The organism is Kitasatospora sp. NPDC114501, assembly GCF_055633695.1.
Genome location: NZ_JBVKDS010000031.1, coordinates 1 through 41,764, shown reverse-complemented (window position 1 = coordinate 41,764; position 41,764 = coordinate 1). Strand labels below are relative to the sequence as shown.

36 protein-coding genes are annotated in these 41,764 nt (G+C 74.5%); 24 read left to right on the top strand and 12 right to left on the bottom strand.

The features are described 5' to 3' along the window. The 3 genes from ACZ7RU_RS36370 to ACZ7RU_RS36360 all read left to right on the top strand — a co-directional run. Nucleotides 1–96: acyl-CoA dehydrogenase family protein (locus ACZ7RU_RS36370; protein WP_157849844.1), on the top strand; the 96-nt coding region annotated here is incomplete at its 5' end. A 167-nt stretch (nucleotides 97–263) separates the two neighbouring features. Next, nucleotides 264–1,130 (top strand): oxidoreductase, encoded by an 867-nt coding sequence (locus ACZ7RU_RS36365; protein ID WP_470345288.1) that lies wholly within the window; start codon nucleotides 264–266, stop codon nucleotides 1,128–1,130. Between the two features lie 92 nt (nucleotides 1,131–1,222). Continuing rightward, complete coding sequence (locus ACZ7RU_RS36360; RefSeq protein WP_470345290.1) at nucleotides 1,223–1,702, top strand: GNAT family N-acetyltransferase; 480 nt, start codon at nucleotides 1,223–1,225, stop codon at nucleotides 1,700–1,702. Here ACZ7RU_RS36360 and ACZ7RU_RS36355 read toward each other — a convergent pair. After that, on the bottom strand, nucleotides 1,695–2,291 hold the full coding sequence (locus tag ACZ7RU_RS36355; protein ID WP_470345287.1) for an NAD(P)H-dependent oxidoreductase: 597 nt from the start codon (nucleotides 2,289–2,291) through the stop codon (nucleotides 1,695–1,697). The two genes, ACZ7RU_RS36360 and ACZ7RU_RS36355, sit on opposite strands and share 8 nt — an antisense overlap. Nucleotides 2,292–2,383: 92 nt before the next feature. On the opposite strand from ACZ7RU_RS36355, the gene ACZ7RU_RS36350 reads away from it, so the two are divergent. Next, nucleotides 2,384–3,037 carry a class I SAM-dependent DNA methyltransferase gene (locus tag ACZ7RU_RS36350; RefSeq protein WP_470345286.1) on the top strand — a complete coding sequence of 218 codons (654 nt, stop codon included), beginning with the start codon at nucleotides 2,384–2,386 and terminating at the stop codon, nucleotides 3,035–3,037. Nucleotides 3,038–3,062: 25 nt separating this feature from the next. Here the strand turns inward: ACZ7RU_RS36350 and ACZ7RU_RS36345 are convergent, their stop codons facing one another. Next, nucleotides 3,063–3,446, bottom strand: coding sequence for a MerR family transcriptional regulator (locus tag ACZ7RU_RS36345; protein WP_470345289.1), 384 nt, complete (start codon nucleotides 3,444–3,446; stop codon nucleotides 3,063–3,065). Nucleotides 3,447–3,667: 221 nt separating this feature from the next. Here ACZ7RU_RS36345 and ACZ7RU_RS36340 point away from each other — a divergent pair, with 221 nt between their 5' ends. Further along, on the top strand, nucleotides 3,668–4,162 hold the full coding sequence (locus ACZ7RU_RS36340) for a peptidylprolyl isomerase (RefSeq protein WP_470345285.1): 495 nt from the start codon (nucleotides 3,668–3,670) through the stop codon (nucleotides 4,160–4,162). Nucleotides 4,163–4,416: 254 nt separating this feature from the next. Further along, a complete protein-coding gene (locus ACZ7RU_RS36335) occupies nucleotides 4,417–4,992 on the top strand; it encodes a hypothetical protein (protein WP_470345284.1) in 576 nt (191 codons plus the stop codon). On the opposite strand, the gene ACZ7RU_RS36330 is transcribed toward ACZ7RU_RS36335, so the two are convergent. Further along, the gene (locus tag ACZ7RU_RS36330; protein WP_470345283.1) at nucleotides 4,989–5,498 is read right to left on the bottom strand and encodes an LbetaH domain-containing protein; all 510 of its coding nucleotides are present in this window, start codon (nucleotides 5,496–5,498) and stop codon (nucleotides 4,989–4,991) included. The two genes, ACZ7RU_RS36335 and ACZ7RU_RS36330, sit on opposite strands and share 4 nt — an antisense overlap. A gap of 38 nt (nucleotides 5,499–5,536) precedes the next feature. Beyond that, on the bottom strand, nucleotides 5,537–6,850 hold the full coding sequence (locus ACZ7RU_RS36325) for an LCP family protein (protein ID WP_470345282.1): 1,314 nt from the start codon (nucleotides 6,848–6,850) through the stop codon (nucleotides 5,537–5,539). Between the two features lie 421 nt (nucleotides 6,851–7,271). On the opposite strand from ACZ7RU_RS36325, the gene ssuE reads away from it, so the two are divergent. The 5 genes from ssuE (at nucleotide 7,272) to ACZ7RU_RS36300 (ending at nucleotide 14,873) form a co-directional block, all read left to right on the top strand. Next, nucleotides 7,272–7,826, top strand: a complete 555-nt coding sequence (gene ssuE, locus ACZ7RU_RS36320; RefSeq protein WP_470345281.1) for an NADPH-dependent FMN reductase — start codon at nucleotides 7,272–7,274, stop codon at nucleotides 7,824–7,826. Nucleotides 7,827–8,149: 323 nt separating this feature from the next. Then, on the top strand, nucleotides 8,150–8,935 hold the full coding sequence (locus tag ACZ7RU_RS36315) for an ABC transporter ATP-binding protein (RefSeq protein WP_470345280.1): 786 nt from the start codon (nucleotides 8,150–8,152) through the stop codon (nucleotides 8,933–8,935). A gap of 19 nt (nucleotides 8,936–8,954) precedes the next feature. Next, a complete protein-coding gene (locus ACZ7RU_RS36310) occupies nucleotides 8,955–11,522 on the top strand; it encodes an ABC transporter permease (RefSeq protein WP_470345279.1) in 2,568 nt (855 codons plus the stop codon). 157 nt (nucleotides 11,523–11,679) lie between these two features. Further along, nucleotides 11,680–13,671, top strand: coding sequence for a hypothetical protein (locus ACZ7RU_RS36305; RefSeq protein ID WP_470345278.1), 1,992 nt, complete (start codon nucleotides 11,680–11,682; stop codon nucleotides 13,669–13,671). 161 nt (nucleotides 13,672–13,832) lie between these two features. After that, complete coding sequence (locus ACZ7RU_RS36300; RefSeq protein WP_470345277.1) at nucleotides 13,833–14,873, top strand: glycosyltransferase family 2 protein; 1,041 nt, start codon at nucleotides 13,833–13,835, stop codon at nucleotides 14,871–14,873. Between the two features lie 211 nt (nucleotides 14,874–15,084). Here ACZ7RU_RS36300 and ACZ7RU_RS36295 read toward each other — a convergent pair whose 3' ends face one another. The 3 genes from ACZ7RU_RS36295 to ACZ7RU_RS36285 form a co-directional block, all read right to left on the bottom strand. Continuing rightward, nucleotides 15,085–16,680: an LCP family protein gene (locus tag ACZ7RU_RS36295; protein WP_470345276.1), complete on the bottom strand. Its 1,596-nt coding sequence runs from the start codon at nucleotides 16,678–16,680 to the stop codon at nucleotides 15,085–15,087. A 220-nt stretch (nucleotides 16,681–16,900) separates the two neighbouring features. Further along, nucleotides 16,901–18,070: an LCP family protein gene (locus tag ACZ7RU_RS36290; RefSeq protein WP_470345275.1), complete on the bottom strand. Its 1,170-nt coding sequence runs from the start codon at nucleotides 18,068–18,070 to the stop codon at nucleotides 16,901–16,903. 165 nt (nucleotides 18,071–18,235) lie between these two features. After that, nucleotides 18,236–19,027: a TIGR03089 family protein gene (locus tag ACZ7RU_RS36285; RefSeq protein WP_470345274.1), complete on the bottom strand. Its 792-nt coding sequence runs from the start codon at nucleotides 19,025–19,027 to the stop codon at nucleotides 18,236–18,238. Nucleotides 19,028–19,131: 104 nt separating this feature from the next. Here ACZ7RU_RS36285 and ACZ7RU_RS36280 point away from each other — a divergent pair, with 104 nt between their 5' ends. Beyond that, nucleotides 19,132–20,292 carry a peptidoglycan recognition protein family protein gene (locus ACZ7RU_RS36280; protein ID WP_470345273.1) on the top strand — a complete coding sequence of 387 codons (1,161 nt, stop codon included), beginning with the start codon at nucleotides 19,132–19,134 and terminating at the stop codon, nucleotides 20,290–20,292. Nucleotides 20,293–20,377: 85 nt separating this feature from the next. Further along, the gene (locus tag ACZ7RU_RS36275) at nucleotides 20,378–21,289 is read left to right on the top strand and encodes a DNA-3-methyladenine glycosylase family protein (protein ID WP_470345272.1); all 912 of its coding nucleotides are present in this window, start codon (nucleotides 20,378–20,380) and stop codon (nucleotides 21,287–21,289) included. Nucleotides 21,290–21,519: 230 nt separating this feature from the next. Here ACZ7RU_RS36275 and ACZ7RU_RS36270 read toward each other — a convergent pair whose 3' ends face one another. The 3 genes from ACZ7RU_RS36270 to ACZ7RU_RS36260 are packed head-to-tail and all read right to left on the bottom strand — an operon-like array spanning nucleotide 21,520 to nucleotide 24,470. Next, the gene (locus ACZ7RU_RS36270) at nucleotides 21,520–22,812 is read right to left on the bottom strand and encodes a coenzyme F420-0:L-glutamate ligase (protein ID WP_470345271.1); all 1,293 of its coding nucleotides are present in this window, start codon (nucleotides 22,810–22,812) and stop codon (nucleotides 21,520–21,522) included. Further along, nucleotides 22,809–23,768: a 2-phospho-L-lactate transferase gene (cofD, locus tag ACZ7RU_RS36265; protein WP_470345270.1), complete on the bottom strand. Its 960-nt coding sequence runs from the start codon at nucleotides 23,766–23,768 to the stop codon at nucleotides 22,809–22,811. The genes ACZ7RU_RS36270 and cofD overlap by 4 nt, the downstream gene beginning before the upstream one ends. Before the next feature lie 42 nt (nucleotides 23,769–23,810). Beyond that, a complete protein-coding gene (locus ACZ7RU_RS36260; protein ID WP_470345269.1) occupies nucleotides 23,811–24,470 on the bottom strand; it encodes a cysteine dioxygenase in 660 nt (219 codons plus the stop codon). A 621-nt stretch (nucleotides 24,471–25,091) separates the two neighbouring features. On the opposite strand from ACZ7RU_RS36260, the gene ACZ7RU_RS36255 reads away from it, so the two are divergent. From ACZ7RU_RS36255 to ACZ7RU_RS36245, 3 genes are all read left to right on the top strand, one after another. Then, nucleotides 25,092–25,364 (top strand): WhiB family transcriptional regulator, encoded by a 273-nt coding sequence (locus tag ACZ7RU_RS36255; RefSeq protein WP_030062195.1) that lies wholly within the window; start codon nucleotides 25,092–25,094, stop codon nucleotides 25,362–25,364. Nucleotides 25,365–25,590: 226 nt separating this feature from the next. Then, nucleotides 25,591–29,454 carry a glycosyltransferase gene (locus ACZ7RU_RS36250; RefSeq protein WP_470345268.1) on the top strand — a complete coding sequence of 1,288 codons (3,864 nt, stop codon included), beginning with the start codon at nucleotides 25,591–25,593 and terminating at the stop codon, nucleotides 29,452–29,454. 6 nt (nucleotides 29,455–29,460) lie between these two features. Then, the gene (locus tag ACZ7RU_RS36245) at nucleotides 29,461–31,200 is read left to right on the top strand and encodes a DUF5719 family protein (protein WP_470345267.1); all 1,740 of its coding nucleotides are present in this window, start codon (nucleotides 29,461–29,463) and stop codon (nucleotides 31,198–31,200) included. Nucleotides 31,201–31,242: 42 nt separating this feature from the next. Here the strand turns inward: ACZ7RU_RS36245 and ACZ7RU_RS36240 are convergent, their stop codons facing one another. Continuing rightward, nucleotides 31,243–31,695: a metallopeptidase family protein gene (locus ACZ7RU_RS36240; RefSeq protein WP_049659268.1), complete on the bottom strand. Its 453-nt coding sequence runs from the start codon at nucleotides 31,693–31,695 to the stop codon at nucleotides 31,243–31,245. A 163-nt stretch (nucleotides 31,696–31,858) separates the two neighbouring features. On the opposite strand from ACZ7RU_RS36240, the gene ACZ7RU_RS36235 reads away from it, so the two are divergent. The 7 genes from ACZ7RU_RS36235 (at nucleotide 31,859) to ACZ7RU_RS36205 (ending at nucleotide 38,983) form a co-directional block, all read left to right on the top strand. Further along, nucleotides 31,859–32,224, top strand: coding sequence for a DUF3499 domain-containing protein (locus ACZ7RU_RS36235; protein WP_030289946.1), 366 nt, complete (start codon nucleotides 31,859–31,861; stop codon nucleotides 32,222–32,224). A gap of 129 nt (nucleotides 32,225–32,353) precedes the next feature. Next, the gene (locus tag ACZ7RU_RS36230; RefSeq protein ID WP_470345266.1) at nucleotides 32,354–33,739 is read left to right on the top strand and encodes a phosphomannomutase/phosphoglucomutase; all 1,386 of its coding nucleotides are present in this window, start codon (nucleotides 32,354–32,356) and stop codon (nucleotides 33,737–33,739) included. A gap of 121 nt (nucleotides 33,740–33,860) precedes the next feature. Beyond that, nucleotides 33,861–34,043, top strand: a complete 183-nt coding sequence (locus tag ACZ7RU_RS36225; protein WP_470345265.1) for a Trm112 family protein — start codon at nucleotides 33,861–33,863, stop codon at nucleotides 34,041–34,043. 94 nt (nucleotides 34,044–34,137) lie between these two features. After that, nucleotides 34,138–35,385: an SIS domain-containing protein gene (locus tag ACZ7RU_RS36220; RefSeq protein WP_470345264.1), complete on the top strand. Its 1,248-nt coding sequence runs from the start codon at nucleotides 34,138–34,140 to the stop codon at nucleotides 35,383–35,385. A 95-nt stretch (nucleotides 35,386–35,480) separates the two neighbouring features. Further along, complete coding sequence (locus tag ACZ7RU_RS36215) at nucleotides 35,481–36,458, top strand: cation diffusion facilitator family transporter (protein WP_470345263.1); 978 nt, start codon at nucleotides 35,481–35,483, stop codon at nucleotides 36,456–36,458. A 319-nt stretch (nucleotides 36,459–36,777) separates the two neighbouring features. Further along, on the top strand, nucleotides 36,778–38,226 hold the full coding sequence (gene ahcY, locus ACZ7RU_RS36210; protein WP_470345262.1) for an adenosylhomocysteinase: 1,449 nt from the start codon (nucleotides 36,778–36,780) through the stop codon (nucleotides 38,224–38,226). 118 nt (nucleotides 38,227–38,344) lie between these two features. After that, nucleotides 38,345–38,983: a hypothetical protein gene (locus ACZ7RU_RS36205; protein WP_470345261.1), complete on the top strand. Its 639-nt coding sequence runs from the start codon at nucleotides 38,345–38,347 to the stop codon at nucleotides 38,981–38,983. 46 nt (nucleotides 38,984–39,029) lie between these two features. Here the strand turns inward: ACZ7RU_RS36205 and ACZ7RU_RS36200 are convergent, their stop codons facing one another. Beyond that, the gene (locus ACZ7RU_RS36200; RefSeq protein ID WP_470345260.1) at nucleotides 39,030–40,043 is read right to left on the bottom strand and encodes an RDD family protein; all 1,014 of its coding nucleotides are present in this window, start codon (nucleotides 40,041–40,043) and stop codon (nucleotides 39,030–39,032) included. Nucleotides 40,044–40,350: 307 nt separating this feature from the next. Between ACZ7RU_RS36200 and ACZ7RU_RS36195 the strand changes: the two genes are divergently transcribed. Then, entirely contained in the window at nucleotides 40,351–41,355 is a 1,005-nt protein-coding gene (locus ACZ7RU_RS36195; RefSeq protein ID WP_470345259.1) for a stage II sporulation protein M, read from the top strand. Nucleotides 41,356–41,764 lie beyond the last annotated feature (409 nt).

Genomic DNA, 41,764 nt, shown 5'->3' with positions numbered 1-41,764 from the left:
CCGGTGGAGCGGATGATGCGGGACGCGAAGATCACGCAGATCTACGAGGGCACCAACCAGGTCCAGCGGATCGTGATGGCCCGCAACCTCCCGTAGTCCGTCCACCTGCGACGACGCGCACCCACGGCCCCCGACCGCCCGTCCGCGGTCGGGGGCCGTATGTCGTCCGGCGTCGAACCGTCCTGGACGCGGCACCCGCGCCGGTGTCATAAATGATCGTCAATTCGTGGCCGAGGCATGACGATTGCGGGAGAACGACGATCATGGGAAACACCTCCGAGCAGCACCCCGCCGGCAGGGTCTGGCTGGTCACCGGCGCCAACTCCGGCTTCGGCCGGACGATCGCCGAGGCCGCGCTGGCGGCCGGCGACACCGTGGTGGCCGCCGCCCGGCGCCCGGGGACGCTGGCGGAACTGGCCGCGGCGCACCCCGACCGGCTGTTCCCGGTCGAGCTGGACGTCACCGACCAGGAGCGGATCCCGGCCGTGGTCGAGGAGACCGTGCGGCGGCACGGCCGGATCGACGTCCTGGTGAACAACGCCGGGCGCGGACTGATCGGCGCCGTCGAGGAGACCACCGACCGCGAGCTGCGGGACCTGATGGAGCTGCACTTCTTCGGCCCGGCCGCGCTCACCCGGGCCGTGCTGCCGCACCTGCGGGCCCAGGGCTCGGGCGCTGTGGTGCAGATGAGCAGCATGGGCGGCCGTTTCAGCTTCCCCGGGGTGGGCGCCTACTCGGCCACCAAGTTCGCCCTGGAGGGGCTGTCCGAGGCGCTGGCCAAGGAGGTGGCCGGCTTCGGGGTCAAGGTGCTGATCGTCGAGCCCGGCGCGTTCCGGACCGGCTTCGCGGGCGGCGGCGCGCTCGCCCACTCCGCCCCGATCGAGGCGTACGAGCCGGTGGTCTCCCCGGTCCGCACCGGGCTGCCGGACACCGACGGAAAGCAGCCCGGGGACCCGGTGAGGGCCGCCGAGGCGATCCTGGCCGCGCTGGCCGCCGAGCGGACCCCGCTGCGGCTGGCGCTCGGCAGTGACGCGGTGGACGGCGTCCTCGGCACCCTGGAAGCGGCGCGGCAGGAGGCCGAGGACTGGGCGGAGGTCGGCCGCGGCACCGACTTCCCGGCCGACGAGTAGCGACCTCCCGGCCGGGCGGCCAGCCCGCCGGGCGGCGGAAAAGCACGCGACGGCGGGCGGCCGCGCTCCGTAGGCTGCCCGCCATGTCGATCATGCCCGCCACACTCAGCCTGGCCCCCGTCACCCCCGCGAACGTGGATGCCGCCCTCGCCCTGCGGGTCCGCCCCGACCAGGAGGGCCTGGTCGCGCCGGTGGTGAAGTCGCTGGCCGAGGCGTACGCGTACGGGGAGACCGCCTGGCCCCGGTTGATCCTGGACGGCGAGCGGCCGGTCGGCTTCGTGATGGCCTTCTTCGACCTCGCCTTCTACCCGGACCGCCCCGGCGACCGCCCCCGCTCCGGCCTGTGGCGGCTGCTGATCGACGCCGAGCAGCAGCGCGGCGGCTACGGCCGCTTCGCCGTCGAGCAGGTCTGCGAGGAGATCCGCCGCCGCGGCGGCACCCGTGCGACGGTCACCTACGTCCCCGGTCCGAACGGCCCGGAGGGCTTCTACGCCCGTCTGGGCTTCCGTCCGACCGGGGAGCTGAGCGGCGACCAGGCCGTCGCCGAACTGGACCTCCCGCCGCTCAGCTGAGCAGCGCCGCCGCCTGCTCCCGCGCCTGCCGCAGCCAGTCGGCGCGCTCGGTGGCGGGGGAGTCGGTGACCGTGCGGAACACCGTCCGCCGTACGTCGGTGACGCCGACGTACGGCAGCACGCAGGCCGCCCAGATCCGCTCCAACGGGTCGCCGAACTCCTCGCGCTCCCGGGCCTCCGGGGTGTCCGAGGTGTTCAGCACCAGCGCCCGCCCGGCCCGCAGCAGCCCGGTGGGCTCGCCGTCGGCCGTCCCGAGCTTGTACGCGACGCCGGGTGCCAGCACCCGCTGCACCCAGCCGGTGAGCACCGCGGGCGGCATGCCCCACCAGTTGGGGTGGATCAGCACCAGCGCGTCCAGGGCGGCCACCTCGGCCCGGTGCAGGGCCAGTTGCGGGTCCTCGGGCCGCTCCGCCGCGGCCACCGTGCCGGTCTCCTCGGCGGTGAGCAGCGGCGCGAAGCCCTCCGCGTAGAGGTCGTGGGCGTGCACCTCGCAGCCGCGCCCGCGCAGTTCGTCGACCACGGCCCCGTACAGCGCGTGGTTGAAGCTGCCCGGCCGCGGATGCGCCAGGTAGACCCCGATCGTGCTCATCTTCCGTCCCCCTCGGTCTGGTTGGCGTGATCGATGCTACGGGTGGCGGCCGACGGCCGGTGGCCCGAGTCCGCCGGGTAGGGTCCCGGACCATGACCGAGCCGGACTTCCTCGCCGAGACCAGGGTGTTCTACGACGCCATCGCCACCGAGTACGCCGACCAATACCGGGACGCGCTGGGCGGGATGCCGATGGACCGGGCGATGCTGGCGCTCTTCGCCGACCTGGTCCGCGCCGAGCGGCCGGACGCCAGGACGGCCGAAGTCGGCTGCGGCCCGGGCCGGATGACCGGTCCGCTCCACCGGCTCGGCCTGGACGTGCACGGGATCGACCTCTCGCCGCGGATGGTCGAGCTGGCCCGGCGGGCCCACCCGGAGGTGCCGTTCAGCGTCGGCTCGATGTTCGACCTCCCCTTCGGGGACGGGGAGTTGACCGGGGTGGTGGCCTGGTACTCGATCATCCACACCCCGCTGGAGCGGCTCCCCGAGGTGTTCGCCGAGTTCGCCCGGGTGCTCGCCCCCGGCGGCCACCTGATGCTCGCCTTCCAGGTCGGCGACCGGCCCCTGCACCTGGAGCGGCCGTTCGGCCACCCGGTGTCGCTGGACTTCCGCCGGCTGCGGCCGGAGCAGGTCGAGGAGCTGGCCCGGGAGGCCGGTCTGCCGGTCACCTCCCGTACGGTCCGCGAGCCGGAGGGGGACGAGAGGACCCCGCAGGCCTACCTGCTGGCCCGAAAGCCGAAGGCCTGAGCCTCCGGCCGTTCTCAGGCGGTCCTCAGGCGGCCTCGGAGGCGGACGGCGGCTGCCCGGAGGCGGCCGCGATCACCTCGTCCAGCACCTCGCGGGAGCGCAGCAGGTCGCTGATCGTCCGGTCGATCCGCTCGCGCTCGGCGGTGAGCTCGTCGACCAGCAGCGGGGTGGCGATCTCGCTCGGGCTGCCGTCGGAGTCCCGCATGCAGGGGAGGATCTTGTAGATGGTGCGGCTGTGCAGGCCGGCCGCGAACAGCTCCTGGATGTGCACGACCCGGTCGACGGCGGCCTCCGGGTACTCCCGGTGGCCGCCCTCGGTGCGGCGGGCGGCCAGCAGGCCCTGCTGCTCGTAGTAGCGCAGCGAGCGCTCGCTCACGCCCGTCCGTCGGGCCAGTTCGCCGATCCGCATGCCGTCCACCCCACCGTCCCGGTCGTCCTGATCATCCTGGTCGTCCTGGTCGTCCCGTGCCAAGGCCTGGAGCCGGCATCGATGGTAGCTTCCCCGGCCCGGCCGGGAGGTGCGAACCGGACTGCGTACCCGGGCCGAGTGGCCGGATAACACAGCCGCGTCGGAACTCGCCCGACCGGGGGTACCGCGCGGTAGGCAGATGATCGTGCCATCATCCCTGCATGTCTTCCAACGTTTTCTTCGACATCACGATCAACGACGAGCCGGCCGGCCGGATCGTCTTCAAGCTGTACGACGACGTCGTTCCGCAGACCGCCCGCAACTTCCGCGAGCTGGCCACCGGCCAGAACGGCTTCGGCTACGAGGGCTCCGGCTTCCACCGCGTGATCCCCGCCTTCATGCTCCAGGGCGGTGACTTCACCAACCACAACGGCACCGGTGGCAAGAGCATCTACGGCGAGAAGTTCGCGGACGAGAACTTCCAGATCAAGCACACCCGCCCGGGCCTGCTGTCGATGGCCAACGCCGGCCGCAACACCAACGGCTCGCAGTTCTTCATCACCACCATCGTCACCGACTGGCTGGACGGCAAGCACGTCGTCTTCGGCGAGGTCGTCGAGGGCATGGACATCGTGACGAAGATCGAGGGCCTCGGCTCGCAGAGCGGCCGCACCTCGGCCAAGGTCACCATCGCCAAGTCCGGCGTGGTCGAGTAGTCACCGCCGCCACCTGGCACACCGCCCCGGAGCGGGACGTCGGATCTTCCGACCTCCCGCTCCGGGGCGGTTTCGTACCCGTCCGCTCCCGTTCCGGCGGCCGGGCGCGGTGCGGCGGGCAGGGTATCCCGGAGCGCCGCCCTCCGGGCCGGAACCGGGCAATCCTGTCGCCCTGCTTCGCCGGGGTCCTACGCTCGATGTCGGACGCGGCCCGACCGCGGCCGAACTCGACTCTGCGGCAAGGTGGTTGACCGATGATGGAGCAGGGCGCCGACGACGGCGAGGTGACCTACGAACAGGTGACGGTGGTGTCCCTGGCCGGCTGCGAGCCGGTCGCCCCGGCGCGGTTCGCCGTCCGGGTCGTCCGGGAGGGCATGACCGTCAAGCGCGTGGCGGGCTACTGGGTGCGCTGGGACGAGCGGTGGGGCCCGGACGAGGTCCGCCACCACGCCCGCTGGATCGCGGACGAGGAGTACGTCCGGCCGGAGACCGGCAGTCTGGACGGCACCCTCGCGGTGATGGTCGCCGCGTACTGGACGGACCCGGCGGGCGGCTTCCCGCGCCGCCCGGGCACCGAGACCGTGGTGACCTTCCGGCCCGGCGAGACCGAGCACGAACTGGTGCTGGAGCAGCCCGCACCGCCCGTCCCGGCCGTCGCCCCGCACCGCCCGGCGTCACTGTCTGTGCAGCTGACCCACGCGCGGTGGCTGAGCGGCGACGGGCAGCCGATCCACTACGGCTTCTCGGGTGCGACGGAGGCGGCCGGCGGCGAGGGGGAGTGGCTGGTCCGCTTCCCGGAGTGCGGCACCGGCCTGCTGCCGTACGTCTAGTCGGCTGCCGTACGTCCGGTTCGGGAGGGGCCCGCGGCCGGCTGGGCCGGCACCGGCGAGGCGCCCCAGTCGCCCGCCCGCATGCCCACCCTGCGTGCCGGAACGCCGGCCCAGATCTCGCCGGGCCCGGTCGAGCGGGTGAGCACCGCGTTGGCCCCGACGACGGTGCCCGCGCCGACGGTCAGCACGCCCTCCTTGCACACCACCTTGGCGCCCGCGCACAGCACCGCGCCGTCCTCGACCACCACCCGCCGCATCGCGCTCTCCTCCTGGGGCACCCAGGGGTCGGCCCGGCCGATGGTCACGCCGTTGTAGAGCGTCACGCCGGCGCCCAGGGTGGTGTACGGGTGCAGCACGGTGCCGAAGCCGCGGTGGAAGACGAGCAGTCCGGGCCCGATCTCGCAGGCGGCGGGCACCTCCATCCCGTAGAGCGCGAGCGCCTCCTGGACCAGGCGGCCCAGGAGGCGGTGGCGACGGCGGCGGATCAGCGCGGTGACGAGTGGCATCCACCCATTGTGGTGGCGCGGTCACGGGAAGTGGCGGACTACTTGAACTCCGGCACCGCGGTGTCGTTCCTGAAGGCGTCGAAGAGCTGCTTGGACTGCTTGGCGTCCCACAGCACGGCGGACTCGCCGGTCTTGGTCCGGAAGTCCGGATTGCCGATCGGGACGGTCACCGACTTGCCGCTGCCGCCGTTGACGTCCTTCATGGCGAGGAAGAGCGAGCCGAGGTCGGTCAGCCCGCAGTCCTCGTCGACGATCAGGGTGCCGAGCCCGGAGTCGACCAGCGGGTAGAAGGTGAACGGGTTCAGCAGGTTGCCCGGGGAGGCGGCCTGGTGGGCCAGGGCGCCGAGGAACTTCTGCTGGTTGCGCATCCGGCCGAGGTCCTGGTCGGCCATCTGGTGGCGCTGGCGGACGAAGGCCAGGGCCTGCTTGCCGCTGAGGGTCTGGTCGCCGGCCTTGAGGTCGAGGCCGGAGTCCTTGTCCTTGATGTCCTGGTCGATGTGCATCTCGACGCCGCCGATCGAGTCGACGATGCCGACGAAGCCGCCGAAGCCGATCTCGGCGTAGTGGTCGATCCGCAGGCCGGTGTTCTGCTCGACGGTCTGGACCAGCAGCCGGCCGCCGCCGTTGCCGAAGGCCGAGTTGATCTTCGCGGTGGTGCCCTTGACCGGCTTGCCGTTGGTGCCCGGGTGCTCGGGGATCGGCACCCAGGAGTCGCGCGGGATGCTCATCAGGGTGTTCCCGTTGTCCCCGACGTGCAGGATCATCATCGAGTCGCTGCGCTTACCCTCGGTGTCGTGTCCGGTGTGCAGGTCGTCCTGCTCGGAGTCGGTGAGGCCCTGGCGGCTGTCGGAGCCGACGATCAGCCAGTTGGTGCCCTTGCCCGCGGCCGGGCGGCCGGGGTAGTCGGCGAGCACGTTCTCGTGGTTGATCTTGGAGTCCGCCCAGAACCAGGTGGAGACGGCGGTCACCATGACGGCGATCAGCACGCCGAAGACCGTCCACTTCACGATCCGCCGGCGCGGCCAGCGCCGGGCCGCCGGGGGACCGGCCGGACGGGAGCCGCCGGGGCCGCCGGGGCCACCCGGGCCGCTGGGACGCCCCGGACCGGCGGGACGGCCACCGGGGGCGCCGGGCCCCTGCGGCGGGACGCCGCCGAGCCGGGAGGGCCCCGGCTGCCCCGGCCCCGCCTGGTGCCCCGGGTGTCCCTGGTGCCCCGGCTGCCGTGGCGCGGCCGCCCCCGGCCCGCGCGGGTTCAGCGAGGACGGCAGCGGCGGCTCGGCCGAGCCGCCTCCACCGTTGCCGCCGTACGGGTTCCCGCCGCCCCCCGGGCGGCCCTCCTGCCACGTGTTCATGCCGACGAGGATGCCCGACCCCGGTCGGGCTGACTCCCCCCGGGGTGCCTGCCAGGCCTCTTGTAGCAGTTTTGATGCACGTACCGGATCGTTCCGCCGCAACGTCCGGACATCCGGTGTTCCAGCTGCTGAAACGTTTCTTGACCAGCTCGAACACCGCGTGCTTGCATTCCGGGCATGGACCAGCGTTGGGCACTCACGCGTCGGCGGCACGTCGACCTGCGGCGCGGTGTGGCCTGTTCGCTCTGTCGCGGCTGACGCGCGCCGCCCGTCGAGTCCCCGCACTCCCCGCACGTCCGCCGACGTAGCGCCCCCGGTGCCGCCCTCCGGCACCGCTCCCGGCACCGGCCCCACCGCGGCGCCCTCCCCGCCGCCGCGCCCCGCCGCACCGCGCCGCCCCGCTTCCAGCAGAGGTGAACCCATGGCCGTCGTCCTGTCCGTTTCCGGCTCCCCGTCCGCCACCTCCCGCACCACCCGCCTGCTGCGCCACGTCGACGCGCGGCTCGCGGAGCGCGGCCACCACGTCGTCCCCTTCGAGGCCCGCAGCCTGCCCGCGCACGCGCTGCTGTCGGGCGACTTCGACCACCCCGGGATCGTCGCCGTCACCGAGCTGTTCGCCCGCGCCGACGGCGTGGTCATCGGCACCCCCGTCTACAAGGCCGCCTACTCGGGCCTGCTGAAGGCCCTGCTGGACGTGCTCCCGCAGCGCGCGCTGGCCGGCAAGACCGTCCTGCCGCTCGCCACCGGCGGCTCGCCCGCGCACGTCCTCGCGGTGGACTACGCCCTGCGCCCGGTGCTCAGCTCGATGGGCGCCGGCCACATCACCCAGGGCTGGTTCGTGCTCGACCGCCACGTCACCGCCCGGGAGGACGGGACGACCCTGGTGGAACGCGAGACCGAAGCGCTGCTGGCCCCCGTCGTGGAGGGCTTCGCCGCGGCCCTGGAGCGGCGGGCCGCACCCGCGCTGGCGGGCTGACGGACCGTCGCCGCGGCCCGTACGGGGCGTCCCCGAGGCGGGCCGCGGCGACCCCTAGGGGGAGCCGCCCGGTGCCCCGTAGAACCCTGGTTGAGCGGCTTCATTCCGGCGGATGACGAGCCCTCCGCCGACGACTCCTAACGTGGTTCACACATTCCCACCCGCCAGGAAGCGGCCCGGTTCCGTCGGGTCCGGTGGCCAGGTCCACCGGGAGGGTGGAGACAACTCCCGGTCGAGGACTACCGCCTGCGCCATGTCGCGCGGCGGGCGGGCCCGTGAGGCTGGGGTCCAACGGGTGAGCGCAACTTCCTTAGGAGAGTCCTGTGACGACGGCAGCAGCCGTGTACGACCCCCAGCTTCCCGGCGGAGCGTCCGCCGTCGCCGCGTCGGCCCGTCAGGTCACCAAGGCGTACGGCGCGGGCGAGACCAGGGTGACCGCGCTGGACGCGGTCGACGTCGACATCCAGCGCGGCCGGTTCACCGCGATCATGGGCCCCTCGGGCTCCGGCAAGTCCACCCTGATGCACTGCCTGGCGGGCCTCGACACGGTCAGCTCCGGGCGGATCCGGATCGGCGACACCGAGATCACCGGCCTCCGGGACAAGCAGCTCACCCGGCTCCGGCGCGACAAGATCGGCTTCATCTTCCAGGCGTTCAACCTGCTCCCGACCCTGACCGCGCTGGAGAACATCACCCTGCCGATGGACATCGCCGGGCGCCGGCCCGACCGGGCCTGGCTGGACCAGGTGGTGGAGACGGTCGGCCTGTCCGGCCGGCTCAGGCACCGCCCCGCCCAGCTCTCCGGAGGCCAGCAGCAGCGCGTCGCGGTGGCCCGGGCGCTGGCCGCCCGCCCCGAGATCATCTTCGGCGACGAGCCCACCGGGAACCTGGACTCCCGCTCCGGCGCCGAGGTGCTGACCTTCCTGCGCCGCTCGGTGGACGAGCTGGGCCAGACCATCGTGATGGTCACCCACGACCCGGTCGCCGCCGGCTACGCGGACCGCGTGCTCTTCCTCGCCGACGGCGTGATCGTGGACGAGATGCACGCGCCCACCGCCGACTCCGTCCTCGAACGCATGCGCCGTTTCGACGGCAAGCGCACCAGCTGATCGGCGGACCGACACCACCATGCTGCTCAGGACCTCACTGCGGAGCTTCTTCGCCCACAAGGGCCGGATGACGCTCTCCCTCATCGCCGTCGTGCTGTCGGTGGCCTTCGTCTCCGGCACCCTCGTCTTCTCCGACACCGCCACCGGCACCTTCGACAAGCTCTTCGCCGCCACCGCCTCGGACGTCTCGGTCCAGCCGCCCGAGCCGGCCGAGGACGAGGAGCAGCAGGCCGCCGTCAAGCCGCCGACCGTCCCGGTCGCGCTGGAGCGGCAGCTCGCCGCGCTGCCCGGGGTGAAGAACGCGGTCGGCCACGTCATGGTCGAGAACGCCGTCCTGGTCAACCCGGCCACCAACAAGCTGGTCGGCCCGACCACCGGCGCCCCCACCCTGGCCGGCAACTGGACCGACACCCCGAGCAACCCGGTGAAGATCACCTCCGGCCACACCCCGCGGGGCCCGACCGAGCTGGTGCTGGACGCCGACACCGCGAAGAAGGCCGGGCTCGGCCTCGGCGACCGGCTCCGGATCGAGAACCCGCTCGGCAGGCACGACTTCACCGTCGTCGGCATCGGCACGTTCACCACCACCAACCCGGGCGCGGCGCTCGCCTTCCTGGACACCCCGACCGCCCAGCAGGTGCTGCTCGGCGAGCAGGCCTTCAGCACCGTCGAGGCGTACGGCGACGGCAGCCGCGGCGACGACCGGCTCAAGGCGGACGCGCAGGCCGCGCTCGGCGGCGGGTACCGGGTGAAGACGGCGGCCGAGCAGAAGGCCGACCGCAGCGAGCAGGTCGGCAAGGGCCTGGGCTTCATGAAGTACGCGATGCTCGGCTTCGCCTTCGTCTCGGCGATCGTCGGCGCCTTCCTGATCGTCAACACCTTCTCGATGCTGGTCGCCCAGCGCACCCGGGAGATCGGCCTGCTGCGCGCCGTCGGCGGCAGCCGCCGACAGGTCAACCGCTCGGTGCTGGTCGAGGCGCTGATCCTGGGCGTGCTCGGCTCGACCCTCGGGGTCGCGGCCGGCCTGGGCGTGGCGGTCGGCCTGATCAGGCTGATGAGCGCGATCGGCATGGACCTCAAGGCGGCCGACCTGCAGATCGGGCCGGACGTCTTCGTCGCCGGGTACGCGCTGGGCATCGTGGTCACCCTCGTCGCGGCCTGGTTCCCGGCCCGCCGGGCGAGCCGGATCTCGCCGATGGCCGCGCTGCGCGACCACGGCACCCCGGCCGAGTCCCGGGCCAACCTGGTCCGCACCGTCCTCGGCCTGCTGCTGACGGCGGGCGGCGGCGCGCTGCTGGTGCTCGGCGCGGGGGCGGAGAAGGCGGCCACCGGCGGCCGGTACCTGGGCCTCGGCGTGGTGGTCACCCTGATCGGCTTCGTGGTGCTCGGCCCGCTGCTGGCCTCGGCCGTCGTCCGGGTGCTCGGCGCACTGCTGCCGGCGCTGTTCGGCCCGTCCGGCAGGCTCGCCCAGCGCAACGCAATGCGCAACCCGCGCCGCACCGGCGCCACCGCCGCCGCGCTGATGATCGGCCTGGCGCTGGTGATCGCCTCCGCGGTGTTCAGCTCCTCGGCCGTCACCTCGACCAGCGCCCAGATCGACAAGTCGGTGGGCACGGACTACATCATCTCCGGCGGCCGCACCGCCATTACCCCCGAGATGATGGACGCGGTCCGGAGGACCCCGGGCATCGACCACGTCACCACCCAGCGGTTCTTCGCCGCCAAGGTCCGGCTGCCGGACGGGCGGACGGCCAGGACCGAGCTGACAGCCGTGCCGCCGACCTTCTTCGGCAGCGACTTCCGGCCGACCGTCGACTCCGGGGCGGTGGACTCGATCCAGCGCGGGTCGCTGGGGATCGGCGCCGCCTTCGCCAAGGACCACGGCCTGAAGGTCGGCGACCATGTCACCGTCGAGTACGGCCGGGGCCGCACCCAGTCGGTACCGGTGGGCGCGGTCTTCGGCCGGGGCGAGCTGTTCGGCGACGGCTCCTTCGTGGCCGTGAACACCATGGAGAAGGCCGTCCCGGCCGCCGAGCAGCCGCCGGTGTGGACCTTCTTCGCCAAGGCCGCCCAGGGCGCCGACGTCGACCGGACGCTGGCCGCGCTGGAGGACGGGCTGAAGGAGTACCCGCAGCTGACCATCAAGGACCGGGCCGGCTACAAGGAGCTCGCCCGGTCCCAGGTCAACACTCTGCTGTACCTGATCTACGGGCTGGTCGCGCTGTCCATCACGGTCGCGGTGCTCGGCGTGGTCAACACCCTGGCGTTGTCGGTGGTCGAGCGGACCCGCGAGATCGGCCTGCTGCGGGCGATCGGGCTCTCCCGCCGCCAGCTGCGCCGGATGATCCGGCTGGAGTCCGTGGTGATCGCGGTGTTCGGCGCGGTCCTCGGCACCGGGCTGGGCCTGGCCTGGGGCGTCACCGCCCAGCGGGTGCTGCGGGAGCAGGGCCTCGCGACGCTCTCCGTCCCGACCGTCACGGTGGCGGTCACGCTGGCCGCCTCGGTGCTGATCGGCCTGTTCGCCGCGCTCGTCCCGGCCTTCCGGGCCGGACGGATGAACGTCCTCGCGGCCATCGCGACGGACTGACCCGGCGTCGGGGGGCGTCGGGGTAGGGGGAACGGGGGACAGGGGCCGGGTGCACAGCGCCCGGCCCCTGCGCCGTTTCCGCACCGCCGCCGGGGGCGCCACCGGGGACCGCCGCCGGGCGTGCGGTCCGTTTCCCAGGTGCTGAGATGATCGTCCGATGTTCCCCTCGGACGCCCCGCCCCTGCCCAGCGCCGCGCCCCTGACCAGCGCCGCCGCCGCCCGCTGGCGCGCCGCCCGGACCGCCTGGCGGCTGGACGGCCGCCGGCTCGCGCTGGTCCCGCTCGGGTTCGTGCTCCTGGCCGGTGCGGTGGAGCCGGACGTGGGCCGGTGCGACGTCCAGAACATCTGCCGGGACACCTGGGGCTCGGGACTGGCCGGCTGGTCGGTGCTGGCCGAGATCGTCCTGCTGGCCACCAGGGCCCGCGTCCGGGTGCTCGTCCCGCCGGTCGTCCTGGCGCTGCTCTGGTACCTCCCCGGGGGCCTGGTCACCCCGGTCGCCCGCTGGTCGGCGGTGCTGCTCCACGGCCTGCTCACCGCCGTCCTGCTCGGCGCCGAGGCCGGCCGCCGCCGCGCCCGCCAGCAGCTGGACGAGCTGATGGCCCCGCCCGTCCCCTACCCGTGGACCGCCGCCGGCGCGCCCTCGCCCGTCCACCGGGACGGCCCGCCCGTGCTGCGCCGCGCCCTCGGCGTCCTGCTGCTGGTGGTCGCCGCGGCCTTCCCGGTGTACGGCCTCTGGGCGCAGGCCCGGGCCGACTCCGCCGCCGAGCGGGCCACCCGGGTGACCGGCACCGCGGAGGGGAGCGACCGGGACGGCGTGCTGACCGTCCGCTTCCAGCCGCCCGGCGGCGGCCCCGAGCGCACCGCCGCCCTGGACGTCTGGTGGCAGCGCCGCCCCCAGCCCGGCGAGCCCGTCCCACTGCTGGTGGACGGCGACGCGGTGCGCGCCCTGGGCGACGACTACGACGTCTCCGGCCAGCTGAGCGCCGGCGGCCTGATCGCCCTGCCCGGCCTGGTGCTGCTCGGCTCGGCCGCCGTCGCGAGCGCCCGCCGGAGCCGGCCCGCCTTCGTCGGCGCGGCCCCCGCGCTCGCCGTACGGGTGCGCGCCGACTCCCGCGGCGACCTGCTGGTGCTGCCGCTGGACGGCCCGCCGGACGGCCCGGGGCTCTGGCGGCTGGTCGAGCGCGACCGCTACCGCTGGGCCCGGCACGCCGCCCCGGACGGCGAGGCCCCGGCCTGGGTGCCCGAACACCAGACGACCGAGGACGAGGACGCCGACTACCCCGACCCGCTGCTCGACCACGACGAGGACGAGGCGGGGGACGAGGAGCCGTACGACCGCGCGACCCCGGCCGAGGCCGCCGAGTGGCTGGCCCGGGCCGGCCGCAGCGTGCCCGCTGTGCTGTACGTCGGCCCCGACGGCCCCGACCACCAGCTCCTCGTCCGCCCCGGCCTGCTGGACGGCGACCCCCACTGGGTGGCGGCCGTGGTCGCCCCCGCCGCCCGGGCCCCGCGCTTCGGCCGGCGCTCCGGGCGCTACCGGGAACGCGACCAGGCCGTCGCCGCGCTGACCGCCGAGACCGTCGCCGCCGCCCCCGAGGCCGGGCCGGAGGCCGAACCGCTGGCCGCCCGCCGCTGGGAGATGCCGCTGCCGCTGCGGGCGTCGGCCGGACCGCTGGCGGCGCTGGTGGTCGCCGCCGCCGTCGTGCTGCTCGACGACGACGGCTGGTGGGAAGGGCTGCTGCGCCCGCTGTGGATCGGCTCGCTGGCCATCCTCGCCTGCGCCCAGACGCTGTCCTGGCAGCTGGTGGCCGACCGCAACGGCCTGCGGGTGGCCACCGCGCTGCGCACCCGCAGCTACCGGTGGGCGGAGATCTCCGCGGCGGCGGTGCACCGCGACCTGCTCACGATCCGGCTGCACGGCGGCCGGGAGTTCTCCTTCTTCAGCCGTCCGACGGTCTGGCTGGCCGCCTTCTTCGGCGGCCGGTACGACCCGGTGGCGCTGGCCCGGACCGTCGCCACCGCCGCCCACCGGCCCGACCTGCGCCCGGCGCAGGCCCTGCCGGACCGGCTGGGCGGCCCCCAGCACCTGGTGAACCGGCTCGCGCTGACCGGTTACGCGGTGTTCACCGTGGCCCACTACGCACTCTGAATCCGCCCCGGACCGGCACCGGATCCACACCGCTTCCGGCCTGTGCGTAAGGGGTAGTACGGTGTCCTTGATCACAGGACCGGTGCCGCGCCGCGAGGCGCCCCGGGCCGCCCAGACCGGGACAAGACGGGGACGTGTCCGCACCGGTACGGTTGGCCCCGATGAACACCAAGGCTGCTGAGGAGCTGCCGGCTGTTTCCGTGATCATGCCGGTGCTCAACGAGGAACGTCACCTGCGCACGGCGGTCCGGCGCATCCTGGACCAGGAGTACCCCGGGCCGATGGAGGTGGTGATCGCCCTCGGTCCCTCCACCGACCGCACCGCGGAGATCGCGGCCGAGCTGGTGGCGGAGGACCCGCGGGTGCGGACGGTGGCGAACCCCACCGGCCGGACGCCGGCCGGGCTGAACGCCGCGATCCGGGGCTCCCGGCACCCCATAATCGTGCGCGTGGACGGGCACGGCCTGCTCACGCCCGGCTACATCACCACGGCGGTCCGGCTGCTCGGCGAGATGGACGCGGCCAACGTCGGCGGCATCATGTACGCCGAGGGCGAGACCGAGTGGGAGAACGCGGTCGCCGCCGCGATGACCTCCAAGATCGGCGTCGGGAACGCGGCCTTCCACACCGGCGGCCTGGCCGGCCCGGCGGACACCGTCTACCTCGGGGTGTTCCGGCGCGAGGTGCTGGAGAAGCTCGGCGGCTACAACGAGGAGTTCATCCGCGCCCAGGACTGGGAGCTGAACTACCGGATCCGCCAGGACGGCGGCCTGGTCTGGTTCACCCCGCAGCTCAAGGTGACGTACCGGCCCCGCCCCTCGGTGCGGGCGCTGGCCAAGCAGTACAAGGACTACGGCCGCTGGCGCCGGGTGGTCACCCGCTACCACCGCGGCTCGGTCAACCTGCGCTACCTCGCCCCGCCGGCCGCGCTGGCGGCGGTCATCCTCGGGCTGGTGCTGGGCGCCGCCGTCCACCCGGCCTTCCTCGCGGTGCCCGGTGCCTACCTGCTGGGCATCCTCGGCGGCGCGGCGGTCGAGGGCCGCGGCCTGTCCTTCCGGGCCAGGGCGCTGCTGCCGGTGGCCCTCGCGACCATGCACCTCAGCTGGGGCTTCGGCTTCCTGACCTCACCGCGCTCGCTGGCCCGGAGAGTGATCGCCAGCGTCGGCCCGTCCTCCAAGGACGTGCTCTCGAAGACCGGCTGATTCGTTTCCGCACCGCTGTCGTCGGTGCGCACGGCGGCAGTTGAGGGCGGGTCGGGTGCGGCCCGGGCCGAGCCGGGCGCGGACGCCGGCGAACGGGCCGCGGCCGGCGCCGGGCCGGCGAACCGCTGCGGCCCGCCGGGGCGGCCGCGGGCAGCGCCCCCGGACCGCCGAGCGGTACCGCGAGGAGGACGGAACCCTCGTGCCGCTGCGGCTACTTGGCGCAGACGTCGGTGTCGTCCGCCTGCACCCGCTGGAGGTCCTCGGGCGCCTCGGTGGGCACCGTCGGCGCGGTGGTGGGGGCGGCGTCCAGCACGTCCTTGCCGAGCACCAGCAGCAGCCCGCCCCTCGGGTCCGACTTCGCGGCCGGGCGGAGGGCGTCACCGGGCAGGCCGAGGGCGGCGGCCAGCGCGTTCGCCTCGGCCTCCAGCCCGGCCGGGTAGGACACCGTGGTGGTCGCGGCGGGCGGGGCGTCGCTGCCCACCGCGGCCTTGGCGAAGCCCTTCGCCCGGAGCTTCTCCACCGTCGGCCCGGACTGCCCGCGCTTGCCGCTGCCGTTGCGCACCGTCAGCTGGACGCCCTTGGTGTCGGCGGCCGCGGCGGTGGCGGCCGGGGCCGGCGGCGCGGCCGCGGCACCGGTGGCCGGTGCCTCGGGGGCGGGCGGGGCGGCGGTCTCGGTCAGCGAGCGGTCGGCCGCGACCATCGCGAACAGCTGCCCGGCGTCCGGCTGCTTGAGGATCACCCGGTTCTCGTCCTTGGGGTCGTCCAGGACGGGCGCGGTGGTGAAGGTGATGTTCTTGGTGTCCACCTTGCCGATGTCCAGCGCGAGGTCCTTGAGCTTGTCCACGCTGCCGATGCCGGAGTCCACGGTGAGCGCCTTGGTGGCGGCGTCCGCGAGCTTGAAGAGCTTGGTCGGGCTGGTCAGGGTGTCATCGCTCTTGATCTTGCGGATCATCGAGCTGATGAACTGCTGCTGGAGCGGGATCCGGGTGAGGTCGCCGCCCTGGCCGACCGCGTGCCGGGTGCGGACGAAGGCCAGTGCCTCGTCGCCCTGCACGACGTGCCGCCCCTTGGTCATCTTGAGGTGGGACCCGGAGTCGTTGATGTCCTTGGCCGCGCAGACCTCGACCCCGCCGACCGCGGTGGAAAGGGTCTTCACCGCCTCGAAGTTGACCTGGACGAAGTGGTCGACCCGGATCCCGGTGTTCTTCTCGACGGTCTTCCAGGTGCAGCCCGCGTCGCGCCCCTCCTGGCCGAGGCTGTTGTTGAACTCGGCCCGCGCCGAGCCCGGGATCCGCTTCCCCTGGGCGTTCTGGCACTCCGGGATCGGCACCATCAGGTCGCGCGGGAGGCTGACCACCGTCGCGTTGGAGCGGTCCTTGGCGATGTGGAACAGCAGCGTGGTGTCGGCGTGCCCGGTGCTGCCCTCGTCGCCGTACTCCCGCCCGAGGCCCTCCCGGCTGTCCGTGCCGATCACCAGGACGTTCAGCGCGTCCCCGGCGGCCGGGGGCCGCTCGGACTCGTCGCCGAGCTGGACCTTGACGGAGGTCAGGTTGTCGTTGAAGTGCCGGTACAGGTAGTACGCCCCGCTGCAGCCCGCCACCATCACCAGGGCGCCCGCCCCGGCCGTCCACTTGAGGGCCCGTCGGCGCCGGCTGCGCTTGGCGATCGCGGCCGCCCGCCGCCGGCTGTCCCGGCGGCCCTCCGGGGCCGGTGCCGCGGGCGTCTCGGCGGCCCGACGGCGCTGCCGGGGGACGCCCGGCGCGGGCTCCACCCGGTACCGGCCGGCTTCCGGTTGCTCCTCGTGCACGGGGGTCCCCTAGCGTCGACCGGTCACGGCTGCGGACCACCCGTACGGACGGACCGATCCGGACACACTAGACGAGCCGCGCGGGGTAGTCGTTCCCGGTGTGATCTCCGCCATGTTCCGGCAGTGCGGAGGTAAATACCGCTCGTGGCCGAGCAATTGCCGAAACGACCGGGTCGGCCGGCGGTGGTCGGGGCGGTCGCGGCGGCCGGGGGAGGCGGGCTCAGTGCGGGGCGCAGGCGTCCACGTCGGCGGTGCGTCCCTCGAAGGTGGGAGAGGCGCCCGCCGAGGGCGACGCCTGCGCCACCGCCGCCACCCCGCCCGCCGGGCCCGTCCCGGCACCCGGCCGCGGGCCCGCCCCGGTGGTGGGGACCGCCCCGGGCCGCGGGCCCGGCGAGGGCGCGGACCCGGGCGGCCGGACGGCGACCGGCCGGTCGTCCCGCAGCGCCGCGAACAGCTGGCCGGTCTGCGGCTGCACGAACTCGTCCCGGTCCGAGTCGTAGCGGTACGGGCGGCGCGGTGCGGTCAGCAGGACCACGTCCGCCGAGGGGACGCCGCGCAGGTCCTGGGTGAGGTCGTACAGCGCGCCGAGCGAGGAGAGCGCGCCGTCGGCCCGGACGGAGGAGGTCGCGGCGTCCAGCACCGGCCACAGCTTCGCCGGGTTCAGCAGCACGCCCTGCGACTGCACCTTGCGGACCAGCGCGGCCAGGAACTGCTGCTGGCGGCCCATGCGTTGGGTGTCGCTGCCGTCGCCCAGGCTCTCCCGGGCCCGGACGTAGCCGAGCGCCTGCTCGCCGCGCAGGGTCTGCCGGCCGGCGGGCAGGTCGAGCTTGGCGTCCTTGTCGTGGATCGGCTGCGGCACGCACACCTCGACCCCGCCGATCGTGTCCACCATCGTCTTGAAGCCGCTGAAGTCGAGGATCACGTAGTGGTCGATCCGGATGCCGCTCAGCTGCTCGACGGTCCGGATCGAGCAGGCCGGGCCGCCCGTCTCGAAGGCCCGGTTGAACTGCATCAGCGCCGGCCTGCTGCGGGTGCCGTCCGGCTGCTCGCAGGCGGGCACGGTGACCATGACATCGCGCGGGACGGAGACCGCCGTCGCGTGCCTCCGGTCGGCGGCCAGGTGCAGCAGGATCGTGGTGTCCGAGCGCTGGGTGCCCGCCTCGCCGCCGTACGAGCCGTTCGCGCCGGAGCGGTCGTCGCTGCCGATCAGCAGGATGTTCTGGGCGCCCCGGGCCCCGGCGGTGCGGCTCGGCCGCTCGGCCTCCAGCTTGGCGAGCAGCCGGTCGGTGGCCGAGTCGGTGCGGATGTTGCCGTCCAGCTTGCGGTAGGCGACCCAGAGCAGTGCCCCGGTGGCGACCAGCAGGAACGCGACGGCGCCGGCGGTGATCATCAGCCACCGCCGGCGCCTGCGCGGGCGTCCGGTCCCGCCCGGAGGCGGGCCCGTGGGCGGACCGTCCCGCCCGGGGTCGTTCGTCGGGGGAGTGGCGGTCGGGGGGTGCTCGGTGTCGTCCTCGGCCATAGCCGGGATCCCTACCCGCCGGGCCCGCCCCGGGGGTCAGCCGAGGCGCAGTGTCACCCGTTCGGATTCCACCCGCTTCTCCCACTGCCCGGCGTCCAGCGCCTGCGAGTTGCGGCAGAGCACCACCGAGGCGCCGGCCGCCAGCGGCGCCAGCAGACCGGCCTCCAGACCGGTCCAGTCGTCGTACGAGAGGGTGGACAGCACGCGGTCACCGGGCTTCAGGCCGAGCCGCGCCGCGCCCTCCCGGGCCAGCGCCACGGTCTGCTCACCCGTCAGCTTCAGCGGCAGCCCGTCCACCACGGTCTCCAGCGCGTGCCCGTCCGGGGCGACGGGGGAGTACGGCGCGAAGCGGTCGCCCTGGCCGGGCACCTCGGCGGCGTAGTCGAGGAAGCCGTCCGGACGCTGCGGGAAGCGGCCGCCGAGCGGCCGCAGGGCGAGCGCGACCCGCTCGCCCTCGCACGCCTGGGCGGACTCCAGCCCGTCCGGGCCGCTGACCACCAGGTCGGCGGTGGCCGGGTCGCCGCCCGGCACCGCCGCCACCCCGACCGACCAGCAGGCCAGCAGCCAGACGGCGCTCTGCCAGTGGGCGGGCAGCAGCAGCGCGGCCCGGTCGCCGGGGCCGGCGTTCAGCTCGTCCTGGAGGAGGTTGGCGGTCTTGGCCACCCAGTTGTCGAAGGTGCGGGCGGACAGCTCCACCCGTTCGCCGGTGGCGTCGTCGTAGAAGGTGACCATCGGGGCCGCGGGATCGACCGAAGGGGTGCCGCCGCGCAGGAATGCGTGCAGCAGCTCGATGGGGGTGTGGGCATCGGCAGCGAAAGGCGCAGTCATGGTGCGCCCCAGCCTAAGGCCTTCGGGTGGGCGGCCGGGAGGGGCGGCCGAACGGGCGCGGAGTGGCGTGGCGGACGGTCGGGTTTGCGGCGACGATCCGGACTATGCGCCTCTCGACCACGGCCGCGCGCCGCTCGCTCCCGGCCGCGCTGCTCGCCGGCTGCACCGCCGCGCTGCTCCTCCAGCCCGCCGCCACCGCGACCCCCTCACCGGCCCCGCAGCGCCACGGGTTCGCCGGCGGCGGCTCGACCACCACGCTGCCGCTGCCCGCCGGGGCCGTCCTCGCCCCGCGCGGCACCGAACCCTTCGAACTCCTCGGCCTCGGCTGGGACGGCCCGGCGGAGGCGCTCGCCGACGCGGTGGTCCGGGTCCGCACCCGGGACGCGGCCACCGGCCGTTGGAGCGGCTGGCACCGGCTGGAGACCGACGCCTCGGACGGCCCCGACCACGCGGCGCGCGGCGCCACCGCCCCGCTGTGGACCGGCCGCAGCGACGGCGTCGCGGTCGAGGTCAGGCCCGGGCCCGCCGGAGTGCCGCCCGGACTGCGGCTCGACCTGGTCGATCCGGGGCGGGGCGCCGCGTCGACCGCCGTACGGACCCTGCCCGCCGAACCGCCCGTCGAGCCGCCGACGCCGCCGTCCGCCGGGGCGGCCAGTGGCCGGGCCCCGCGCCCGGAGATCGTCACCCGGGCCGGCTGGGGCGCCGACGAGTCACTGCGCGACCAGGAGTTCGAGTACACCGGCCCGGTCCGCGAGGTCTTCGTCCACCACACCGCCACCGCCACCGACTACGCCTGCGCCGACGCACCCCGGGTGATCCGGGCGGTGTACCTGTACCACGTGAAGACCAACGGCTGGCGGGACATCGGCTACAACTTCCTGGTCGACCGCTGCGGCACCGTCTACGAGGGCCGGGCCGGCGGCGTCGAGCTGCCCGTCCACGGCGCCCACACGCTCGGCTTCAACACCGACTCCGCCGGCGTCGCCGCGATCGGCACCTACGTCGACGACCAGCCGCCCCGGCCCCTCCTCGACGGCCTCGCCGCCCTCGCCGCCTGGAAGCTCGGCCTCACCGCCCAGCCCGCCGACGGCCGTACCCCGCTCACCTCCGCCTCGGACGGCAGCCGTTACCCCAAGGGCACCGTCGTCGACTTCGACGCCGTCTCCGGCCACCGCGACGCCGACTCCACCGAATGCCCCGGCGCCGCCCTCTACGCCCGCCTCCCCGACCTGCGAGCCGCCGCGGCCGGCCTCCAGGCCCGCTGACCCCCGCGCCCGTCCGCCGTCCCCCCGCTCTGTCCGACCTCCCGCGTATCGTTCATATCCGGAGGCGACGCGGGAGGCGACGGCAGTGGAAGCAGTACGGCGCTGGCGTCCGGGCTTCCCCCTGGACGTCGCCCGCACCCTGCTCCCGCTGCGCCGCGGCCCGGCCGACCCGGCGTACCGCAGCACCGGGGACGGCGCCGTCTGGCGCGCCTCCCGCACCCCGGCCGGCATCGGCACCCTGCGGGTGCTGCCGCGTCCGGCCGCCGGCGAGGTCGAGGCGAGCGCCTGGGGCCCGGGCGCGGACTGGCTCCTCGACCGCCTCCCCACCCTGCTCGGCGCCGAGGACGCCCCGGAGTCGCTGGTGCTGCCGCCCGGCCCGCTGCGGGACGCCCAGCGCCGTACCGCCGGGGTCCGGCTGGCCAGGACCGGCCTGGTGCTGGAGTCGCTGGTCCCGGCGATCCTGGAGCAGAAGGTCACCACCGACGAGGCCTACCGCGCCTGGCGCACCCTGCTCCGGGACTTCGGCACCCCGGCGCCGGGCCCGGCCGAGGGCATGCGGGTGGCGCCGTCCGCCCGCGAGTGGGCGCTGGTGCCGAGCTGGGAGTGGCACCGGGCGGGCGTGGACCCGAAGCGCTCGGCGACGGTCGTCCGCGCGGTCCGGCTGGCGCCGCGGCTGGAGGAGGCCTCGGCGATGGGCCACGAGGAGTCCTTCGCCCGCCTCACCGCCGTCCCGGGCATCGGGATCTGGACGGCCGCCGAAACCCTCCAGCGCAGCAACGGCGACGCGGACGCGGTCTCGGTCGGGGACTTCCACCTGCCCAACCTGGTCGGCTGGGCCCTGGCCGGCCGCCCCCGCAGCGACGACGCCCAGATGCTCGCCCTGCTGGAGCCCTACCGCCCCCAACGCCACCGCATCTGCCGCCTCCTGCTGGCCACCGCCGCCCACGCCCCCCGCTACGGCCCCCGCCTGACCCCCAACGACCACCGCCACCGCTGACCGGAAGGCCCCCACCCCCTACTACCCCCCACCCCCACCCTCCAGGCGAGAGGGACGTGCTGCGGAAGGGGCGGCGCAGGGGGTGGCCCGGAGAGGGGCGTTGCGGGTGATTTTCAGACTGCCACCGCTGCCCGGCGTCGCACCCACGAGGAGGGCAGTCTGAAAATCATCCAGCCCCCGGAGCGGCCACCCCCGGAGCCGCCCCGCCACCCACCCTCCCGAGAGCCCCGCTACCGCACCACGACGAACGCGTCGGCACTCCGCTCGGGCCGAGCCTTCGCCGCCTCGGCGGGCCGCCCCACCGCGACAGCCCCCATCGGGTCCCAGCCCGCCGGGAGGTCCAGCACCTCCCGCACCGTGTCGCGGCAGAACATGGTGGACGAGACCCAGGCGGAGCCGTAGCCCTCGCCGGTGAGCGCGACCAGCAGGTTCTGCACGGCGGCGCCGGCGGCGACGGTGAACATCTCCCGTTCGGCGGCGGCCCGGCGCGGGTCGGGGTAGTCGTGCGAGCCGTCCGTCACCAGGCAGGGCACCACCAGGTACGGGGCGGCGCGCAGGACGTCGCCGCGGGCGGTGCGCCGGGCGATCCTCGCCTCGTCCCAGCCGTCGAGTTCGCGCAGGTCGCGCTGCCAGGCGGCGAGCATCGCGTCGAGCAGCCGCACCCGGGTGTCCGCGGACTCCAGCAGCACGAACCGCCACGGCGTGGTGTGGTGCGGGGCGGGCGCGGTGACGGCGGCGGCGACGGCGCGCCGGACGGCGGCAGGGTCGACCGGCTCCGGGGTGAAGGAGCGGACGGTGCGCCGCAGGGTGACGGCCTGCCGCAGTGCCTCGGAGGTGCCGAGCCGGAACATGTCGTCCACCGAGGGCCGGACCAGCGGCCGTACGCCCTCGCCGTCCTCGGTGGTGACGAGGTGGCCGAGTCCGCGCACGACCGCCACCGGGACGCCGGTGGCCTTGCCCTTGACCAGGTCGGCGGCGGCGGCGAGTTCGTCGGCGGTCGCGGTGACCGTCATCTCCAGCGCGTTGCCGTGGCTGTCGGTGCGGCCCCGGTGGTCCTCCAGGACGGAGAGGCCGGCGGCGCCGATCGCCACGTCGGTCAGCCCGTTGCGCCAGGGCCGTCCGAAGGTGTCGGTGACGACGACGGCGAGCCGGAGGCCGGTGAGCTGCTGGAGCCGGGCCCGCAGTGCCCGGGCGGAGGCGTCCGGGTCCTCGGGCAGCAGCAGCACGGTGCCCGGGGCGGTGTTGGAGGCGTCGACCCCGGCGGCGGCCATGACGAAGCCGTTGCGGTTCTCCACGATCCGGATCGGCCCGCGCCGGGCGACCAGCCGGACGGTCTCGGCGTCGATCGCGGCCTCGCGGGCGGTGGCGTGCAGCAGCCGGCCCTCGGCCTTGCTGACGATCTTCGAGGTGACCAGCAGGATGTCGCCGTCCCGGTACGCCCCCGCCTTGGCGACGAGTCCGGCGAGGTCCGCCCCGGCCTCGACCTCGGGCAGCCCGTCGACGCCGATGACCTCCAGCCTCACTTCCGCACCTGCTCCGCCAGCGCCAGCGCCGTGCGCGCCATCTCGGCGGTGGCCTCGACGTCGGTCATCAGCAGCGGGACGGCCCGGCAGGCGATCCCGGCGGCCTCGACGGCGGCCACCGAGGCCTCGTCGACGGTGTCCACCAGCCAGCCGTCGATCAGGTCCGAGCCGTAGTTCAGCGCGACCGCCTCGGCGGTGGCCTCGACGCCGACGGCGGCGAGCACCTTGTCGGCCATGCCGCGCACCGGCGCCCCGCCGATGATCGGGGAGAGCCCGACCACCGGGGCGGGCGCGGCGGCGACCGCCTCCCGGATGCCGGGGACGGCGAGGATGGTGCCGATCGAGACCACCGGGTTGGACGGCGGGAAGAGGATGACGTCCGCCTCGGCGATCGCCTCCAGCACGCCGGGCGCGGGCTTGGCGGTGTCCGCGCCGACCGGGACGATCGCCTCGGCGTCGACGGCGGCGTGCAGCCTGACCCAGTACTCCTGGAAGTGGATCGCCCGGGTGCCCTGCTCGTCGGTGATCCGCACGTGGGTCTCGACCCGGTCGTCGCTCATCGGCAGCAGCCGCACGCCCGGCTTCCAGCGCACGCACAGCGCCTCGGTGACCTGGCTGAGGCTGTACCCGGCGGTGAGCATCTGGCTGCGCACGAGGTGGGTGGCGAAGTCCCGGTCGCCGAGCCCGAACCACTCGGGGCCGACGCCGTACTCCTTCATCTCGGCCTTGATGGACCAGGTCTCGTCGGTCCGGCCCCAGCCCTGCTCCTCGTGGATGCCGCCGCCGAGGGTGTACATCACGGTGTCGAGGTCGGGGCAGACCTTGAGGCCGTAGAGGTGGATGTCGTCGCCGGTGTTGCCGATGACGGTGATCTCGTCCTGCGGTCCGACCGCCGCCCGGAGTCCGCGCAGGAAGCGCGCTCCGCCGATTCCGCCTGCCAGTGCCACGATGCGCATGGGGCTCATCCTGCCACGGTCGGACTGCCCGTCAGCCCGTGGTCAGTGCGGCCCGGCCTGCGCCTGCCGCTCCGGGTGCTGCTCGGGGACGGCGGTGGCGCCGTACTGGTTCATCTCGGTCAGGCCGGGGGCGTAGAGGTGGACGGAGACGGCGGGTTCGAGCGCGCCGTTGACGACCTCGTGCAGGTAGCCGGAGGAGAACACCCGCTGCCCGCCGCCGGGCCGCAGCACCCGGGCCCCCTCGCCGGCGGCGGTGAGGGAGCGCTCGATCAGCTCGCCCTGGACGACGCTCATCACGCCGGAGGACCCGCCGTGGTCGTGGAAGCCGCTGGACTGGCCGGGCAGCCAGCTGAGCAGCCAGACCTCGTAGCCGGGACCGGTCTCCAGCCGGGCGTACCAGCGGGTCAGCGCGTCGTAGCGGACCAGCGGCTCCCAGCGGTCGCGGTCGGCGGCGATCTCGCGCACCAGCCGGGCGTACTCGGCGACGGTGGTGGGGTGGGCGGGCAGGTCGGTGCGGGCCAGGTGCGGGAAGGCGAGCGGGTCGCCCGCGATGGAGACGTCGCTGAGGCCGTCGGCCCACCGGCGGGTCCGGGCGTCGGCGGGGGCGCCGGTACGGGCGGTGGCGGTACGGGTGTCGGCGGGGCCACGGCGGGCGAGCTTGTTGCGGTCGCGGTTCCGCTCGCGGATGCGGATCATGCGCACGGGAGTCGTCCTCGGAGGAGTCGGCCGGGTTCGGGATCGGCCGGATCCGGGATGTCCTGGGACGGGAGTCGCGGGCGGCCTCTGTGCTTCCTGGGGGCGGCGCGCGGTGGGACGCGGGCGCCTAGATACAGCAGGAGCAGAGGCGACAACAGAAGTTCACGGCACGGCGGAGGGTGGAACCGCTCCGGGGGCTGGCGAACTCTGACATAGAGGCAAGGACACCGCATCCGCGGGGGCGGTGTCAAACCGAAGGATGCGGCATTCGGGTGGGTTAAGTCCGGATCTTGCCCTGATGGGGTGATTCATCACTCTCTATGTTTCGATGGGAAGATCGCCGGGAAGGCAGGCCGATGACCGGCCTGTGGCGGTGACCGTGCGTCACCTGGTGAATGGTTGCGGATGGTTCGGCACCGTTCAGGACCTTGAGGCAGAAGGTCCGATGTGTCCGGATATGTACACTATTCGTAACGGCTTGGTGCCAGGGAGTGAATCCCGGCCCCAATACCAGAGCTCGGCTTGACTGGGCCAGAGTGACGCAACTGTAATTTCACTCGTGTCGTCAGCCGCACGAGGCAACGGCAACCACGGGGACGCCAAGTAGGGGCAGAGGAGGCGCGCCACATGAGCGAGCTCTTTGAGCTGTTGATCGGGGACGGCATCGCGGAGGACGAGGAGGAACTCGGTTGGCAGGAGCGCGCGTTGTGCGCCCAGACCGACCCCGAGTCCTTCTTCCCCGAGAAGGGCGGCTCGACCCGCGAGGCCAAGAAGGTCTGCCTCGCCTGCGAGGTCCGTTCGGAATGCCTGGAGTACGCGCTCGCCAACGACGAGCGCTTCGGCATCTGGGGCGGCCTCTCCGAGCGCGAACGCCGTCGGCTCAAGAAGAGCGCGGTCTGACCGGGCGGCCCCTGCCCCCCGCTGACCATTCGACAACGACGGACAGCCGCACAGCTGTACGGGCGCCTCACCGTGACGGTGGGGCGCTTTCGCGTTCCCGGGGCCCCCTTCACCGTCTCCGCACGCACACCCCGGACGAATCGGCCACCCGGAGCCGTTAGTGTGGTGCGCCATCCGGTTGCCGTTCACCGGCTGTGTCCACCGAGAACTGGGGCCCGCGCACTCGATGACCGTCTACAGCCACCAGAGCGGCTTCACCGCTTCCCGGCCGCCCGCCTACCCGCGCCACCTGGTCACCGCCGTGGTCGTCTCGCACGACGGCGCCCGCTGGCTCCCGCAGGCCCTGGCCGGCCTGCTCGGTCAGGACCGCCAGGTCCAGCGGATCCTCGCCGTGGACACCGGATCCACCGACAACTCTCCGCAACTGCTCGCCGACACCCTCGCCGACTGGCTGCCCGACAGCGGCCCGCTGGTCCTCGGCCGCCGGGCCGGCTTCGGCACCGCCGTCGCCGAAGCCGTGTCGGCCAGCGCGCCGCTGCGTACGGAGGACCTGCCGTACCGGCTCGACCCCTCCGGCTACGACCCGGTCACCGGCGGCTGGGACGACTTCGGCGACCCGCTCGCCCAGGAGGACGACCTCGGCCGCGGCGGCCCGCGCGAGACCCGGCCGGTCGAGTGGCTCTGGCTGCTGCACGACGACTGCGAGCCGCAGACCGACGCGCTGCGCCGACTGCTCCAGGTCGCCGACTCCACCCCCAGCGCCGCCGTGGTCGGCCCCAAGCTGCGCAGCTGGTACGACCGCCGCCAGCTCCTGGAGGTCGGCGTCACCATCGCCCGCTCCGGCCGCCGCTGGACCGGCCTCGACCGCCGCGAGCAGGACCAGGGCCAGCACGACCAGGTCCGCCCGGTGCTCGCCGTCTCCAGCGCCGGCATGCTGGTGCGCCGGGACGTCTTCGAGGAGCTCGGCGGCTTCGACAGGGCCCTCCCGCTGATGCGGGACGACACCGACTTCTGCTGGCGGGTCAACGCCGCCGGCCACCGGGTGGTGGTCGCCCCCGACGCCGTGCTGCGGCACGCCGAGGCGTCCGCCCGCGAGCGCCGCGCGATCGACTGCGGCCCCTCCCACCCGCACCGGGTGGACAAGGCCGGAGCCGTCTACACCCTGCTCGCCAACTGCAAGGGCGTGCTCTTCCCCTACGTCCTGCTGCGGCTGGTGCTCGGCACCTTGCTGCGGGCCGTCACCAACCTGCTCGGCAAGGACCCGCGCCAGGCGTTCGACGAACTCGCCGGCCTCGGCCACGAACTCGTCCGCTTCCCGAGGCTGTTGGCCGCGCGCAAGCGCCGCGCCCGGTCCCGGGCGGCGGACGCCCTGGACGACCGCACGCTCTTCCCGGCCCCCGGCGCCACCACCCGGCTGGCGGTCGAGGGCGTCGTCGGCTCGCTCGGGATAGGGGGCGGCGACGACACCGGCGGCCGGCACGGCTCGGTCGAGGCCGGTGGCGACGAGGAGGCCGAGGACCTGGTCGTCGAGCAGTTCGCGCTGCTCAGGAAGCTCGCCCGGCGCCCGGCGCCGGTGCTGTTCGCGGCCCTGCTGGTGTTCGCGCTGGTCGCCTGCCGCGGCCTGCTCGGCGGCGGCGGGCTGTTCGGCGGCGCCCTGCTTCCCGCGGCCGACGGCGCCGGCGGCCTCTGGTCGATGTACGCGGACGCCTGGCACCCGGTCGGCACCGGCTCCACCGCCGCCGCGCCGCCGTACCTCGGCGTGCTCGCGGTGCTCTCCTGGCTGCTGTTCGACCACGCCGACCTCGCGCTCACCCTGATCGTGGTGCTCGCCGTCCCGCTGTCCGCGGTCAGCGCCTACCTGGTGTCCCGGCCGCTGCTGGACTCCAAGATGGTCCGCGCCTGGGCCAGCGCCACCTACGCGCTGCTGCCCGCGGCGACCGGCGCGCTCGCCCAGGGCCGGATCGGCACCGCCGTGCTCGCCGTGCTGCTGCCGCCGCTGGCCCGCGCCGCCGCCATCGCGGCCGGCCTCGGCATCCGCGCGGAGAGCGCCGCCCAGGGCGCCCGCCCGGGCTGGCGCCCGGTCTGGATGACCGTCCTGCTGCTCACCCTGGCCACCTCCTTCGTCCCGATAACGTGGGCGCTCGCGGTGCCGCTCTGCCTGGCGATGCTGGTCGTCGCGGTGCTGCGCGGCGGCGCCTTCGGCTCCGGCGGTGCCGCGCTGCGGCTGCTCGGCCTGCGTGTCCTGGTGATCCTGGCGGTGCCGGTCGCGGTGCTGGCCCCGTGGTCGCTCACGGTGCTGTCGCACCCGCAGCGGCTGCTGCTGGAGGCCGGACTGCCCGGCCTGCACGGCACCGGCGCGAGCGCGGCCGGCCTGCTGCTGGTCAACCCGGGCGGCGCCGGGGTGCCGCCGATCTGGCTCTCGGCGGGCGTCGTGCTGGCCGCACTGGCCGCGCTGCTGCGCGCCGACCGCCGCCGCGCGGTGCTCGCGGCCTGGGGCGCGGCCGGCGCCGGCCTGCTCTTCTCGGTCGCGGTGGCGGGCACCTCCGTCACCCCGGCCTCCGGCGGCCCGGCGGTGCCCGCCTGGGCCGGCCCGGCCACCCTGATCGCCGGGATCGCCCTGCTGGCCGCCGCCGCGATCGGCGCCGACGGCGCCAACGCCCGCGTGGCCGGGATCGCCTTCGGCTGGCGCCAGCCGGTGGCCGCCCTGGTGGTGGCCGCGGCCGTGCTGGCCCCGCTGGGCACCGGCCTGTGGTGGGCGCTGACCGGCGCCGGCGGTCCGCTGCACCGCGGCCAGTCCGACCAGGTCCCGGCGTTCATCGCCGAGGAGGCCGGCACCACCGACCGGGCCCGCACCCTGGTCGTCACCGGCGAGCCGAGCGGTGGCGCGGTCCGCTACACCGTGCTGCGCGGCGCCGGTCTGACGCTCGGCCAGGCCGAGTCCACCGTCGACCCGGCGACCGGCACCCAGGACGGCCTGAACAAGATGGTCGGCAGCCTGCTGGCCGGCTCCGGCGCCGACCAGGCGAGCGCCCTGGCCGGCTACGGCATCGCCTACGTGCTGGTCCAGCAGCCGGTGATCGACGTCTTCAAGGACGTCCTGGACACCACCCCCGGCCTGGTCAAGGCCAACCAGGACGGCGCCGCCGCGCTCTGGCAGGTCAACGGCACCCCCGCGGTCCGCGCGGTGATCACCGCCCCGGGCGCCAACCCGGTGGTCGTCCCGTCCGGCGCCCGCGACCTGTCCGCCACCGTCCCGGCCGGTCCGGACGGCCGGGTGCTGCGGCTCGCCGAGTCCGCCGCCCCGGAGTGGAAGGCCACCGTGGACGGCACCGCGCTGGAGCCCATCACGGTCGACGGCTGGGCGCAGGGCTTCAAGCTCCCGGCCGCCGGCGGAAAGCTGAGCGTCACCCGGGAGGACGGCGCCGCCCACACCGGCTGGATCTGGGCCCAGGTGCTGCTCGGCCTCACCATCCTGGTGCTGGCCCTGCCCGGCCGCCGCAGCCACAAGGACGACGACCTGCCCGAGGACGTGGTCGCCGCCGCCGCGCTGGCCGCCGCCGCCCAGGCGCAGGCCCCCGTCCCCGGCAGCCGCCGGGCCCGCCGGATGGCCGAGCGCGGCGAGGGTGCCGAGGGCACCGAGGGCGGTGCCGACGAGTCCGGGGTGTACGACCGGCCGGGCGCGATCCCGGCGCAGCCGGTCGGCGAGCCGGTGACCGGGGCCGTCCGGGCGGCCGCCGCCGTCCAGGACGCCGAGCAGTACACCGACCCGTACCAGGCGTACCAGCAGGCCGACCCGTACAGCTACGACCAGTACGCGGCCCAGCAGCCGGTCGCCGCGCCGTACGGCGGCCAGGGGTACGGCGGCCAGGGGTACGACGCCCACCCGCAGCAGGGCTACGAGCAGCCGTACCAGCCCGCCGAGCAGCAGCCGTACGGCTACGACGCCCACGGGTACGACGGCCGTCAGCAGCCCGAGCAGCAGCCCTGGGTGCCGGGGCAGCAGCAGGGCGAGCCCTACTACGACCCCAACGACCCGAACGACCCCAACGGCCCCGGCCGGTACCCGCACCAGCACGGATCGGGGAGCTGACCCGCGATGAAGAAGCCCGCATTCAGGAAGAAGTCCGGCGCCGGCGAGGCCGCCGAGCCGGCCGGGCCCGCCTTCGCGGCGGAGCCGTCCGGGGCGGCCCCGGCCGCCCGCCCCGGCCGCGGAGGCGGCCCGTTCGCCGGCGGGTCCGGAGGGTCCGGGACCGGCGGCGCGGCCAGGACCACCCGGTCCCTGCTCGCCGCGGCCGTGGTGCTCGCGGCGGTGTTCGGCATCGCCGAGCTGCGCGCGCCGGCCGTCCCGGCCAAGGCGGCCACCGGCGCCGCCGCGACCACCGCGCAGGTGGAGCGGACGTCGGCGGTCTGCCCCCAGCCGATCCAGGGTCTGACCGGCTCGACCACGCTCACCGCCTACACCCCGCCCGGGACGGGCTCCGCCACCGGCGGGGCCGGCTGGCTCTCGGACGCGGCCGCGCCCGCCGTGCCCGCCGCCCAGCCGACCGCCGCCCCGGCGGCCCCGGCCCCGACCGGCTCGGGCGCCCCGAGCGCCCCGAGCGCCCCCGTCCAGGACAAGAACGCGGCGCCCGCCGACGCCCGGCTGACCGTGCCCAAGCCCGGCACCCCGGCCACCGGCCCGGCCGCCAACGGCGACACCGCGCCCGGCACCGGGGCCGTCGCCACCGGTGCCGTCGCCCCCGGCTTCACCGTCACCCAGACCACGGTGGTCACCGAGCAGCGCGGCCTCGGCCTGTCCGGCCTCACCTGCACCCCGGCCGGGACGAGCTTCTGGTTCGCCGGGGCCAGCACCGCCGGCGACCGGGTCGACTACCTCAGCCTGGTCAACACCGAGTCCTCCGCCGCGGTGGTGGACATCAAGCTGTACGGCGACAAGGGACTGATCGACAACGACGCCGCCAACGGGATCACCGTCTCGCCCGGCAGCTCCCAGGCCGTCCTGCTGTCGACCATCAGCAAGGGCGCCGTCGCCGACCTCGCGGTGCACGTGGTGGTGCGCTCCGGGCGGGTCGGCGCCGCGCTGCACGCCGCCGACGCCGGCAAGGGCGCCGACTGGGTCCCCGCCTCGGCCGACCCGGCCCCCGTCCAGGTGCTGCCCGGCCTGCCCGCCGACACCGCCTCCGCCCGCCTGGTGGTCTGGGCGCCGCCGGAGGACGACGCCGACCTGAAGATCCAGTTGTCCGGGAAGAACGGCTGGTTCAGCCCGGCCGGCAACGAGTCGATCCACGTCAAGGCGGGCATGGTGGCCGCCGTCGACCTCGGCAAGGTCACCCGGGACGAGGTCGCCGGGCTTCGGCTGTCGCCCAGCGACGACAAGCACCGCACCCCGGTCGTGGCCGGGCTGCGGATCGACCGGGCGGCGGCCAACGGCAAGAGCGACGCGGCCTGGCTGGCCGGCAGCAACCCGGTCGGCGCCCGCGCCACCGTCGCCGACAACCGGGCCGGCGCCTCCACGCTCTACCTGACCTCCAGCGGCGAGGCCGCCACCGTCCGGGTCACCGCCTCGGCGGGCAGCGGCGGCGGCACCCCGGCCACCAAGGAGGTCCAGCTCCCGGCCGGCGGCACGGTCGCCCTCCCGGCGCCCGAGCCCACCGGGCTGAACGGCGTCTTCGCGCTCACCGTGGAGACCGTCTCCGGCGGCCCGGTGGTGGCGGCCCGGATGCTGTCGCTGCCGGCCAAGGACGTGCCGATGTTCACCGTCCAGGCGCTGCGCGACGACCGCAGCACCGTCAAGGTCCCGCAGGCCGGCCAGGATCCGGGCGTCGTACTGCGCTGAGCGGCCGACGGGGCGGCACCTCCGGGTGCCGCCCCGTCGGGCTCAGTCCTCGTCGTAGCGCGGGTCGATGGCGTCCGGGGAGAGCCCCAGCAGTTCGGCGACCTGCTCGATCAGGATCTCGTGCACCAGCGCCGCGCGGTCCTCCCGGGTCTTCGCCCGGATCTCCACCGGCCGCCGGTACACCACGATCTGGCTCTTGCGCCCCTGCTGGCCCGGCGACACCCGCCCCAGCGGCACGCCGTCCTCGGCGTCGGCGCCGTCCGGCTCGTGCAGCGGCACCTCCTGGACGGCGAACTCAACCTCGATCAACTGCGGCCAACGCCGTTCGAGGCGCTCCACCGACTCGCGCACGTAGTCGTCGAACAGTTCGGATCGGGTGAGCGAGATCGGCACCTGGGGTGGCGCCAGCGGGCCGCGCAGGCCCCTGCCGTGCCGGTCGCGGTGCCGGGGGCGGCGCGCTGGGCCTGTCGATGACTGCGGTGCGGAGCTGTCCATATCACTGCCGAGGGTAGTCCTTGGACGGTCGGAAGTGGACCTCTCCGGCGGGGAATCGCACGGGGCGCGGATACACGGCCCCGGCGCCCGGACGGCGACACGGCACCCCCTCCGGACAGGCGGTCTTCGCTCCCCGGCGGGGAGTGCGGTACCGTCCACCCTCGTGAGCTCTGTACGTCGTTGTTCGCGGACCGCGTGCGGCCGGCCGGCCGTCGCGACGCTGACGTACGTCTACGCGGACTCCACCGCCGTCCTCGGCCCGCTCGCCACCTACGCCGAGCCGCACTGCTACGACCTGTGCGCCGAGCACGCCGAGCGCCTCACCGCCCCGCGCGGCTGGGAGGTCGTCCGGCTCGCCGCCGAGGCCGGGCCGCTGCGCCGCAGCAGCGACGACCTGGAGGCGCTGGCCAACGCCGTGCGCGAGGCCGCCCGCCCGCAGACCCCTCGTCAGGGCCGCGGTCCCGAGGGCGAGTCCACCGAGGGCGGCCGTCGCGGCCACCTCCGGGTGCTGCGCTCGCCCGACAACTGAGGACTCACCCGGCACGGGGCGTTCGTCCGGCCCGGGTACGCTGCCCGTCTACCGTCACCGCGCCCGTCGACCGGACGCGCGGTGGCCCAGACGTTCCGTGATCAGTCCTAAGACCAGGGTGGAGCCGCAGTGCGCGACCTCAAGCAGCTCGTGAAGGCGTACGACGTCCGAGGCGTCGTCCCGGACCAGTGGGACGAGAGCCTGTCCCGGGCCTTCGGTGCCGCGTTCGTGCAGGTCACCGGCGCGACCGCGATCGTGGTCGGGCACGACATGCGGCCCTCCTCCCCGTCGCTGAGCCTGGCCTTCGCCGAGGGCGCCGCGGCCTACGGCGCCGACGTGGTGCAGATCGGGCTGTGCTCCACCGACCAGCTGTACTACGCCAGCGGCCGGCTCGACCTGCCCGGCGCGATGTTCACCGCCAGCCACAACCCGGCCCAGTACAACGGCATCAAGCTGTGCCGGGCCGGCGCCGCCCCGGTCGGCCAGGACACCGGGCTGTCCGAGATCCGCGAGCTGGTCGAGTCCTGGACCGCCGAGGACGACACCGTCACCGTCCCGGCCAAGGACGTGGAGCCGGGCTCGCTCTCCGCCCAGGACACCCTGCGCGGCTACGCCGACCACCTGCTGGGCCTGGTCGACCTCACCGCGATCCGCCCGCTCAAGGTCGCCGTGGACGCCGGCAACGGCATGGGCGGCCACACCGTGCCGACCGTCTTCGACGGCCTGCCGATCGAGCTCGTCCCGATGTACTTCGAGCTGGACGGCACCTTCCCGAACCACGAGGCCAACCCGCTCGACCCGAAGAACCTGGTCGACCTCCAGGCCAAGGTCCGCGAGGTCGGCGCCGACCTGGGCCTGGCCTTCGACGGTGACGCCGACCGCTGCTTCGTCGTGGACGAGCGCGGCGAGCCGGTCTCCCCGTCGGCGATCACCGCCCTGGTCGCCGCCCGCGAGATCGCCCGCGCCCGGGCCGCCGGCGAGGCCGAGCCGACGATCATCCACAACCTGATCACCTCCTGGACCGTCCCCGAGGTGGTCCGCGAGCTCGGCGCCAAGCCGGTGCGCACCCGGGTCGGCCACTCCTTCATCAAGCAGGAGATGGCCGAGACCGACGCCGTCTTCGGCGGCGAGCACTCCGCGCACTACTACTTCCGCGACTTCTGGCGCGCCGACACCGGCATGCTGGCCGCCCTGCACGTGCTGGCCGCGCTCGGCGGGCAGCCGGGCACGCTGTCCGAGCTCACCGCCGAGTACGACCGCTACGCCGCCTCCGGCGAGATCAACAGCACCGTGGCCGACCAGGCCGCCAGCACCGCCGCCGTCCGTGCCGCCTACGCCGGCGGGGAGGGCGTCACGGTGGACGAGCTGGACGGCCTGACCGTGGCCGGCCCGGACTGGTGGTTCAACCTGCGCGCCTCCAACACCGAGCCGCTGCTGCGCCTGAACGTCGAGGCCAAGGACCCGGCGAGGATGGCCGAGCTGCGCGACGGCGTGCTCGCCGTCGTCCGCGGCTGAGCCCCGCGCCCCAACACCGCGACGGGGCCCCGCGCCTGACCACGGGCCCCGGTGCCCCGGCCGGTAGGGTTTCCTATCGGCCGGGGCACCTCCGTGCCACCCACGAACCCTGGAGAGCCCCATGAAGCTCGAATCCTTCCTGCTGGAGATCCTGCTCTGCCCGCAGTGCCGGTCCACGCTCGTCGAGGGCGGCACCGAGGAGCAGCCCGAGCTGGTCTGCACCGGTACGGAGTGCGGCCTCGCGTACCCGGTCCGCGAGGGCATTCCGGTCCTCCTGGTGGACGAGGCCCGCCGCCCGGCCTGATCCTGGGGGCGAAGCCCCGACTTCGACCGTCCCGCCCCGACCGCCCGGCGCGCAACGGAGCGCGCGCCCGGGACCGCAGCCGGAGGTTTGCCGCATGCTCGACGACACCCTGCTCGACGATCCGGCCGCCCTCCGGCGCGCCGACCGCGACGGCGCCCTGCTGGCCCTGGCCGGCGCCGGCGCGCGGGTCCGCACCGCGCTGCGGCAGGCCGAGGCGGCCGGCCTCGACCGGCTGCGTCCGGACGGCCGCCCGCGCGCCGTCCTGGTCGCCGGGCACGGCAGCGCGCTGACCGCCGCCGAGATGCTGTCCGCGCTGGCCGGCACGGCCTCCCTGGTCACCCCGCTGCCGCCGACCGAGGCGGCCGCCCCGCGCGCCGACCGGGCCGGCGCCCCGCCCGCCCTCACCGCCGGGCTCGGCTGGCAGCTGCCCGGCTGGGCCGGCCCGCTGGACCTGCTGGTGATCAGCTCCGCCGACGGCGGCGAGGAGGGCCTGGTCGGCCTCGCCGAGCAGGCGTACGCGCGCGGCTGCGCGATCGTCGTCACCGCCCCGCCCGGCAGCGCGCTGGCCGAGGCCGCCCTACAGGTGCGGGCGCTGCCGCTGCCGTTCGTGGCCCCGGTGCCGCCGGAGGACCTCGCGCCCGCCCCCGCCGCCGAGCCGGACCTGCCGCCCGAGGACCCGGCGGCGCTCTGGTCCCACCTCGCCCCGCTGCTGGCGCTCGCCCAGAAGATCGGCCTCACCCAGCTCCCGTACGACGCGCTGCCGGCCGTCGCCGACCTGCTGGACGCCACCGCCGTGCGCTGCCGCCCGGACGCCGCCGCGTACACCAACCCGGCGAAGGGCCTGGCCGCCCGGCTGGCCGGGACGGTTCCGCTGCTGTGGGCCGAGGGCCCGATCGCCGGGGCGGCCGCGGCCCGGTTCGCCGCCCAGCTGGCCGACCGGGCCGGACGCCCGGCGCTGGCCGGGCCGCTGCCGCAGGTGCTCACCGCCCACCGGGGCATGTTCACCGGCCAGTTGGGCGCGGGCGCCGACCCGGACGACTTCTTCCGCGACCGGGTCGAGGAGCCGGACCCGCTGCACCTCCAGGTCCTGCTGCTGCGGCACGCCCCGGACGCGGCCATTACGGCGGACGACGAGCAGGACGGCCCGGCCGAGGTGCCGGAGGACGACGCCGGCCCGCGCAGCTTCGGCGTGTCCAGGGCGCACCGGCTGGCCACCGCGCACGACGTCCGGCTGACCGAGTACGCGAGCGCCCGGCCGGACACGCTGCACGCGCTGGCCGACCTGGTCGCGCTGACCGACTTCGCCGCCGTCTACCTGGGGCTCGCCGCCGCGCAGTCCTGAGACGTCGGCCGGTCGGAGCCTCCCGGCCGGTACGGTAAGCGCTCGACGAGCAGATCGCCCCGTCGAGCAGATCGACCCGTGAGGATTGCGAAGGCATGAGCACCGAAGGCGGCACGAAGGCACTGATCGCGGCGCTGTCCGCGAACCTGGCGATCGCGGCGGCCAAGTTCACCGCCTTCGGCTTCACCGGCTCCTCCTCGATGCTGGCCGAGGGCGTGCACTCGGTGGCCGACTCCGGCAACCAGGTGCTGCTGCTGATCGGCGGCAAGCGGGCGCGCCGGGCGGCCGACGAGGAGCACCCCTTCGGGTACGGCCGCGAGCGCTACGTGTACGGCTTCCTGGTGGCCATCGTGCTGTTCAGCGTCGGTGGCCTGTTCGCGGTCTACGAGGGCTGGCACAAGATCAGCCACCCGGAGAAGCTGGACGCCTGGGGCTGGGCGGTCGGCGTGCTGGTCTTCGCCATCGCCATGGAGGGCTGGTCCTTCCTGACCGCGATGCGGGAGTCCAGCAAGGCCAAGGGCCGGCAGGGCTGGGTGCAGTTCATCCGCACCGCCAAGGCGCCGGAGCTGCCGGTGGTGCTGCTGGAGGACACCGGCGCGCTGATCGGCCTGGTGCTCGCGCTGTTCGGCGTCGGACTCACCGTGATCACCGGGGACGGCGTCTGGGACGGCGTCGGCACCCTGTGCATCGGCGTGCTGCTGGTGGCGATCGCCGTGGTGCTCGCCCTGGAGACCAAGTCGCTGCTGCTCGGCGAGTCGGCGGGCAAGGAGTCGGTGCAGCGGATCCGCGAGGCGCTGGTGGACGGCGAGACGGTCACCCGGGTGATCCACATGCGCACCCTGCACCTCGGCCCGGAGGAGCTGCTGGTCGCCGCGAAGGTGGCCGTCAACGCGGAGGACAGCGCGGCCCGGGTGGCGGAGGCGATCGACGCCGCCGAGGAGCGGGTCCGCGCGGCCGTCCCGATCGCCCGGGCGATCTACCTGGAGCCCGACGTCTACAGCGCCGAGAAGGCCGCGGCGGGCGACGACCCGGCCGCCACGCCGGGCGGTCCCGGCCCGGGTGAGGCGCACTGACCCCGGTCCGGTGCCGGGTCCGGGAGCGGGCCGGGGCAGGGGCCGAAATCGGTCATCGACGGACGACCGGCAGGGCCGTCGGTGTAGATTCGTCACCAGAGCCAGAACGTCGCTGCTGATGGCGGTCGATCGGCGGTCGGCACCCGTTGGGGTGTGCGCCGGTCGAGGGAGAGAGGTCCTCCGACGGTTTGTGCTGCGCAACGGAAGCCGGTCCACCACGGACCCGGCTCCTCCGGCGTGGCCGTGCACCCGTACGGCCTGACGCGCGCGACGCACGCCCGGACCTATGGCCCCATCCCCCTCAGCGAGGAGCAGACGCATGTCGACCGACATCACCGGTGACTTCAAGGTCGCCGACCTTTCCCTGGCGCCGTTCGGCCGCAAGGAGATCCAGCTGGCCGAGCACGAGATGCCCGGTCTGATGGCGATCCGTGCCGAGTACGCCGAGGCGCAGCCGCTGGCCGGCGCCCGGATCACCGGCTCGCTGCACATGACCGTGCAGACCGCCGTCCTGATCGAGACTCTGACGGCCCTCGGTGCCGAGGTCCGCTGGTGCTCCTGCAACATCTTCTCCACCCAGGACCACGCGGCCGCGGCCATCGCCGTCGGCCCGGAGGGCACCCCGGAGAACCCGCAGGGCGTGCCGGTCTTCGCCTGGAAGGGCGAGACCCTGGAGGAGTACTGGTGGTGCACCGAGCAGGCCCTGACCTGGCCTGACGGCAAGACCCCGAACATGATCCTGGACGACGGCGGCGACGCCACCCTGCTGATCCACAAGGGCGTCGAGTTCGAGAAGGCCGGTGCCGCGCCGGACCCGTCCACCGCGGACAACGACGAGTTCCGGATCATCCTGGAGCTGCTCAACCGCACCCTCAAGGACACCCCGAACAAGTGGACCGAGGTCGCCTCCACGATCAAGGGCGTGACCGAGGAGACCACCACCGGTGTCCACCGCCTGTACGAGATGCACCGTGACGGCAAGCTGCTGTTCCCGGCCATCAACGTCAACGACGCCGTCACCAAGTCGAAGTTCGACAACAAGTACGGCTGCCGCCACTCGCTGATCGACGGCATCAACCGCGCCACCGACGTCCTGATCGGCGGCAAGGTCGCCGTCGTCGCCGGCTACGGCGACGTGGGCAAGGGCTGCGCCGAGTCGCTGCGCGGCCAGGGCGCCCGCGTGATCATCACCGAGATCGACCCGATCTGCGCGCTCCAGGCCGCCATGGACGGCTACCAGGTCACCACCCTGGAGGAGGTCGTCTCGATCGCCGACATCTTCATCACCACCACGGGCAACAAGGACATCATCCTCGCCTCGCACATGGAGAAGATGAAGCACCAGGCGATCGTCGGCAACATCGGCCACTTCGACAACGAGATCGACATCGCGGGCCTGGCGAAGCTGCCCGGCATCGTGAAGACCGAGGTCAAGCCGCAGGTCCACGAGTGGCGCTTCGCGGACGGCCACACCATCATCATGCTGTCCGAGGGCCGCCTGCTGAACCTGGGCAACGCGACCGGCCACCCGTCCTTCGTGATGTCCAACTCCTTCGCCAACCAGACGATCGCCCAGATCGAGCTGTTCACGAAGACCGAGCAGTACCCGGTCGGCGTCTACGTGCTGCCGAAGCACCTGGACGAGAAGGTCGCCCGCCTGCACCTCGACGCGCTGGGCGTGAAGCTGACCACCCTGACCCAGGAGCAGGCCGACTACATCGGCGTTCCGGTCGAGGGCCCGTACAAGGCGGAGCAGTACCGCTACTGATCGCCCGACGGTCCGACGGCCGGCGCCCTTCCTCCGGGGGCGCCGGCCGTCGGCGTTCCCGGGGCGAGCGGCCACCGCCGGAACGTCGCACGCCGACCGCGCACGTAGGCTTTCCGGCATGCCCAACGGCCGGTACTCGCTCCACGACAGCCACGACCACCTGCTGCTCGGGGAGGAACGCTTCAGCTGCGCCCCCGGGGCGGCCGGGTGGCGGTACGTCTCCAAGACCTACGCGCCGGACGGCCGGGTGCTCGGCAGCACCGACCTCACGCTGGACTCGCGCGCCCGGCCGCTGCGGATGGAACTGCGGGCCGGCGGCTGGCAGGTGCGCGGCGGGGCGGTGGACGGGGTGGCCTGGGTCCGTACTGACGCGGCCGACCCCGGCGGCGAGCACGCGGCGGAGGGCCACGACCGGGCGCACGCCTTCACCGGCCGCTCGCCGGGCTTCCTGGTCGCCACCGCCCGGCTGCTGCGGCTGCGGGAGGGGGCGAGCGCGCGGGTGCGGCTGGTGGCGTTCACCGAGCCGGTGCTGGCCCCGCGCACCCTCGACCAGGGGTGGCTGCTGGAGGGTGTCGACACCCACGAGACGGACGAGGGGCCGCTGCTGGTGGAGCGCTACCAGGTGGCGGACCTGGAGACGGGCGAGCAGCAGGTCGTGCACCTGGCGGGCGACGTGGTGCTGGCGGCGGCGGGGATCGAGCTGGAGGAGCTGGCGTCGCCGCCGAACGCCTGGCGGGTGGGGGCGGAGGAGGAGTAGCGGGCAGGGGCGGTCCGGCTCGGGCGGCTTGCTCGGGTGGGCGCGTTCAGGCGGGCGGGGCGAAGCCGGTGTCCGCGGCGGGTTTGTCGAGGGACGGAGCCGCGGGCGCGGCGGGCTGGGCGGGGGCGGCCGGCGCCGTGGGCGCGGACTGCTGCGTCGGCAGGCCGAGGACCCGGACGGGCCGTCCGTCGGCCGGGCCCGCCGGAACCGGCGCGGGGAACGGACCGGAGGCCGGGCGGGGAGCGGGCACCTGGGCGAAGGCCGGCTGGGCGAAGGCCGGCCTGGCCGCCCACAGCTGCTCCTGGGCCCGCGTCCACTCCCGCCGCTGGCGCTCGGTGAGCACCGCGCCCAGGTACGCCGCCGGGTGCAGCCCCGGGGCGATCGGGTGGCCGATCCGGTCGGACAGGTCCTCGGCCAGCCGGGTGGACATCCGGTGCATCACCGCCGGGTCCAACTGACGGATCCGGCCCAGCAGTTGCCGGATGGCGAGCCAGAGCGGCTCCGGCACGGCGGACAGGTCCATCGCGACCAGCTCGTGGCCCATCGCCTGCAACAGGTGCGGGTGCACCGGCGGCAGCGGGGATGCGGAGCCGCCCGCTCCGGGAGTGCGCTCGCGGACGACCACCGTCCCGGCGAAGATGTCGCCCAGCCGCTTGCCGTCCGCGTGCACCGCCGACGTGATCACGGCCGGGGCACCGGTCAGCACGATCATCTCGAAGAAGCCGACCAGCCCGCGCACCAGCGAGTGCCGGAACCGCACCGGCCCGCCGTCGGTGCGCACCACCCGCAGGCCGAGCGCGGCCTTGCCGAGCGAGCGGCCACGGGTGAGGGTCTCGACCATCACGGGGACGGCCACCAGGAAGAAGACCGTCAGGCCGATCATCGTGGCGGCCAGCGCCGCGCCGTCCAGACCGATCAGGGCGATGCTCAGCGCCAGCGTGAACACCAGCAGGGCGGCGAACTCCACCAGCAGGTCGATCACGATCGCCAGGGCCCGGCTCGGAAGCTTCGCCGTCTGGAGGCCGAGGACGACCGCCTCACCCGTCACCAGGTCGCTCAAGACACCTGTCCGTTCACGTTCTTGGAGCCCGTACGGCTCGCTCATGGAGATCCGGCCCCGGGGAGGTCGGCGGTGCCGGGGGAGGGAACCACCCCGGACCGGCTCCCCGTGACCCGCTCCCCGCCGTCTGATCCGCAGCCGCCAACATACGGGGCCCGGTGGGCGCACGGGAAGTGAGATCCCGACGGCCGGGGCGACGGCCGCTGCTGGCATGCTGGGCCGCACGTGTCCGCCGGCACCCACCGGCCCGGACCGACCCGCCCGCGCACGCACGTCCGCGCCCGCCGCCGATCAGGGAGCCGCCGAAATGGACCTGGACGTCTTCGTCGCCACCCACCAGGGGGAGTGGGCCCGACTGGACGCCCTCGCCCGCCGGCGCCGGCTCAGCGGGGAGGAGGCCGACGAACTGGTCACCCTCTACCAGCGCGCCACCGGACACCTCGCCAAGGTCCAGGCCGCCGCGCCGGACCCGGCCCTGGTGAGCCGGCTGACCGGCCTGGTCTCCCGCGCCCGCAGCGCGGTGACCGGCGCCCGGACCAACGGCTGGCAGGACGTCGCCCGCTACTACACGGTGAGCTTCCCGGCCGCGCTCTACCGGGCGCGCCGCTGGTGGATCCCGGTGGCGGTCGTCTCGATGGCCGCCACCGCACTGCTCGCGTGGTGGATGGCCGGCCACCCCGAGGTCCGCAACAGCCTGATCACCCCCGAGCACCTCCAGGAGCTGACCCGCCCCGGCGGCCAGTACGAGTCGTACTACTCGGACCGGCCGGCCAGCTCCTTCGCCGCACAGGTCTGGACGAACAACGCCTGGATCGCCGTGCAGTGCCTGCTGTTCGGGATCGCGCTGGGCATCCCGGTGCTCTACGTGATGTGGACCAACGTGCTCAACCTCGGCATCGGCGTCGGGCTGATGGCCTCCGCCGGTCGCCTCGACGTCTTCCTCGGCCTGCTCATCCCGCACGGCCTGCTGGAGCTGACCGCGGTCTTCGTGGCCGGCGGCCTCGGCCTGCGCCTCGGCTGGACCGTCATCGACCCCGGTCCGCGCACCCGCTCGGTGGCGCTGGCGGAACAGGGCCGCTCGATCATCGGCATGTCGATCGGCCTGGCGACGGTCCTGGCGGTCTCCGGCGTCCTCGAAGCCTTCGTGACTCCGTCCGGCCTGCCGACCTGGGCCCGCATCTCCATCGGCGTGCTCGCCGAGGCGGCCTTCCTCCTCTACGCCCTGGTGCTGGGCCGCCGGGCCGCCGAGGCCGGGGAGTTCGGCGATCTGGACGAGGCCGACCGGGCGGATCTCCAGCCCGTCGCCGCCTGAGCCGAGGTGATCGACAGGCCCCTGACCTGCTAGTCTTCCTCTCACCCCGGCCAAACCATTGACGTGGTGCGGGTGGGCTAGTAGGTTTGAACGGTTGGGACTGACTGGACAACGGTCGGGCCCGGGCGTTAGTGTCTACGACACCGCCGAATCGAGGCGAGCGCGTTTCACGAAATGCGCGCCCCCCGACGAAGCAAATCCCGCGGACTGAACACTCCGAAAGCCTTGATAGGCTTCGGAACGAAGTCGCAGGAAATCCCGCCAGCGGGAATCGGATGAATGAAACTCCGGAAAACGGAGCGGAAAACGTCTGGTAAGCTGGAAACACGAAAGAACGAAGCCCGGAGGGCCTGCTGGAAGGCAGTCCGAAGGAAGCGTCCGTTCCTTGAGAACTCAACAGCGTGCCAAA

Bases quoted from the DNA above. Each gene is read 5' to 3' on its own strand.
- ACZ7RU_RS36365 (WP_470345288.1), top strand. From the start codon at position 264: ATGGGAAACACCTCCGAGCAGCACCCCGCCGGCAGGGTCTGGCTGGTC.
- ACZ7RU_RS36360 (WP_470345290.1), top strand. From the start codon at position 1,223: ATGCCCGCCACACTCAGCCTGGCCCCCGTCACCCCCGCGAACGTGGAT.
- ACZ7RU_RS36355 (WP_470345287.1), bottom strand. From the start codon at position 2,291: ATGAGCACGATCGGGGTCTACCTGGCGCATCCGCGGCCGGGCAGCTTC.
- ACZ7RU_RS36350 (WP_470345286.1), top strand. From the start codon at position 2,384: ATGACCGAGCCGGACTTCCTCGCCGAGACCAGGGTGTTCTACGACGCC.
- ACZ7RU_RS36345 (WP_470345289.1), bottom strand. From the start codon at position 3,446: ATGCGGATCGGCGAACTGGCCCGACGGACGGGCGTGAGCGAGCGCTCG.
- ACZ7RU_RS36340 (WP_470345285.1), top strand. From the start codon at position 3,668: ATGTCTTCCAACGTTTTCTTCGACATCACGATCAACGACGAGCCGGCC.
- ACZ7RU_RS36335 (WP_470345284.1), top strand. From the start codon at position 4,417: ATGATGGAGCAGGGCGCCGACGACGGCGAGGTGACCTACGAACAGGTG.
- ACZ7RU_RS36330 (WP_470345283.1), bottom strand. From the start codon at position 5,498: ATGCCACTCGTCACCGCGCTGATCCGCCGCCGTCGCCACCGCCTCCTG.
- ACZ7RU_RS36325 (WP_470345282.1), bottom strand. From the start codon at position 6,850: ATGAACACGTGGCAGGAGGGCCGCCCGGGGGGCGGCGGGAACCCGTAC.
- ssuE (WP_470345281.1), top strand. From the start codon at position 7,272: ATGGCCGTCGTCCTGTCCGTTTCCGGCTCCCCGTCCGCCACCTCCCGC.
- ACZ7RU_RS36310 (WP_470345279.1), top strand. From the start codon at position 8,955: ATGCTGCTCAGGACCTCACTGCGGAGCTTCTTCGCCCACAAGGGCCGG.
- ACZ7RU_RS36305 (WP_470345278.1), top strand. From the start codon at position 11,680: ATGTTCCCCTCGGACGCCCCGCCCCTGCCCAGCGCCGCGCCCCTGACC.
- ACZ7RU_RS36300 (WP_470345277.1), top strand. From the start codon at position 13,833: ATGAACACCAAGGCTGCTGAGGAGCTGCCGGCTGTTTCCGTGATCATG.
- ACZ7RU_RS36290 (WP_470345275.1), bottom strand. From the start codon at position 18,070: ATGATCACCGCCGGCGCCGTCGCGTTCCTGCTGGTCGCCACCGGGGCA.
- ACZ7RU_RS36285 (WP_470345274.1), bottom strand. From the start codon at position 19,027: ATGACTGCGCCTTTCGCTGCCGATGCCCACACCCCCATCGAGCTGCTG.
- ACZ7RU_RS36280 (WP_470345273.1), top strand. From the start codon at position 19,132: ATGCGCCTCTCGACCACGGCCGCGCGCCGCTCGCTCCCGGCCGCGCTG.
- cofD (WP_470345270.1), bottom strand. From the start codon at position 23,768: ATGCGCATCGTGGCACTGGCAGGCGGAATCGGCGGAGCGCGCTTCCTG.
- ACZ7RU_RS36255 (WP_030062195.1), top strand. From the start codon at position 25,092: ATGAGCGAGCTCTTTGAGCTGTTGATCGGGGACGGCATCGCGGAGGAC.
- ACZ7RU_RS36250 (WP_470345268.1), top strand. From the start codon at position 25,591: ATGACCGTCTACAGCCACCAGAGCGGCTTCACCGCTTCCCGGCCGCCC.
- ACZ7RU_RS36245 (WP_470345267.1), top strand. From the start codon at position 29,461: ATGAAGAAGCCCGCATTCAGGAAGAAGTCCGGCGCCGGCGAGGCCGCC.
- ACZ7RU_RS36240 (WP_049659268.1), bottom strand. From the start codon at position 31,695: ATGGACAGCTCCGCACCGCAGTCATCGACAGGCCCAGCGCGCCGCCCC.
- ACZ7RU_RS36225 (WP_470345265.1), top strand. From the start codon at position 33,861: ATGAAGCTCGAATCCTTCCTGCTGGAGATCCTGCTCTGCCCGCAGTGC.
- ACZ7RU_RS36220 (WP_470345264.1), top strand. From the start codon at position 34,138: ATGCTCGACGACACCCTGCTCGACGATCCGGCCGCCCTCCGGCGCGCC.
- ACZ7RU_RS36215 (WP_470345263.1), top strand. From the start codon at position 35,481: ATGAGCACCGAAGGCGGCACGAAGGCACTGATCGCGGCGCTGTCCGCG.
- ahcY (WP_470345262.1), top strand. From the start codon at position 36,778: ATGTCGACCGACATCACCGGTGACTTCAAGGTCGCCGACCTTTCCCTG.
- ACZ7RU_RS36205 (WP_470345261.1), top strand. From the start codon at position 38,345: ATGCCCAACGGCCGGTACTCGCTCCACGACAGCCACGACCACCTGCTG.
- ACZ7RU_RS36195 (WP_470345259.1), top strand. From the start codon at position 40,351: ATGGACCTGGACGTCTTCGTCGCCACCCACCAGGGGGAGTGGGCCCGA.